The organism is Actinomadura violacea (assembly GCF_017573465.1).
GTDB lineage: Bacteria > Actinomycetota > Actinomycetes > Streptosporangiales > Streptosporangiaceae > Spirillospora > Spirillospora violacea.
Map to the genome: position 1 here is coordinate 1 of NZ_JAGEPF010000049.1, position 57671 is coordinate 57671.

Below are 57671 nucleotides of genomic sequence, written 5' to 3' on the forward strand. Positions count from 1 at the left end.
GGCGTGGTGCGCGGCGGCGGCCTGCGCCGCGCGGTGCGCCGCCCGGCCGCCGCGTCCCCGCCGGCCGGCGACCGTCCGGTGGCGGGCGAACGTCCGGTCGCGGGCGAGCGTCCGGTCGCGGGCGAGCGTCCGGTCGCGGGCGAGCGTCCGGTCGCGGGCGGGCTGCGGGCCGTCCCGTCCGAGCAGCTGAGGACGATGCTGGACGAGGCCGCCCCGCCGCTTCCGCCCGCCCCTCCCCCGGGCCTGCCCGTCCCCGAGCGGCCCGCGCCGCGGCCGGCCGCCCCGGCCAGGCCGACGACGGCGGAGCGGCCGCCGCTGCCGCCGACCCCGGTCGACGGCTCGCCGGCGGCCGACCGGGCGCCCGCGGCGGAGGGGCCCGAGCGGGAGCCGGAGCGGGTCAGCCTGATCCGCAAGCATCCGAAGCGGCGCCCCGGCGGGTCGCAGGTGCTCGGGGTCAACTGCAAGAACGAGCACTTCAACGACCCGCGCGCGCACTACTGCGCGGTCTGCGGCATCTCGATGCTGCAGCTCACGCTGTCGCCGTTCCACGGGCCGCGGCCGCCGCTCGGCGTGCTGCTGCTGGACGACGGGCAGACCGTCCCGCTCGAGGTCGACCACCTCATCGGGCGGCGGCCGGAGCGGGCGCCGGAGGTCGCCGAGGGCCGCGCGCATCCGCTGCGGATGACCGACGCCGAGGAGTCGATCTCCCGCCGGCACGTGCTGGTCCGGCTGGAGGAGTGGCAGGTCAACGTGGTCGACCTCGGCTCGGCCAACGGAACGGCGATCCGCGCGCCCGGCGCCGCGGACTTCGTCCGGCTGCCGCCCGACACCCCGGTCGAGCTGGCGCCCGGCGCGGCCGTCCGCGTCGGACTCACCCGCACCTTCCGTTTCGAGTCCAACCGGAAGGTCTGAAAAAGCGTGACCGGAACCGGACAGGCACCAGCCGGGCGCACGCGGCGTCACAACCACCGTGCCTGACGGCGCTCCCCCCGCGGCCGGCACGCCGGCCGCGCCCCCCTCGAAAGGACACTGATGCGAACACGGCCCATGGGCGGTATCACCTTCGCCCATCCGCCCGCCTTCTGGACCGGGTTCATCGCCTGCGTCGCCGGCGTCGCCCTGCACCTGCCGATGTACGTCGACTCGGCGGACATGCACTACATGATGCGCGGCATGTCGATGGACGCCCCGATGATCACCGGGATGGGGCTCATCGTGGTCGGCCTGGCGCTCACCGCGTACGGGCTCATCCCGCGCGGCCTCGCCGCGTCCCGCCGCGACGGCGAGGTCCGCGTCCGCGCCGCGCACGACGCGCCGTTCCGGCCCGCCCACATCGGGCTGGTCATCGTGATGACGACGGCGGTGACGATCGACGCGATGAAGCCGATCACGCTGTCGTTCGTCGCGCCCGGGATGGGCAAGGAGTACGGGCTGAAGTCGGCGCTGAACCCCGGCGGGCACTGGCCGGTCGCGCTGCTGCCGCTGTTCGGCCTGGCCGGGACGGTCGCCGGGTCGTTCCTGTGGGGCTGGCTCGGCGACCACATCGGGCGGCGCTCGTCGATCCTGCTGGCCGGCGTCATGTTCGTCACCACCGCGGTGTGCGGCGCGATGCCGTCGTTCTCGTGGAACCTCGCGATGTGCCTGCTGATGGGCCTGGCGGCCGGCGGGATGCTGCCGATCACGTTCTCGCTGCTGGCGGAGATGATCCCGGGCCGGCACCGCGGCTGGGTGATGGTGCTGATCGGCGGGAACCTGGCGCTGGCCTACGTCATCACCAGCTCCCTGTCGTCGGCGCTGGTGCCGCACTACTCGTGGCGGATCCTGTGGCTGCTCGGCATGCCGACCGGCGTGCTGCTGATCGCGCTGAACCACTGGATCCCCGAGTCGCCGCGGTTCCTGCTGGCGCACGGCCGCGAGGACGAGGCCCGCGCGATCATGACCCGGTACGGCGCGATCGAGGACGCCGCGCAGACCGAGGAGCGGGCCGGCGCGGCCGCGGAGGCGCCTGCGGAGGAGCGCCGGGAGGCCGCGCAGGGCGCGGGCTTCTCGCCGCTGTTCCGCCCCCCGTTCGCCGGGCTCAGCGTGGCCGTGGTGGTGCTCGGGCTCGGCATCGGGCTGGTCACCTACGGGTTCCAGCTGTGGATCCCGTCGAACCTGCAGAAGCTCGGCCTGGCGCAGAAGACCGCCGACGCGGCGCTGCGCGACTCCTCGCTGCTGGGGCTGCCGCTGGTGTTCATCGCCGCCGCCATGTACGGGCTGTGGAGCGCCAAGAAGACGATCATCGTGCTGACCGCGCTGACGGCGGCGGCGCTGGTGGCGTTCTCCTTTTCCGGCGAGTCCCTCGCCCACAACCGGGCGTGGCTGTACGTGCTGCTGGCCGGCCCGATCGTCGGGACCGCCACGATCGCCGCGGTCCTGGCCGCCTACAGCTCCGAGATCTACCCGACCCGGATCCGCTCGCGCGGCTCCGGCCTGTCGGCGGGCGTCGGCAAGCTCGGCGGGGTGGTCGTGACGATCGTGCTGGTGGTGGGCGCGACGGTGCCGTCCATCAACACGACCGCGCTGCTCGGCGCCGTCCCGCTGCTGCTCGCGGTGCTGGTCGTCGCGGCGTTCGGGGTGGAGACGAGGAAGCGTGCCGCGCGGCCCGCCCCCGCCGCGCAGCCCGCCGACGCCTGACGGCCCGGGCCGCGCTCAGGGCGTCAGGCGGGCGGCGGACTCCAGCAGCAGCGCGTGGACGAACGCCTGCGGGATGTTCCCGCGCAGCTGCCGCTGCCGGACGTCGTACTCCTCGGAGAACAGCCCGCTGGTGGCGCAGCCGGACCGGGTCCGCTCGAACGTCCGCAGCGCCCGGGCCGTCTCGCCCTGGCGGTGCTCGGCGAGGGCGAGGAAGAAGCCGCACAGGCTGAACGAGCCCTCGGCGACCCCGAGCGGCTCGTCGCCGACCCGGTACCGGTACACGAAGCCCTCCTGGACGAGGTCGGAGCGGACGGCCTCCAGGGTGGCGACGGTGCGCGGGTCGCCGGGCGGCAGGGCGCCGCGCAGCGGCGGGATGAGCAGCGCGGCGTCCACGCGGTCGTCGCCGGGCGCCCGCTTCCACCGCCCGCCGGGCGCGAGCGAGGTGCGGGACGTCTCGTCGAGGACGGCGTCGGCGAGGTCGTTCCACGAGGACGCCTCCGCCGGCCCGGCCAGGTAGCGGGCCGCCCGGCGCAGGCCGGCCACGCAGCTGAGCCGCGAGTGGGTCCACAGGTCGTCGTGGGTCTCCCAGATGCCGGCGTCCGGTTCCTTCCAGCGGCGGGCGACGACGCCGGCGGCGACGCGGGCCGCCTCGACCTGGTCGGTGCCCGGCGGCTCCCGCTCGGCCGCCGCCGCGAGCAGCAGCAGCGCCTCGCCGAGCGCGTCCAGCTGGAACTGGGAGCTGGCGCGGTTGCCGGTGACGGCGGTCGCGCCGGGGTAGCCGGGCAGGCCGCTGTCGCGCTGGTCGGGGATGTCGGCGCCGGTGACGGTGTAGGCGGGCTTGAGGCGGTCGCCGTCGGCGAGGACGCGGGCGGTGACGAACTCGGCGGCGGTGCGCAGCAGCCGCGGCGGGCCGCCGTGCACGGCGACGGCGCGCCCGGCGAAGCACTGGTCGCGGATCCAGGCGTACCGGTAGTCGAAGTTGCGGCCCTCGTCGGACCGCTCGGGCAGCGCGGTGGTCGCGGCGGCCACCATCCCGCCGCCGCTGCTGGTGAGCCCGGTGAGCACCGAGTACGCCAGGCGCGCGTCGCGCGGGGCGATGGTGTCCTCGCAGGACGGGACGTCGTCGTGCCAGCAGCGCTCGGTGGCGTCCCACAGCGCGGCGGGGTCAAGGGGCCCCTCGGAGAAGGCCCCTTCGGCGATCTCCAGGACCAGGTCGCGTGACTCGCCCTCGGCGAGGTCGAACGTCAGCGCGAGGGCGGGCCCGCCGTCGGTGTTCTCCCGCACCACCGCCTCGTCGCCGCCGCGCCAGCGGATCCGCGCGGCGCCGCTGCGGGCCGTCCACTCGCCGCCGTGGTGGTGCAGGTCCCGCATCCGCTCGCCGTGCTCGCCTGCCCGCACGTCGAGCACGACGCGGATCCGGGTGCCGCCGCGCACGGCGCGGCAGCGGCGCAGCACGACGACGCGGTCGCGGTCGGCGGGGCGGGCGAGGGCCTCGCGGCATTCGACCATGCCGCCGTCGCCGGTGACCCAGCGGCTGTGCCAGATGAGGCCGCGGTCCTCGTAGTAGCCGCCCCATACCCAGCGCTCGGCGGCGGGCTGGACGACGTAGTCGCCGGGTCCGCCGAGCAGCCCGCCGAACGCGGGCGGGCCGTCCCAGGCGGGGAAGCACATCCAGGCGTACTCGCCCTGCGGTCCGATCAGGACGCCGCGCTCCCCGTCCGCGATCAGCGCGTAGTCGCGCAGCGCCTTCGGCAGCGAGTCCCGTCCGCCCGTGCCCCCCACCGTGCCTCCTTCGCCGTTCCGCCGTTGCGTCGGGGGGGTCAGTACCCGGGAACGGGCCGCCGATCCGGGCTCGTGATCATCGACACGCTCCCGACAAATTTTTTTGTCTTGACAACTCAGACTGTCGGTGGCGATGATGGACGCATGCTGGACGTGACGGTGATCGAGGAGCCCGGGGCGGCGGCCGCGTCGCTGGACCCGATGCGGGCGCGGCTGCTGGCCGAGCTGGCCGAGCCGCTGTCGGCGGCGGCGCTGGCCGCGCGGGTCGGGCTGCCGCGGCAGAAGGTGAACTACCACCTGCGGGCGCTGGAGCGGCACGGGCTGGTGGAGCTGGTCGAGGAGCGCCGCAAGGGCAACATGACCGAGCGGCTGATGCGGGCGACCGCGGCGTCCTACGTGATCTCGCCGCTGGCGCTGCCCGGGCTGCAACCCGACCCCGACCGCCACCGCGACGCGCTGTCGGCGCGCTGGCTGCTGGCGCTCGGCGCGCGGCTGGTCCGCGACGTCGGCGCGCTCATCACCGGCGCGGAGCGGGCGAACAAGCGGCTGGCCACCTACGCGCTGGACGGCGAGGTCCGGTTCGCCTCGGCCGCCGACCGGGCGGCGTTCGTCGAGGAGCTGACGGCGGGGGTCGGCGCGCTGGTGCGCAAGTACCACGACCCGTCGGCGGAGGGCGGCCGCGGGCACCGGGTCGTCGTCGCCCTGCACCCGTCCCTCAAGGCGGAGCCGGCGGCCGAGCACGGCGAAGAGCAGGAAGACCCGCCGGAGGGCCTGCGGGGACGGGACGAGACGGACGCGATCGAGTCCTGAGAACCGCCCGCCCCGCGGCGGGACCACGGACACCGAACAGAACGGAACGCGCGGGCGACGCGCGGAGCGAGGAGCACATCATGGCCAAGGAATTCGAGATCGTCCGCGAGTTCGAGGTGGACGCGACGCCCGAGCAGGTCTGGGACGCGATCACGGTGCACACCGCCGGGTGGCTGTGGCCGACCGAGTACGAGCCGCGCGAGGGCGGCGCCGCCGGGTTCGGCGCGACGCTGACCACGTGGGACCCGCCGCACCGGCTGGTCGCCCGGTCGGAGTCCCCGGACGAGCTGAAGGCGGTCGGGCAGGCGCTCAACCAGCTCGACCACCTGATCGAGCCGCGCGAGGGCGGCCGGTCCTGGGTCCGCTACGTGCACAGCGGGATCTTCGTGGAGAACTGGGACGACCAGTACGACGGCGCGAACAAGCACACCGACTTCTACCTGCACACGCTGCGGCAGTACGTGACGCACTTCGCGGGCCGGGCGGCGGTGCACACCGACGTGCAGGGCCCGGCGGCGTCCACGGCGAAGGACGCGTTCGAGGCGGTCGGCCGCGCCCTCGGGCTGGGCGCGGCCGCGGCGGACGGCGCGGCCGAGGGCGACCGGGTGCGGGTGGACCTGCCGGGCGCCGGCGAGGTGGACGCGGTGGTCGACTTCCGCAACGAGAACTTCCTCGGCCTGCGCACCGGCGACGCGATGTACCGGTTCTTCGGCCGCAACGCGTGGGGCGCGCCGGTCGGGATCGTGCTGCACCGGTTCGCGGGCGACGCGGCCCGCGACGAGGAGGCGGCGCGGAAGGCGTGGCAGGGCTGGCTGGACGGCCTGTACGCCTGATCCGGCCCTGGTCCGGCCCTGATCCGGCCCTGATCCGGCCCTGGTCTGGCACGGAGCGGCGGCGCCCGCGGGGAGGGATTCCCGCGGGCGCCGCCGCTCCGTTCACGGCGAGGGACGACCGGCAGGGCGCTCTTGAACGCGCCACCGGCCGCCGGGTGCCGGGGCGGTGTCAGGCGTCGCGGCGCTTGAGCAGGAACGCGGCGACGCCCATCAGCGCGGCCGTCCAGGCGGCGAACACCCCGTACCCCTGCCAGGGGGTCAGCAGGTCGTCCTTGCCCTGGTGCGACTGGGCGATCAGGTGGCCCGCCTCGGAGGGCAGGTAGGCGTGCACGTGGTCGCCGAGGCTGCCGGGCAGCAGCTGCGCCAGCGGGGCGAGCACCAGCACGAACGCGATCACGCCGGTGATGCCGCCGGCCGGGTGCCGGACGATCGCGCCGATCGCCATCGCGAACAGCCCGAGCATGGCCAGGTAGAGGCCGCCGCCGATGACGGCGCGCAGCACGCCGGGGTCGCCGATCGCCACCGGCGCCTTGGAGTGCAGGATCGCCGCGCCGATGAAGAACGACAGGAACGACACCACGAGGCCGAAGACCAGCACGATCAGCGCGAACACGGCGGACTTGGCCCAGAGCATCGGCAGCCGGCGGGGCACCGCGAGCAGGCTGGCGCGGATCATGCCGGTGGAGTACTCGGAGGCGATCACCAGCACGCCGAGGACGCAGATGGTGAGCTGGCTCAGCGAGAAGCCGCTGCCGAGGATGGTGCCGACCGGGTCGGCGATGATCTGCGCGTGGTCGCCGGCGCTGGACTTGTCCCACTGCCCGACGGTGAGGCCGACGAACAGCGCGGTGAAGCCGAGGTCCAGCACGACCAGCAGGATGAGCGACCAGATCGTGGAGCGCACCGAGCGGATCTTGGTCCATTCGGCGAGCATCAGCCGGCCGAACCCGGGGCGGCCGAACGCGCCGGGGTCGGTCGCGGGCTGCGCGGGGAGCGCGTCGGCGGCGGTCATCGGTTCTCCCCCTGTTCTGCGGACGCGGCGCCTTCCGCGGACGCGGCGTCCGCCTCGGCCGGCGGGGCGGGCGGCGGCACGGCGGCGCCGGGCACGGCGCCCTGCCCGCCGGGCTCCGCGGAGGCCCCGTACTCGACGCTGTCGCGGGTCAGTTCCATGAACGCCGCCTCCAGGGAGCCGCGGCGCGGCGTCAGCTCGTGCAGGACGATGCGCTCGGCGGCGGCGAGTTCCCCGACGCGCGGCGCCTCCATGTGGGTGACGGTGAGGGCGCCGTCGGCGCCCGCGGCGACCTTGGCGCCCTCGGCGGCGAGCACGCCGCCGAGCCGGTCGGCGTCCGGGGTGCGGACGACCACCATCTTCTCGGTGCTGCGCTCGATGAACTCCTCGGTGGAGCAGTCGGCGATGAGCCGGCCGCGGCCGATGACGATGAGGTGGTCGGCGGTGACGGCCATCTCGTTCATCAGGTGGCTGGAGACGAACACGGTGCGGCCCTGCGCGGCCAGCCGCTGCATGAGGGTGCGGATCCAGACGATGCCCTCGGGGTCCAGGCCGTTGACGGGCTCGTCCAGGATCAGCACGGACGGGTCGCCGAGGAGCGCGGCGGCGATGCCGAGCCGCTGCCCCATGCCGAGGGAGAACCCGCCGGCGCGCTTGCGGGCGACCTCGGTGAGGCCGACCAGCTCGGCGACCTCGTCGACGCGGCGCCGCCCGATGCCCTGGGTCTGGGCGAGGCACAGCAGGTGGTTGTAGGCGCTGCGGCCGGTGTGCACGGCGCGGGCCTCCAGCAGCGCGCCGACGACCCGCAGCGGGGCGGGCAGGTCGCGGTAGTGCCGGCCGGCGATGCGCGCGTCGCCGCGGGTGGGCCGGTCCAGGCCGAGCAGCAGCCGCATGGTCGTGGACTTGCCGGCGCCGTTCGGGCCGAGGAATCCCGTCACCCGTCCGGGGACGACGGTGAAGGACAGGTCGTCCACGGCGGTCTTGTCGCCGTAGCGCTTGGTGAGGTGCTCCGCCTCGATCATGCGCGCTTCCCGGGGGTCGGTGTCGGTGATCAGGATCACATTAGCGCGGCGCGCGGTTCGCGTGGATCCTCCCCTGAGCCGAGGCGCCTCCGTCTTTGGTAGGGCATCGGAGGCCCCCGGCGGGCGGTGCGTACGGCGCGGGGAGCAGCCGCGGTCACTCCCCGCGCCGGACGCCTGAGAGGGCCCGATCCGGGGATGATGAGCAAGATCCCCCTGGAGGAGTGTGATGACCGCAGTGTCCGATCCTTCCGTGCCGCCGTCCGGAGCGACCGCCGCACCGGAGCCGGAGCCCGCCCGGCCGCGCCGGCGCTCGCGGCTGCGCCGGTGGGGGCGCCGCCTGCTGATCGCCGTGGTGGTGCTGGTGGCGGCGGTCACGGTGTTCTCCTTCTCCTACAACGCGGCGACGTCCGGCCGCGCGAAGCCCCCCGCCGGCGCGCTGTTCACCGAGGCGGACGGGATCCGGACCCGGTACCGGGAGTGGGGGGCGGGCGGGACGCCGGTGGTGCTGGTGCACGGCGCGTTCGAGTCCGCCGACACCTGGGCGCCGGTCGCGCCGCTGCTGGCCGCCCGGCACCGCGTGTACGCGCTGGACCTGACCGGCTGGGGCTACAGCGAGCGGCGCGGGCCGTTCGACACCGCGCACCAGGCCGCGCAGCTGCTGGGGTTCCTGGACGCGATGGGCCTGGACCGGGCGACGCTGGTCGGGCACTCCAGCGGCGCGGGAGTGATCGCGGCGGCGGCGCTGAAGGCGCCGGCGCGGGCGGCCGGGGTGGTGTTCCTGGACGGCGACGCCCTCGACACCGGCGCCGGGGAGGGCGCCGACAACCTGCGGTTCCTGCTGCGGAACCCGTACCGGACGACGCTGACCCGGCTGGTCGTCCGGTCGGACTGGGCGATCAGGACGATCTACCGCTCGCAGTGCGGGCCGTCCTGCCCCGCGCTGGACGAGGCGGGCGTGCAGCAGTGGCGGCGCCCGTTCCAGATGCCGGGCGCCGAGGACGCGCTGTGGCAGATGCAGGCCGTGGTGGGGCTGCCGGCGGCGCGGGTGGCGGAGCTGGCAGGGGTCCGGGTGCCCAAGGCGGTGGTCTTCGGAGCCGACGACGACGTGTTCTCCCGCAACTCCCCCTATGAGACGGCGCGGCGGATCGGGGCGCCGGCGCCCACGGTCATCCCGGGCGCCCGCCACCTGTCGCTGGTGTCGCATCCCCGGCAGGTCGCGGACGCGATCCTGGCGACGGCACCCTGACCCGAACCCCCGGACGCACGGCGGCGCCCTCCCCGCGGGCGTGCGGGGAGGGCGCCGGAGCCGTCGCGGACGGCCGGGTCAGGCGGCGACGCCGTCGGCGGCGTTGACGTCCTTGTGGAACCGCTTGTGCACGTAGAGGCGCTCGCCGAGCGTGTCGCAGCGCCACCACAGGCCGGACGGCGGGCCGATCCGGGTGTGCCGGGGAAGCTCGCGGAGCACCTCGTTCACCGGGGTCATGCGCAGCCGCCCGGAGCGGCACACCAGGATGCGCCGGTCGGTGACCACGACGACCCGGTAGGCGTTGCTGAACAGGATGATCCAGTACGACAGCAGCGCGAAGTACTGGCTGGTCGTCTGGGCTCCGAAAACGGCCTGGACCTGCTCGTCCGGCTGCAGGACATGGGCCGCGTTGGCACGCATCTTGTCGCGGATGGCCACGGGGCTGGGACCTTTCTCGCGGAGCGCGTGGGCGGCCCGGCGGCCGCCGTCACGGCGCCGCGGCGGCGGTCCCACTGCCCTCGGGGGGTTGGCAGAAGCCTCGATTGTGCCACCAACGCCCTGTTGTGGTGCGTCTTTTCGTGTGTTGCGGTGAAATGTGCCGACGTTTCCGTGGAGGCGGCGCGGCGGGGTCGCGGCGGACCGGCATCCGGGGCCGCGGGCCGCCGCCCTCGCGCGCGGCGCGGGCACTTATTGACGCACTGCCAATAATTGCGGGAGGATGGCCGGCAGGAACAGGCCGCCGACCCTGGGAGGCCCCGTGACCACCCCCCGCGCCTCGTCCGCCCCCCGCGCCTCGTCCGCCCCCGCCCCCGCGGCCGTGCTCGGCCCGGACCTGCTCGCCGAGCGGCTCGCCGACCGGGACGTGCTGCGCACCCTCGCCGCCGAGCCGCTGGTCGGCCTCGGCGCCGGCCGCGCCCTGCTGATGCAGCTGGCGCACCCCGCGGTCGCCCGGGGCGTCGCCGAGCACAGCGACTTCGCCGACCGCCCCCTCGCCCGGCTGTTCGGCACCCTGGACTTCCTGCTCGTCACCACGTTCGGGACGCCGGACCAGGTCGGCCGGATCGCCGCGAAGGTCCGCGGCATCCACGGCGCCGTCCGCGGCGAGGGCTACTCCGGCAACGACCCGGACCTGCAGCTGTGGGTGAACGCCACCCTGATCGACTCGGCCCTGTACATCTACGAGCACGTGATGCGGCCCGGCGACGGCGAGCCGGACCTCGCCGAGGAGTACTACCGGCAGGCCCGGATCGTCGCGGAGGTCCTCGGCTGCCCGCTGGACGCCCAGCCGCCCGACCTGGCGGCGTTCCGCGCCTACATGGACGCGACGCTGGCGTCGCTGGAGGTCACCGACACCGCCCGCGAGGTCGCCGCCGCCGTGCTGTACCCGCGCAAACTGCGCGTCCTCGCGCCCGCGCTCATGGTGTTCCGCCTGGTGACGACCGCGCTGCTGCCCGAGCCGCTGCGCGACCAGTACGGGCTGCCCTGGACGCACAGCCGGCGCCGCGCCGCCGACCTGGTGCTGCGCACCGCCACCGACCTGCACCACCTCACCCCGGCGTTGCTGCGGCGCCCGCCGCGGCCGCTGCTGGTCCGGCTGGCGCGGCACCGCGTCGACCGCACCCTCGCCAGCCGCCGCGACCGCCGCCGCCGCGGCCGTCCCTGACCCCTCCCGGAGACCGCCGATGCTGGGCATCTACGCCGACCTGCCCTGGTCGTACGCGGCGGGCGCGGGCATCGCGCTGGCCGCCGCGCACCAGCTCCGCGGCGCCCGCCGCGCGACCGCGGACCCCTCCGCCGAGCCCTCGGCCAGGCCCGCCGCCGACCCGGTGCCGGGCCGGGCACCGCGCGTCGAGGGCGCCACCGGGGGCCGCCACTTCGCCCTCGCGATGGCCTACAGCGTCCTGGTGTTCGTCCCGACGAGCCTGTTCATCACCGCGACGCACCCGCAGTGGGCGACGCTGCAGCACACCGGCCGCCTCTCCCACGGCGCCCTGACCGCCCTGGCCGCCGGGGAGGTCGCGCTGACCGCCGCCGGGTTCCTGATCACCCGCGGCCTGCTGGTCGCCGGGCGGATCCGGTGGGCGGCCTGCCAGGTGATCCTGGCGAACCTGCTGATGTGCCTGGCCGTCGTGCACGGCCCGGACGGCGACGGCTGGAAACGGTTCCTGTCCACCGACCGCGCCGACTACCGGGCGTTCCCGCCGTTCCTCGACGTCGGCGACCTCGGCGCGATCGCCGGCCACGCCGCCCGCTTCCTCACCTCCGGCCTCGCCGCCGCCCTGTACGTCACCGGCGCCCTCGCGCTCGGCACGCTCGGCCTGATCATGTGCGTGCTGCACCAGTTCGGGCTGACCGACGCCGGCGCCGACGGCCCCGGGCCGCTGCGCGCCGCGCTCGTCGCCGGGTTCGTCGGCGGCGGCGCGGCGATCGTCGCGGTGCTGACCTCGGCGCTGGTCGACGGGCTCGGCTGGGTCGCGCTCGCCGCCGTCGTCCCCGTCCTGTGGGTCGCGATCATCGCGCGCGGCGCGTTCGCCGCCGTCGTCGCCGCCGACCTCGCGCTCCCCGCCGAGCAGGACGCCTGATCAGCCCCCGATCAGGTGGCCTGATCAGCCGACCGAGGTGTAGGCGACGACGCCGCGGCGCATCGCGTCCATCGCCCGCCGCGCCGTCTTGCGCAGGTGCGAGTTCTCCGGCGCCGCGTCGACGACCTGGCCGAGCAGGTCCAGCAGCTGCTTGACCGCGCGGACGAAGTCGCCCGCCGTCAGGTCGCTCTCCAGCAGCACCTCGTCGAGGTCGTCGCCCTTCGCCCACCGGTACGCCGTCCACGCGAACCCCAGGTCGGGCTCGCGCAGGAACGACACCCGGTTGTCGCGCTCGACCGCCTCCAGCTCGCCCCACAGCCGCACCATCGCCGCCAGCGCGTCCTGCGACGGGCCGGTCGGCGTCCGCGGCGGCGTCGCGTCGTCGGGCTGCCGCGACTCGTACACCAGCGCCGACACGCACGCCGCCAGCTCGGCGTAATCCAGCTTCTCCCACAGCCCGGCGCGCAGGCTCTCGGCCGTCAGCAGGTCCAGCTCGTTGTAGATCCGGCCGAGGCGGCGGCCCTCGGCAGTGACGGAGTCGCCCTCGAGGTAGCCGAGCTGCTGCAGGACCGCGCACACCCGGTCGAACGTCCGCGCGATCACCTGCGAGCGGCCCTCCACGCGGCGCCGCAGCTGCTCGGTCTCCCGGTCCAGCCGGTGGTACCGCTCCGCCCAGCGGGCGTGGTCCTCGCGCTTGTCGCAGCCGTGCACCGGATGGGCGCGCAGCTCCGCGCGCAGCCGGCCGATCTCGGCGTCGTCGCCCGCGGCGGAGTCGCCGCGGGTGCGGCGCCGCTCCCGCACGTCGTCGGGCACCTTGTTGCGCAGCGTCGACGCCAGGTCGCGGCGGTCCTGCGGGTTGCGGGGGCTGAACGACTTCGGGATCCGGATCCGGTCGACGGGCTCCACGGCGCGCGGGAAGTCCTGGATCGACAGCCGCTGCACCGACCGGCTCACCGTCAGCACCAGCGGCGCCGGCTCGTCGGAGCGGCGCCCCACGCCCGGGTCGAGGACGACGGCGAGCCCGGACCGCCGCCCCGACGGCACCAGGATCACGTCACCGGGACGCAGGTGCTCCAGCGACTTCGCCGCCTCGGCGCGCCGCGCCGACGACCGCTCCCGCGACAGCTCCGCCTCCCGGTCCGACAGCCGCCGCCGCATCGCCGCGTACTCCATGAAGTCGCCGAGATGGCACTCGGCCGCCTTCGCGTAACCCTCCAGGGCCTCCTCGTTCTTGCGGACCTGCCGCGCCAGCCCCACCACGGCCCGGTCGGCCTGGAACTGCGCGAACGACTCCTCCAGGAGCGTCCGCGCCCGCTCGTTCCCGACGGCGCCGACCAGGTTCACCGCCATGTTGTACGACGGCCGGAAGCTGGAGTTCAGCGGGTAGGTGCGGGTGCTGGCGAGCCCCGCCACCGACGACGGCTCCACGCTCGGGCCCCACACCACGACGGCGTGGCCCTCCACGTCGATGCCGCGGCGCCCCGCCCGGCCCGTCAGCTGCGTGTACTCCCCCGGGGTGAGGTCGACGTGCGCCTCCCCGTTCCACTTGTCCATCTTCTCGATCACGACGGTGCGGGCCGGCATGTTGATGCCGAGCGCGAGCGTCTCCGTCGCGAACACCGCCTTGATCAGCCCGCGGGTGAACAGCTCCTCGACGATCTCCTTGAACGTCGGCAGCATCCCCGCGTGGTGCGCGGCGACGCCGCGCTGCAGCGCCTCCAGGAAGTCGGGGTAGCCGAGGATCCGCAGGTCGTCGGGCGCGATGTCGGCGGTGCGCAGCTCGGCGTGCGCGCGGATCTCCTCGGCCTCCTCCTTGGAGGTCAGCCGGATCCCCGCGTGCAGGCACTGCAGCACCGCCGCGTCGCACCCGGCGCGGCTGAAGATGAACGTGATCGCCGGCAGCAGCCCCGCCCGCTCCAGCCGCTCGATCACGTCGGGGCGGGCCGGGGGCCGGAACCGCTGCGGGCGCGGCGCCCGGCGCCGGCCGGTGCGGCGCCCCTGGTTGACCTTGGCGCGCCGGACCTCCTCCACCGCCATCCGCGTCAGCTGCGGGTTCAGCCGCGCCTGCCGGTCCTTGCCCTTGCCGGTGTCGACGAACAGGTCGTACAGCCGCGTCCCCACCAGCATGTGCTGGAACAGCGGGACGGGCCGGTGCTCGTCCACGATCACGGCGGTGTCGCCGCGGACCTCGTGCAGCCACTCGCCGAACTCCTCGGCGTTGGACACCGTCGCCGACAGCGCCACGATCCGCACCGAGTCCGGAACGTGGATGATCACCTCTTCCCAGACGGCGCCGCGGAACCGGTCGGCGAGGTAGTGCACCTCGTCCATCACCACGAACGCCAGGCCCGCCAGGGTCGGCGACTGCGCGTACAGCATGTTGCGCAGCACCTCGGTGGTCATCACCACGATCGGCGCCTCGCCGTTGACGCTGTTGTCGCCCGTCAGCAGCCCTACCTTCCCGGGGCCGTACCGGCGGACGAGGTCGGCGTACTTCTGGTTCGACAGCGCCTTGATCGGCGTGGTGTAGAAGCACTTGGTGCCGCTGGTGAGCGCCAGGTGGACCGCGAACTCCCCGACGACGGTCTTGCCGGAGCCGGTGGGCGCCGCGACCAGCACGCCGCTGCCGTCCTCCAGCGCCCGGCACGCCTCGATCTGGAAGGCGTCCAGCTCGAAGTCGTACAGGGTGCGGAAGTCCAGCAGGGCCGGGCCGTTCCCTGCGGTGCGCGCGCGGTAGGCCGCGTACCGCCCGGCCGGGCTGTCCGCGGTCTGCGCGGTGTCGGGGGAGGTCATGTCATCGAGCCTACGGTTTCGACCGGCCCGATTCCCAATTCAGGACTCGATTTCCCGCGCGCCCCTGAGAACGTCCCGGGACACGCCCGTGAACGCCGGGCGCGGGAGGTCGGCGCGCCGGGCCGCGGGAGGTCAGCGGGTGCGGCCGCCGCCCTCAAGCTCGGCGTCGATCGTCTCCAGGTCCAGCGGTGACGCCTCGTCGTCGGACAGCTCCGCTTCGGGGTCGGGACGGCGCGCCTTGCGGCGGTCGTGGAAGAACGCCAGCACCTCGGCGATCTCGAACAGCACCACCGTCGGCAGCGCCAGCGCCAGCATCGTGAACGGGTCCTGGCTGGGCGTGGCGACCGCCGCGAACACGAACACCCCGAAGATCAGCAGCCGCCGCGACCTGCGGATCCGCTCGTGGGTGAGGACCCCGGCGAGGTTCAGCATCACCACGAACAGCGGCAGCTCGAACGTCAGACCGAAGATCAGCAGCATCGCCTGGGCGTAGCCCAGGTAGTCCTGGATGCCGACCAGCACCTTGGTGTCGCCCGGCGCGAGCCCGATGAAGATCTTCAGGCCCTTGTCCATCGTCAGGTACGCCAGCGCCGCGCCCGCGCAGAACAGCGGGACCGCCGCGCCCATGAACGTGTACGTCCAGCGGCGCTCCCGCTTGTACAGCCCCGGCGCCACGAACGCCCAGATCTGGTACAGCCAGACCGGCGACGACAGCACCGCGCCGACGATCAGCGCGACCTTCAGGTGCACGAAGAACCCGTCGAAGATCCCGTGCACCACCAGGTCGCACTCGCCGCCCAGGCAGTGCTTCTGCGGGATCCGCGTGTAGGGCTTCTGCAGGAACTTCCAGATCGGGTCGAACAGCAGCCAGGCGACGATCCCGCCCGCGACGAGCCCGAGGATCGCCTTGATCAACCGGTTGCGCAGCTCACGCAGGTGTTCCATGAGCGGCATGCGGCCGTCGGGCACGCTGTTCTGCCTGGGCTTCATGACGGGCTTTCCGGGCTCGGTTCGGCTGGGGGTGTGCGGCCTGGTCGGGCGGGTCAGCCCTGGCGCATCCGGCCCGGGTCCGACACCGGAACGCCCTCGATCGGCTCACCGGAGGCCAGCGCGCCCCGGCTGCGCTGCGAGCCCTCCGCGGCGGCCGCCTCGCGCTCCAGCCGCGCCGCCTCCTCGCGCAGGCGCGCCGCCTTGTCCCGCGCGTCCGGCGCCGCCGCCTCGGGGGCGGCCGGAGCGGCGGCGGGGGCGTCCTCGGAGCCGTCGTCGTGCAGGCCCTTGGTCTCGGCCTTCAGGATCCGCGCCGACTTGCCCAGCGACCGGGCGAGCTGGGGGAGCTTCGCCGATCCGAACAGCAGCAGTACGACCACCAGGATGATCAGAATCTCGGGCGTACCCAGTCCAGCCATGACAATCCTCTTCAGCAGGGGTCCTCAGGACGATCGTACGCCGTCCCCTGGCGCTTGTGGCACTCGAGCGTCCTGAAGTTCGGACAGTTCATCGCGCAACGCCGACTGTTTGGGCGCGAGCCGCCGTCTGGTGCGCTCCAGTTCACGCCCGAACCGCCGCACGCCCAGGTAGACGCGGAACGCGCACCAGGCGAGCACGGCCAGGCCGACGAAGCCCACCGACACCGACACTCCGACCCACGCCACGCCCGCCACGGTAGCCGATCCCCCGGCCCCCCGCCCCATCGGCACCACCCCGACACCGACATCGGACCGGCCACCGGCACGGAGACCGGCACGGGCACCGGCACGGGTTCCGCCGCCGTGCCGGTGCTCACCGCCTGCGGGCGCTCAGCCCATCCCGTACAGCGCCAGCGCGCGGGACGCGTCGCCGCGGACACCGTCCGCCAGCGACTCCGGCGACACCACCCGGCCCTGGTCGCCGAGCCGCAGCGCCAGCCCCCGCACCCACCGCGTGTCGGGCGTGCGCAGCACCACCCGCAGCCGGCCCTCGCCGAGCTCCTCCACGCTCTCGCACGGGTAGTAGTCCGCCACCCACCGGCCGCGCGCCGTCAGCTCCAGCGTCACCGCGACGTCCTGCGGCGACGGCCGGAACAGTCCCGCGTCCACGTCGATCGGCTCGGCCTCCTCCGGCACCTCCGCCGGCACGTCCAGCACCGCCAGGTCGAAGATCCGGTCCAGCTTGAACAGCCGCACCGCCTCCGCCCGCCGGCACCACCCCTCCAGGTAGGTGTTGCCCTCCACCACCAGCAGCCGCATCGGGTCCACGTCCCGCTCGGTGTTCTCGTCCCGCGCCGGCACGTAGTACCGCAGGTGGACGCGGCGGCCCTGCGCGATCGCGTCCCGCAGCGTCCCGAGCCCGGTGCTCGCCGAGTCCGCCGACCCGCCCCGCGCGTCGACCTCCACCGCCACCTTGCTCGACACCGCCGCCGCCGTGCCCGCCGCCGACTCCAGCTTCGCGATCACCCGCGACAGCGCGTCCCGGTCGTGCAGGTCCGGGATGCCCGCCAGCATCCGCAGCGCCACCAGCAGCGCCGACGCCTCGTCCACCTTCAGCCGCAGCGGCCGCGCGATCGACTCCGCCTCCGCCACCGTGATCTCCCCGCCCTCATAGGACAGGTCGATCGGGCAGTACGGGTCCGGCGCCCGCAACTCCACGCACCACAGCAGGTTCAGGTCGTCGATCAGCTGCTTCTCGGTCACCCCGAAAGCCGCCGCCGCCTCGCCCAGCAGCACCGAGTCGCGGTTCACCACGTACGGCACCAGCGCCAGCAGCCGCGCCAGCCGGTCCGTCGACGTCGTCGCCGGCGCCTTGGCCGCCTTCGCCGGCGGCTTCCCCGTCCTCGCGTTCGTCATCGCCCCGCTCACCCCAGCACCGACTTCAGCTGCTGGATGACCGCCTCGCGCAGGTCCGGCGGATCCAGCACCACCACGTCATCGGCGAACCGCGCCAGGTACGGCGCGAACCGCTCCACGTCACGGAACGTCAGGACCGCCTCGTCCCACTCCCCGTCCCCGGCCGGGCGCACGTCCCGCGCCCAGCGCCGCGGCCCCTGCGCCGCGCCGGCCCGCAGCCGCACCGTCGCCGGCCGCGGCTCGGTCACCGGGTCGCCCCAGTCGAACGCGATCTTCCGCACGTCCACCCCGTCCGGGACCGTCACCGACCCGTCCGGGCCGTCCGCCGCGACCTCGCCGACGATGCGGCTCAGCCGGAACACCCGCTCCTCGTCGCGGTCCCGGTCGAACCCCACCACGTACCAGCGGCCCCGCCGCGACACCACGCCCCACGGCTCCAGATGCCGCCGCACCACCGACGTCCGGCCGATCCCCTGGTAGTCGAACGCCACCGGACGGCCGTCGCGGACCGCCTCCCACAGCGCCGGGAACGCCGGATCGCCGGTGTTCACCCGCGGCTCCACGCCCACCGCCGTGGCCACGTCCGTCTCCACCCCCGCCGCACGCAGCTTCAGCAGCGCACCGGAGGCGGCCTCCGCCATGCTCGCGCGCTGCCACACCCGCGCCGCCAGCCCCAGCACCGCCGCCTCGTCCGGCGTCAGATGGATGTCGGGCAGCTCGTAGGCCTGCGGCGGGATCCGGTACCCGATCTCCTCGCCGCCGCCGCCCTGCTGGTCGCTGCCCACCTCCAGCGGCACGCCCAGCTCCCGCAGCTCCTCCTTGTCGCGCTCGAACATCCGCTTGAACGCCTCGTCGGAGTCCGGGTACCCGGGCACCGCCCGCCGGATCTGCTCGGCGGTCAGGTAGCGCCGGGTGGCGAGCAGGCAGACCACCAGATTGAGCAGGCGCTCGGTCTTGCGCCGCGACACTTGGCCACCAACCCCTTCCGCGGAGCCTCGCGCTCCGCCCCTCCGCTCCGCGACCTCCGGCGGCCCCGGCCGGGCCGACGGCCCGATCACGCCCCCGCCCGTCGCCCAGGACGCTACCGTTTCCCGGTGTGATCCGATGGCGCAAAGGCACAGTAGAGGGCATCCGCCGCGAATGGCCGGGGGCGGTCGAACTCGACGTCGTGATCGGGGACGACGGCGCGCACCGCGCACTGGCCTACCCCGACCTGGTCGGACGTCCCGAGCCCGGCGACACCGTCCTGCTCAACACTACGGCCTTGGCGCTGGGTCTCGGCACCGGCGGCTACGCCATGGTCGTCGCGGTCCCCGACCGGCTCCCGCCCGACCCGTCCGGCCCGGGCCACCTCGTCAAGGCCCGCTACACCCCGCTGCAGGCCACCGTCCTCGGCGCCGACGAGCAGGACTCCCCCCACCACGAGGTCCTCCGCGACGCCGACTCCCTCGGCGGCATGCCCGTCGTCGTCGCCGACCTGCACTCCGCCCTCGCGCCGATCCTCGCCGGCCTGCTCGCCGCACGCCCCGGCGCCCGGATCGTCTACCTCATGCCGGACGGCGGCGCGCTGCCGTCCTGGTTCTCCATGTCGATCGCCCGGCTCAAGGACGCCGGCGCCCTCGCCGCCACCGTCACCGCCGGGCAGGCGTTCGGCGGCGACCTGGAGGCCGTCACCGTCCACACCGGCCTCCTCGCCGCCCGGCTGGTCCTCGACGCCGACGCCGTCGTCCTCGCCCAGGGGCCCGGCAACCTCGGCACCGGCACGAAATGGGGCTTCTCCGGCGTCTCGGCGGGCGAGGCCGTCAACGCCGCGTCCGTCCTCGACGGCCGCCCCGTCGCGTCCCTGCGGGTCAGCGAGGGCGACAAGCGCGAACGCCACATCGGCGTCTCCCACCACTGCCTCACCGCCTACGGCCGCGTCGCCCTCGCCCGCGCCGACGTCCCCGTCCCCGAGCTCGGCGGCGGGTTCGGCGCCCGCGTCGCCGCCGAGGCCGCCCCGCTCGGCGACCGGCACACCCTCGTCCCCGTCCCCGTCGACGGCCTCCACGACACGCTCAGGGCCGCCGAGAAGGACTGGGGCGTCCGGCTGTCCACCATGGGCCGCCGCCTCGACGAGGACCTCGCCTACTTCCTCACGGCCGCCGCCGCGGGCCGGCACACCGCCGCCCTGCTCGGCTGACCGCCGCGGGGCCCGCGGCCGCCCGTCACAGCACCGCCGGCTCCGCGCCCGCGGCCCCCTCCTCGTCCACGACCTCGTGCGCTGCGGCCTCGTGCGCCGCGGCCTCCTCGGCCGTGAACGACGACGAGAACGTGAACGCGCGGGGCGACGGCCCCTGCGAACGCAGCAGGTCCAGCCGCTCCAGCGCCTCCTCCACCGTCGGGACGTACCCGGCCGGGATCCACCACAGCACCAGGTGCGCCTCGACGTGCCGCTCGAACCACTCGCGGCGCCGCCGCATCGTCTCCAGGTGCACGGTGCGGTAGACGAAGTCCCACAGCGCCTCCGGCGACTCCCACACCGAGTAGTTGATGATCACGTCGGCGCCGGCCGGCCGCATCCCGGTCGCGTCCGCCTGCCCCTCCTCCACGAGCCGCCACACGAACCCCGGCGCGCCGTCGGCGAGCGCGTTCACCGGGTCCAGGGCCGCCACGAAGTCCGCGGTGCGCGGGTCGTCGAGGGGGTACCGGAGCGTGCCCACGTTGAACTGGGCGAGATGGAAGCCTGCGCGAAGATCCTCGGATGCGGTCATGGCGTCACTCCACCACGCCCCTCGCTTCTATGTCAATCCTCATTGTTTTTAGAAGGTTCGGCCACCACGCAGCACGACCCCGGCCGCGGATCCATCCGCACCCGCACCCCCTCGGACCCCTCCACCAGCCCCTCGAGCAACGCCAGATTCATCCCGCACACCAGCGGGGGGAACCCCTCCGCCACCGCATGGAACGGGCAATTGCGCATCCGCAGAACCTCGCCGCCGCCACCCTGACCAGCCTCGCGGGCCTCGCCGGCGCCGCCCTCGCGGACCGGCTCATAACCACGCTCCTCCAGCACCTTCGCCAACGCATCCAGATCACCGCACGGCGCCCCCGCCGCCAACGCCGCACCCTCACGACGCGCCGCCTCCTGCACCTCCCGATCCAGCCCCGCCCGCTCCGCCACCCCCGCCAGCAGACCCGCCACCGTCCGGTAATCACGCGCCGGCAACGACACCCCGCGCTCCACCCCCGACCGCCGGTACACCTTCGCCGGACGCCCCGCCCCCGGCCCCGACCGCCCCGACAACCGCCGGCTCCCCGCCTCCAGCAGACCCCCGTCCACCAGCTTGTCCAGATGGAACGCCGCCAGCGTCCGCCCCACCCCCACCGCCTCCGCCGCCTCGTTCCGCCCCACCTCGCGGCCCCGGCCCACCACGAACTCGTACAACCGCCGCCGCACCGGATCCTGCAGCAGCGCCACCGCCTCGATGTCCTCCACCCCGCCATTCTAAGAACAGCGCAGATAGAACATAGAAACACCAAGGCCGCCGGGAGGCCCAACACCCCCGGCGGCCCTACGGAACGATCAGTGCGCGCCCAGCAGATCCACCACGAACACCAGCGTGTCCGACCCCCGGATCCCGTACTGCGCCAACCCCTTCGACCCGTAACCCAGCGACGGCGGCACCACCAGCAGCAACCGGCTCCCCACCCGCTGCCCCAGCAACGCCTGATCCCAGCCCTTCATCACCTGGCCCGTCCCCACCACCACACCGAACGGATGCCCCGCCGACCACGACGAATTGAACACCCGCCCATCACGCCAGAAATACCCCGCATACTGCGTCGCCAGCAGCTGCCCCTTCCGCAGCACCGGCCCATCACCCCGCACCAGCGTCCGCACCTGCAACCGCTTCGGCGGCGCCGCCTTCGGCACCGTCACCACCGGCGCCTGCCCCGCCGGCGCATCCGACACCCTCGGCAACGACGGATCGGCCAACGCCGCCTGCTTCACCCCGTGCGGCCCCGACTTCCCCGAATACACACCCAGCACGTCCAGCACGTACACCAGCGTGTCCCCCGACCCCACCTGATGCCGCGCATCACCCGCCGCCCCGAACCCGTCCTTCGGCGGAATCCGCGCCACCACCCGCGACCCCGGCCGCGCCCCCTCCAACGCCTTCACCAGACCCGGCACCAGCTGCCACGTCGAAAAGAACCCCGGCCGCCCCTCCGCATAACTGCTCGCCAGCAGCTTCTTCCCCGACTTGTTCCAGCGGTACCCCACATAGTCCGCCATCACCAGATCACCCTTGCGGGCCGCCGTCCCCTTCCCCTCCTTCAGCGTCTTCACCGCCAGCGACCCCTCAGGACCGCCCTTCGGGAACGACACCTCCGGCAGACGCCCGAACGCGCCCTTCACCGACACCTTCACATCCGGACCACCCGAACACCCTGCCGCCAACGGCACCACAAGAACGGCGACGGCGGGCAAAGCGACGACACGACGGAGAACACGACGGCGCATACGGGTCCTTCGAGGGGTGATGAGCGCTGCTGCGCGCTCACCCTACAACCCAAGTGACCAGCCGGTAGCGCACACCACGCGACACACCCCCACCACACCCGCCCCAGGCGCCGCCGCCCCCGCGACGGCACCCGGACCGGACGTCACATCCCCGCGATCAGCTTGTCCACCCGCTCGTCCACCGACCGGAACGGATCCTTGCACAGCACCGTCCGCTGCGCCTGATCGTTCAACTTCAGATGCACCCAGTCCACCGTGAAATCACGCCGCTTCTCCTGCGCCTTCCGGATGAACTCCCCCCGCAACCGCGCCCGCGTCGTCTGCGGCGGCACCGACTTCGCCTCGAAGATGTCCAGATCCCGCGACACCCGCTCCACCGACCCCCGCTTCTCCAGCAGGTAGTACAACCCCCGATCACGATGCACATCGTGATACGTCAGATCCAGCTGAGCCACCCGCGGCGACGACAACGGCAGATCGTACTTGCGCCGGTACCGCTCGATCAGCTTGTACTTCATCACCCAGTCGATCTCCCGCGACACCAGATCCAGATCGCCCGTCTCCACCGCCCGCAGCGTCCGCTCCCACAGATCCAGCACCCGCTTCGCCGTCGCGTCCCCGCCCCGCGAATCCACGAAGTCCCGCGCCTTCCCGAAGTACTCCTTCTGGATCTCCAGCGAACTCGCCTCGCGCCCGTTCGCCAACCGCACCTTCCGCCGCCCCGTCATGTCATGACTGACCTCCCGGATCGCCCGGATCGGGTTCTCCAGCGTCAGATCACGCATCACCACCCCCGCCTCCACCATCCGCAGCACCAGGTCGGTCGCCCCGACCTTCAGCAGCATCGTCGCCTCGCTCATGTTCGAGTCACCGACGATCACGTGCAGCCGCCGGAACCGCTCCGCGTCCGCATGCGGCTCATCCCGCGTATTGATGATCGGACGCGACCGCGTCGTCGCCGACGACACGCCCTCCCAGATGTGCTCCGCCCGCTGCGACACGCAGTACACCGCACCCCGCGGCGTCTGCAGCACCTTCCCCGCACCACAGATGATCTGCCGCGTCACCAGGTACGGGATCAGCACGTCCGCCAGCCGCCCGAACTCCCCGTGCCGCCCCACCAGATAGTTCTCGTGGCAGCCGTACGAATTCCCCGCCGAATCGGTGTTGTTCTTGAACAGGTAGATGTCGCCGGCGATCCCCTCCTCACGGAGCCGCCGCTCGGCGTCCACCAGCAGACCCTCCAGGATCCGCTCCCCCGCCTTGTCATGCGTCACCAGATCCACGACGCTGTCGCACTCCGGCGTCGCATACTCCGGATGACTCCCCACATCCAGATAGAGCCGCGCACCGTTGCGCAGGAACACGTTGCTGCTCCGGCCCCAGGACACCACCCTGCGGAACAGATAGCGCGCCACCTCGTCCGGTGACAACCGCCGCTGCCCGCGGAAGGTGCAAGTGACGCCGTACTCGTTCTCAAGCCCGAAGATGCGCCTGTCCACACCACGACCCTATGCGGCCCGGCCCCGACTTGGCAGTCTCAAAAGCCCACCGTTTCCCCCACGAAACAAACCCGCCGCGGCCGGACGGCACCACACCACCCGGCCACGACGGGCCAAACTCACCCCGGCGCCACAATCCACCGGCGCCGCCGACAGCCGATCAGTCCTCGCCGTCGCCCAGCACGTCGTCCACATCCTCCACCGACGGACCCGCCGACCCCGCCGACGAACCGCCCGACGAACCGGACGACCCCGCGCCCGAACCACCGTCACCCGCCGCCAGCAACTCCTCGATCCGCCGCGCCGGCAACCGCCGGAACAACCGGTGCTCCCGATTCCGGTCCAGCACCGCGACCTCCAGCGACTTCGCCTCCAGCCGCCGATCCGAATCCTGCGCCTCCAGAGCCCGCACCGCCGTCCGCAGCGCCACCTCCAGCGACGCCCCCTCCTCGTAACCGTCCTTCAGCGCCTGCGCGACCGACTCCGTCTGACCGCCCATCGCCACGTACCCGTGCTCATCCGCCACCGACCCGTCGAACGTCAGCCGGTAGATCTGGTCCGTCTCCGCGTCCTCACCCACCTCCGCGACGACCAACTCCACCTCGTAAGGCTTGTTCGTCTCCGTGAAGATCGTCCCCAGCGACTGCGCGTACACGTTCGCCAGACCCCGCGCCGTCACATCACGACGGTCGTACTGGTACCCGTTGATGTCCGCGTACCGCACCCCGCCCAGCCGCAGGTTCTCGAACTCGTTGTACTTCCCCACCGCCGCGAACGCGATCCGGTCATAGATCTCACTGATCTTGTGCAGCGCCCGCGACGGATTGTCCGCCACGAACAGGATGCCGTCGTCGTACTGCAGCACCACCACACTGCGGCCACGCGCGATCCCCTTGCGCGCATAGTCCGCCTTGTCCTTCATCTGCTGTTCGGGCGACACATAGAACGGCATGGACACCGGTCGGATCCCTTCTATCGCAGCGGGGCGGTCGGACCGCCCGGCGAGTCGTAACGTCCATCCACGACGGCCTGCGCCAACGCGCCCACCTCGTCCTCACCCAGCCGGCGATACCCGTCCGACGTCACCGACGCCACCACCGGGAAGATCCGCCGCGTCAGATCGGGACCGCCCGTCGCCGAATCGTCGTCGGCCGCGTCGTACAGCGCCTGCACGCACGCCAGCGCCGCGTCCTCCGCCGACAGATCCGCCCGGTACAGCTTCTTCAGCGAACCCCGCGCGAACACCGACCCCGAACCGATCGAGTGGAAGTCCCGCTCCTCGTACCGCCCGCCCGCCGGGTCGTAGGAGAAGATCCGCCCCCCGTCCCGCTCCTCGTCATAGCCCGCGAACAGCGGCACCACCGCCAGCCCCTGCATCGCCATCGCCAGGTTCTGCCGCACCATCGTCGCCAGCCGGTTCGCCTTGCCCTCCACCGACAGCGTCCGGCCCTCGCGCTTCTCGTAATGCTCCAGCTCCACCTGGAACAGCCGGACCATCTCGATCCCGATCCCGGCCGTCCCCGCGATCGCGATCGCCGAGAACTCATCCGCCCGGAACACCTTCTCGATGTCCCGCTGCGCGATCACGTTCCCCGCCGTCGCCCGCCGGTCCCCCGCCATCACCACCCCGCCGGGGAAGCTCACCGCGACGATCGTCGTCCCATGCGGGATCTCATCCCCCACCGGCGACACCGGCACCGCGCGCCGGCCCGGCAGCAGCTCCGGCGAGTACACCCCCAGGAACTCCGTGAACGAAGACGTATCCGGGCTCGTGAACAGCCCCGGCAGACGTCCGGTGTGCGAATCGTGGGACGCCACGCGACTCCCTTCCCTCCACCAGGCGCCGGCGGCCCTCGCAACTCCCACCGGCGCAGACGACTACGACCCTACTGTTCAACCCTCACCCGGCGCATGCCGGTGATCCACCACCGCGTCAGCCCACGGCGAACCTTCCCCCGCGAAAGCCCGCCCACCCGTACAGAACGAACACGCGCACGACGGGCCGGCCGTGCGCGCGTGTCGTGCCCCGCCCACGCTCCGGCGACGGTCAGGAGTACACGAACGTGCCGTCCTCGTCCGAGCCGACCCACGTCGGCATGTCGAGCTCCTCGTCGAACGGCAGCGTCTCCTTGCGGTACCGGCCGTCCGCCTCCCAGAACTCCTTCCACCCGCCCTGCGGCACCGTGGTCGGGTCGACGTCCGGAACCGTCAACGACAACCGCGTCCCACCGTCCGCCGTCCCCACCGTCTGCACGAGCCGCCCCTCCACGTAGTCCGCCGCCCGGCGAAGGGTGATCGGGTCGTCGCGAAGCTGCCCCATGCCACTGTTGCAGCCGGTACAGGCCAGGCCGCGTACCGCGCCGGTGGCGTGGTCATGGTCGACGTGCCCCGCCGGTTGGTCGGCGCAGATGGCGCAGAGACCGACCTGCAGCTTCAGGAGCCACTTGGCGTCCTCGTCGTTGATCCCGTACTTCTGCCGCAGGTGGTAGTGCCGCGCCGACTGCAGCCTGTCCCCACGCGTCCGCCAGAACGGATCCCACCGGACGCGGTCCGGCCCTCCGAAGACGGGGGCGCCCACCTCGATGCGCATCCTCCGCGCGTGCGAGCCGCGCAGCTCGAGGTAGTCCGCCGCCAGGCGGAGCACGGCAGGGTCGTCGTGGAACTGGCCGAGCCCGCCGTTGCACTTGAAGCAGAGGATCCGGCGGACCAGGCCGGTGAGATGGCTGTGGTCGACGTGCTTCGCCGGCGCCCGGAGGCAGATGACGCAGACGCCGCCCTGTTCGGCGACCATCCGCTCCACCTCCTGCTCGGTCACCCCGTAGCGCAGCTTGAGCAGGTAATTGCGCTCGCTCCCGTGCTTCTCCCTCTTGTGCTCGGCGATCACCCGGTTGTAGCACGGCTTGCAGTACGTGGCGATTCCGGTTTTCTTCGCTCGGTTACTACCGAACTCGGAAACCGATTTGACCGTTTCACACCGAGGGCAATACTTCATCCCATTCGGCACGATCGAGCGCCGCCGATAGGCGCGGACCTCCTTACCCTGCACAGCCTGCTTTCCCCGATAGGAAGAGGCGTTCCGAAGGCCGAAGCAGGCCTTGCAGTAGAGCGACAGGCCATCCGCTGACGCCTTCCGTTTCCAGAATTCGCCGACCGGCTTGACCTCGCCGCAGTCGCGGCACTTTTTCACGAGCATGGGCGAGACTTTACCAGCCTCGCCCATGCCTTTCGCTAGTTATTGGTGCTCCACCCGGCCGGACATCGTCCATTCTCTGATCGATTCGGACATGTCCGGATTTATCACATTATTGTCCGCCTTTTTGGACGAACCCACGGACGAATTCCTCCGCATTTTCCTCGAGGACTTCGTCAATTTCGTCGAGAATTGAATCGACGTCGTCGGTCAGCTTCTCCTGCCGCTCCTGGACGTCTTCGGTGGTCGTGGCCTCGGTCTCCTCGACCTCTTCCGTGCGCCGGGTGGTCTGCTTCTGACCGCCGGTGTCCTTCGTGGCCATTCCGTACCTCCGCTTCTTGCCGGTACCCCGACCCTATCTCCGATCTTCCTAGACGAGCGGATCTTATGGTCCGTTTCGTCCGGTCGCTCTAGGCGTCGGGGGCCTGATCCGGTTATCGCCCGTCCGCCGACCCATGAAACAGGCAAAGCGGTCACGAAACCGCGACATCACCCGTCGGTGCAGGTCAGCGTGGGATGCCACTCGATAGTGGCACTATCCAACGGGCGCCGTCCAAGATCTGGACGGCGCCCGCGTGTCAGCCCCTGAGGGCCCTGGTTCAGCCCTGGCCGGTCAGCGTGGCCACGAGCTCGGCCGCGGTGCGGCAGCGGTCCAGCAGGGCGCCCACGTGCTGCTTGGTGCCGCGCAGCGGCTCCAGGGTCGGGACGCGCTGGAGCGACTCGCGGCCGGGGACGTCGAAGATGACGGAGTCCCAGGAGGCGGCGGCCACGGAGTCGGCGTACTGGCGCAGGCAGCGACCGCGGAAGTAGGCGCGGGTGTCCTCGGGCGGGTCGTCGATGGCGTGCTCGACCTCGGCCTCGGTGACGAGGTGCTCGACGCGGTCGCGGGACGCCAGCCGGTTGTACAGGCCCTTGTCGGGGCGGATGTCGGCGTACTGCAGGTCGACGAGCTGGAGGCGGGGGTGGGACCAGTCGATGCCGTCGCGGCTGCGGTAGCCCTCCAGGAGGGCGAGCTTGGCGACCCAGTCGAGCTCGCGGGACAGCTGCATGGGGTCGTCGCCGAGGCGGTGCAGGACGGACTCCCAGCGGTCCAGGACGTCCTTGGTCATCTCGTCGACGTCGGCGCCGAAGCGGTCCTCGACGTACTTGCGGGACTGCTCGAGGTACTCCATCTGGAGCTGGACGGCGGTCATCTTGCGGCCGTCGCGCAGGGTGAGCAGGTGCTTGCAGGACGGGTCGTGGGAGACGGCGCGCAGGGCGGCGACGGGCATGTCGACGGACAGGTCGACGGTGAGGAAGCCGTCCTCGATCATGGCGAGGACGAGGGAGGTCGTGCCGAGCTTGAGGTAGGTGGACAGCTCGGCCATGTTGGCGTCGCCGATGATGACGTGCAGGCGGCGGTACTTCTCGGGGTCGGCGTGGGGTTCGTCGCGGGTGTTGATGATGGGGCGCTTGAGGGTGGTCTCGAGGCCGACCTCGACCTCGAAGAAGTCGGCGCGCTGGCTGATCTGGAAGCCGTCGCCGCGTCCGTCGACGCCGATGCCGACGCGGCCGGCGCCGCAGACGACCTGGCGGGAGACGAAGAAGGGGGTGAGGTGGCGGACGATGTCGGCGAAGGGGGTCTCGCGGCGCATGAGGTAGTTCTCATGGCAGCCGTAGGAGGCGCCCTTGTTGTCGGTGTTGTTCTTGTAGAGCTGGATGGGGTGGGTGCCGGGGACCATGGCGGCGCGGGCGGCGGCGTCGGCCATGACGCGTTCGCCGGCCTTGTCCCAGATGACGGCGTCGCGGGGGTTGGTGCATTCGGGGGCGGAGTACTCGGGGTGGGCGTGGTCGACGTAGAGCCGGGCGCCGTTGGTGAGGATGATGTTGGCGAGGCCGAGGTCCTCGTCGGTGAGCTGGGTGGGGTCGGCGACCTCGCGGGCGAGGTCGAAGCCGCGGGCGTCGCGGAGGGGGTTCTCCTCTTCGAAGTCCCAGCGGGCTCTGCGGGCCCGTGCGGCCGATGCCGCGAGGTAGGCGTTGACGACCTGGCTGGAGGTCACCATCGCGTTGGCCCCTGGCTGCCCGGGTACGGAGATGCCGTACTCGGTCTCGATGCCCATCACCCGCCGAACACTCATATCGTCGAGCCTATCGGGGCGGGGAGGGTGGAGCCATGGGGCCGGTCTTTCCCGGGGCGTGTCGGGGTGCCGGGCGGGGTGCGGAACGGCGTGCGGCGGCCGCCCCGTGGTGGGGCGGCCGCCGCGTGGCCGTTCGTGTGGTGCGTCTTACAGGTACTGGCCGGTGTTGGCGACGGTGTCGATGGATCGGCCGGCTTCGGCGCCCTTGGTTCCGGAGACGAGGGTGCGGATGTAGACGATCCGCTCGCCCTTCTTGCCGGAGATGCGGGCCCAGTCGTCGGGGTTGGTGGTGTTGGGCAGGTCCTCGTTCTCGCTGAACTCGTCGACGCAGGCGGCGAGGAGGTGGTTGACGCGCAAGCCCTTCTGGCCGGTGTCGAGGAACTGCTTGATGGCCATCTTCTTGGCGCGGTCGACGATGTTCTGGATCATGGCGCCGGAGTTGAAGTCCTTGAAGAACAGGACTTCCTTGTCGCCGTTGGCGTAGGTGACCTCGAGGAAGCGGTTCTCCTCGCTCTCGGTGTACATCCGCTCGACGGTCCGCTGGATCATCGCCTCGACGGTGGCCTCTTCGGAGCCGCCGTGCTCCTTGAGGTCGTCGGGGTGCAGCGGGAGGCCGCTGAGGATGTACTTGGAGAAGATGTCCTTGGCGGCTTCGGCGTCGGGCCGTTCGATCTTGATCTTGACGTCGAGGCGGCCGGGCCGCAGGATCGCGGGGTCGATCATGTCCTCGCGGTTGGAGGCGCCGATGACGATGACGTTCTCCAGTCCCTCGACGCCGTCGATCTCGCTGAGCAGCTGCGGGACGATGGTGTTCTCGACGTCGGAGGAGACGCCGGATCCGCGGGTGCGGAAGATGGAGTCCATCTCGTCGAAGAAGACGATGACCGGGGTTCCGGCGGAGGCCTTCTCGCGGGCGCGCTGGAAGACCAGGCGGATGTGCCGTTCGGTCTCGCCGACGTACTTGTTGAGGAGTTCGGGGCCCTTGATGTTGAGGAAGAAGCTCTTGCCCTCCTTGCCGGTCTGTTCGGCGACCTTCTTGGCGAGGCTGTTGGCGACGGCCTTGGCGATGAGGGTCTTGCCGCATCCGGGCGGTCCGTAGAGCAGGACGCCCTTGGGGGGCCGGAGCTTGTGCTCGCGGAACAGGTCGGCGTGCAGGTAGGGCAGTTCGACGGCGTCGCGGATCATTTCGATCTGCGAGCCGAGTCCGCCGATCTCCTCGTAGGAGATGTCGGGGACCTCTTCGAGGACGAGTTCTTCGACCTCGGCCTTGTGGATCTTCTCGTAGGCGTAGCCGGAGCGGGGTTCGAGCATCAGGGAGTCGCCGGCGCGCAGCGGGACGCCGCGGAGCGGTTCGGCGAGCTTGATGACGCGTTCCTCGTCGGTGTGCCCGATCACGAGGGCGCGTTCGCCGTCGTCGAAGAGCTCCTTGAGCATGACGACCTCGCCCTGCTCTTCGAACTTGAGGGCTTCGACGACGTTGAGGGCCTCGTTGAGCATGACCTCCTGGCCGCGTTGGAGTTCGTCGACGTCGACGGCGGGGCTGACGTTGACGCGCAGCTTGCGTCCGCCGGTGAAGATGTCGACGGTTCCGTCGTCGCGGGTTTCGAGGAAGACCCCGAAGCCGGAGGGTGGTTGAGCGAGCCTGTCGACCTCCTCCTTGAGCGCCACGATCTGTTCGCGAGCCTCTTTGAGGGTCGCTACGAGTCGCTCGTTCTGGCCTGTCACGGCGGCCAGGTTCGCTTGTGCCTCATGGAGGCGTTCTTCCAGGACACGTACTTGGCGCGGGGATTCCGCGAGCTTGCGGCGCAGCACGGAGATCTCCTCCTCCAGGAAGGAGATCTGCGTTTGGAGGTCCTTGACCTCCTTGTCGTGCTGCGCCCTGCGCGCCCCAGCATCGTCACGAGCGGCCACGCCCCGTCACCTCCTCACGAAGAGAGCCGACGACCTACTGAGACCCTACCTATCTGGAGGGCTTCCGTAACCTGCCCATTCGGTACTCGTGTCGTGCGGGTGTGCTTCGGGTGGTGTCGGGGGGGCGGGCCGGGGGTGGTGTTGGTGGTGGTGTTGTGCTGGGCGGACCTGGGGTTTTGGGTGTCGGGGCGTGTCGGGGTGGAGGGTTTGTCGATTTCGGGGTGTGGGGGGTGGGAGACGGCGTGTCGCGGCGTGGCGGATTGCCGGGTCCTGCCTGGGGTGCGGGGGTGTGTGATCTAGGACTCGGTGGTGCGCCCGGGCGTGGCGTCGGCGGTGGCATCGCCGGAGTCGTCGCCGGCCGTGTCGCCGGGCGTGGTGGTGGCGGGTGCGGGGTGGGCGCCCTTGGCGGGGCGGCGGCGGCGCACGGGCGGGGTGACGCCGTCGGCGAGGCGGCGGGCGGTGACGAGGAAGCCGGTGTGGCCGACCATGCGGTGGTCGGGGCGGACGGCGAGGCCGTCGACGTGCCAGGAGCGCAGGAGGGTCTCGAAGGCGTAGGGCTCGGCGAAGGCGCCGTGGGCGCGCAGGTCCTCGACGACGCGGGACATCTGGGTGGTGGTGGCGATGTAGGCGCAGACCATGCCGCCGGGGATGAGGGCCTTGGCGACGGCGTCGAGGGTCTCCCAGGGGGCGAGCATGTCGAGGACGACGCGGTCGGCCTCGGTCTCGGTGAGGGCGTCCTCGAGGGAGCCGACGGTGAGGCGCCAGGAGGGGTGGGGGCCGCCGAAGAACTTCTCGACGTTGGCGCGGGCGATGTCGGCGAAGTCGGGGCGGCGCTCGTAGGAGGAGACGAGGCCGTGTTCGCCTACGGCGCGCAGGAGGAAGCAGCTGAGGGCGCCGGAGCCGGCGCCGGCCTCGATGACGCGGGCGCCGGGGAAGATGTCGGCCATGGCGACGATCTGGGCGGCGTCCTTGGGGTAGACGACGGCGGCGCCGCGGGGCATGCGGACGGCGAAGTCGGCGAGGAGGGGGCGGAAGGCGAGGTATTCGACGCCGCCGCTGGAGCGGTAGACGGTGCCTTCGGGGCTGCCGATGATGTCGTCGTGGGGGACGGAGCCTTTGTGGGAGTGGTAGAGCTTGCCGGGCTGGAGGGTGATGGTGTTGATGCGGCCTTTGGGGTCGGTGAGCTGAACCTGGTCTCCGGGCCGGAACGGGCCGTGCGGGATGCGGCCGGTGGAGGGGGCGGGCTCGGTGGGCTGGGGTTCGCTCATGGTGGTCAAGGCTAGCGCCGGGGGGCCGCAGCTCAGGCCGTCCGGGCGGGGTGGGGGCGGGGGTCAGACGCCGGCGAAGGCGCGGTCGACGTCGGTGACGGCGAGGACGCCGTAGACGCGGCCGTCGGGTTCGGTGAGGAGGTATTCGGAGGCGGGGTTGCGGCGGAGGGCGTCGATGAGGTCCTCGCCGGTGAGGTCGGCGGGGAGGGTGAGGTCGGGTTCGATGCCGCGGGAGAGTTCGCCGACGGTGATCCAGGGGCGGCGGTGCTCGGGGGTGGCGGTGACGGCCTTCTCGCTGACGAGGCCCTGGGGGGTGCCGTCGTGGTCGGCGACGACGAGGGCGCCGGCGTGGTCGGCGTGGGCGCGGCGGACGGCTTCGGCGAGGGGGGTGTCGGGGGTGACGAGGGTGGCCCGGCGGGCGAGGCGGCGGGCGGACAGCAGGGGGACGCGGTCGCGGAAGCGTTCGGCGCGGATGGCCTGGGTGGCGCCGACCCAGATGAAGGAGGCGACGAGGGCGGACCACAGGAGGGCGAGCCAGCCGATGCCGCCGGTGCCGTCCTCGGTGCGGTAGGTGGCGAGGTAGGCGCCGGCGATGAGGCAGGCGACGGCGACGCCGCGGCCGACCCAGCCGGCGAAGATGGCGCCGCTGCGGCTGTGGCCGGTGGCCTTCCAGACGAGGGCGCGGACGAGGCGTCCGCCGTCGAGGGGCAGGCCGGGCAGCAGGTTGAAGACGCCGACGAGGAGGTTGGCGAAGGTGAGGGCGTCGATGAGCAGGAGGGCGACGTCGGGGAGGGGGAGGACGGCGTGGGCGAGGAGGCCGAGGCCGGCGAGGACGAGGTTGACGAGGGGGCCGGCGAAGGCGATGAGGAATTCGCGGCCGGGGGTGGCGGCCTCGCGTTCGATGGAGGTCTCGCCGCCGAGGATGTGCAGGGTGACGGAGCGGACGGGGAGGCCGAGGACGCGGGCGGTGACGGCGTGGCTGAGTTCGTGGACGAAGACGGAGCCGTAGAGCAGGACGGCGTAGGCGAAGGCGACGATGTAGCTGAGGGGGCGGTCGATGACGCCGTTGACCTGGCCTTCGAACATGACGGTGACGAGGATGGCGACCAGGAACCAGCTGGGCGAGACGTAGACGGGGACGCCGAAGGGGCGGCCCATGTAGAGGCCGGGCCGGGCGTTGGGGCCGCCGTTGCGGGGGCCGGGGTCGCCGGCGGGCGTCTTGCCCTGGGTCGGGGGCGCACTGTTGGTCACATGTCCGATGCTACGGCCCTGTGGGGGCGGGTCGGCGTGCGGTGCGCGGTGTTCTCGGCGGGGTGGGCGGGGGTGCGGGATTTCGTCGGGGGTGTCGCCTACGCTGCTGTGCCATGACGACGACCGAGGCCGGTGGTGGGGTGTCCGTTCCGTCTCCGCGGGGTGGGGGCGGGCCCGTGGTGGAGGGTCCTGTGGTGGAGGGTCCTGTGGTGGTGGGGTCGCTGTCGCCGTCGCGGGCGGGCGATTTCATGACGTGTCCGTTGCTGTACCGGTTCCGGGTGATCGATCGGCTTTCGGAGCGGCCGAGTCCGGCGGCGGCGCGGGGGACGCTGGTGCATGCGGTGCTGGAGCGGCTGTACGACCTGCCGGCGGGCGGACGGACGGTGGGGGCGGCGCTGGAGTTGCTGGGTCCGCAGTGGGAGCGGCTGTTGTCGGCGGAGCCGGAGCTCGCGGGGCTGTTCGGGGAGGACGAGGCCGGGGAGGCGGAGCGGGCGGAGTGGCTTGCGCAGGCGGAGCGGATGGTGGAGCGGTATTTCACGCTGGAGGATCCGCGGCGGCTGGAGCCGGCGGAGCGTGAGCTGTTCGTGGAGACGGTGCTGGATTCGGGGTTGAAGCTGCGGGGGTACATCGACCGGGTGGACGTGGCGCCGTCGGGTGATGTGCGGATCGTGGACTACAAGACGGGGACGGCGCCGCGGGCGGATTTCGAGGCGCGGGCGCTGTTCCAGATGAAGTTCTATGCGCTGGTGCTGTGGCGGTTGCATGGGCGGGTGCCGCGGTTGCTGCAGTTGATGTACCTGGGGAACGGCGAGGTGCTGCGGTACGAGCCGGAGGAGCGGGATCTGCGGGCGACGGAGCGGAAGGTGGAGGCTCTGTGGCAGGCGATCCGGCGGGCGATGGATTCGGGTGAGTGGCGGCCGCGGACGAGCCGGTTGTGCGACTGGTGCGATCACAAGGAGCGGTGCCCGGAGTTCGGGGGCACTCCCCCGCCGTTGCCGGTGGTGCCGGTGCGGCGTCCGTCGCCGGCGGATCTGGAGGGTGCGGCGCAGGGCGGTGCGGCGCGCGAGCGCGATGATCTGTAGCGGTGTCCTCGGCCGTCCGGCGGGGAGGGTGCGGGGGCGCGGCCGCCGCGGGGCGTAGGGGCGGCGTGCGGGGTCATCCTTGGGGAGGATCGCGGATCCGCGTGCAGGAGGGGTTGCGACCTGCTGCGACCTCCTAGGGTGATAGTCGTGTCACCCCGCATCCGTGGTCTTCGTACCTTTCGTGCCTGGCTGCAGGCGCGTCCGCAGGCTGCGGACGCGTTGCTCGCGCTGGGGCTGCTGCTGGTGGGCCTGCCGCAGATGTATCTGCAGGACTTCCCGGAGGACGGCGACTACGGGGCGTTCCGGTCGCCGGACGCGGTGAACGGGCTGATCGTCGTGGTGGTGACGATGGCGCTGGTGTGGCGGCGCCGCAGTCCGCTGCCGGTGCTGCTGGTGATCGTGGCGGGTGAGATGTCGCTGACAGTGTGGGGGTATCCGCCGTCGGTGCCGGACGTGATGGCGTTCCTGATCGCGATCTACAGCCTGGCGGCGCACCGGGGGCTGGCGCAGAGCGCGCTGGGGGGCGTGGCGGGGTTCGTGTCGTTCCTGGTGTCGCTGGTGATGCTGCCGGTGGGGACGTCGCCGGTGGTGCTGGTGAGCGATTGCGCGCTGGTGGCGGGGGTGTGGGTGCTGGGCCGGAACCTGCGGTTGCGGCGGGCGTACTTCGCGGAGCTGGAGGATCGGGCGGCGCGGCTGGAGCGGGCGCGGGGGACGGATGCGCGGGCGGCGCGGATCGAGGAGCGGTCGCGGATCGCGCGGGAGCTGCACGACGTGGTGGCGCACCATGTGAGCGTGATGACGGTGCAGGCGGGGGCGGCGCGGCGGATCATCGACCGGGATCCGGGGAGCGCGCGGGAGGCGATGTCGACGATCGAGGAGGTCGGGCGGACGGCGCTGAGCGAGATGCGGCGGATCGTGGGGGTGCTGCGGACGGAGCGGGACGCCGAGCAGGCGGGGCGGGAGCTGGCGCCGCAGCCGGGTCTGGGGGATCTCGGTGAGCTGCTGGACCATGTGCGGGAGACGGGGTTGTCGGTGCAGTTGTGGATCGAGGGCGAGGCGCGGACGCCGTCGCCGGGGGTGGACGTGGCGGCGTTCCGGTTGATCCAGGAGGCGTTGACGAACACGTTGAAGCATGCGGGGGCGCAGGCGCGGGCGTGGGTGCGGTTGTACTACTCGGATGCGGATCTGACGGTGGAGATCGAGGACGACGGGCGGGGGACGTCGACGATCGTGGCGGACGGGACGGACAATCCGGGGCATGGGCTGGTGGGGATGTACGAGCGGGTGGCGTTGTACGGGGGTGAGCTGCGGATCGGGCCGCGGGTGGGGGGCGGGTTCGGGGTGCGGGCGCGGTTCCCGCTGGAGGCGTGACCGGTGGCCGGGTGCGGGGCGGGATGGGCGGGATCCGGGGCGGGGCGCTGCGGGCGCGGGGAGGGCATAGGGTGACGTTGGCCGGTGCGAGGCGAGGAGCGGGGACGATGGACGTGTGCGGGGTGGCCGGGTGAGCGCGGTGCGGGTGCTGCTCGTCGATGATCAGCCGCTGCTCCGTACGGGGTTCCGGCTGATCCTGGAGGCCGAGGCGGACATCGCGGTGGTCGGCGAGGCCGGGGACGGCGCGGCGGCGGTGGAGATGACGCGGTCGCTGCTGCCGGACGTGGTGCTGATGGACATCCGGATGCCGGGGGTCGACGGGATCGAGGCGACCCGGCGGATCATCCGGGAGGGTGCGGCGTCGCACGATCCGAAGGTGCTGATCCTGACGACGTTCGATCTGGACGAGTACGTGATCGAGGCGGTGCGGGCGGGGGCGAGCGGGTTCCTGCTGAAGGACTCGCCGCCGGAGGACCTGGTGCAGGCGATCCGGATCGTGGCGGAGGGCGACGCGATCGTCGCGCCGAGCGTGACGCGGCGGCTGCTGGACCGGTTCGCGACGCGGCTGCCGGCGGTGCGGGACGCGGCGCCGCCGCCGGGGCTGGACACGCTGACGGCGCGTGAGCGCGAGGTGCTGGCGCATGTGGCGCGGGGGCAGTCGAACGCGGAGATCGCCGCGGAGCTGGTGGTCAGCGAGACGACGGTGAAGACGCACGTGGGGAACGTGCTGGCGAAGCTGGGGTTGCGGGATCGGGTGCAGGCGGTGGTGTACGCCTATGAGACGGGGTTGAGCCGGCCCGGTCAGGGCTGACGCCGCGGGTGGGCGGGCCTCGGCCGGGGGTGGTTTCGGGTCGGGGTCGGGCGGCGCGTCCCTGAGGGTCGTTGTGGTGGTGTTCGTGCAGGTGGGGGCGTGGTTCGCGGGTTCGGGGCCAGGGGTCGCCCCTGACCGTCCCCCACCTTTGCCGGGTGCGGTCTACTCCGGTGGTACGAGCCCGGTGCCGTGTCTCATGCCACGGTTGGAGTGCTAAGTCCATTCCTGGGGTGCATCTGTGGGGGCCGCCGGACTTCTACTGTTCTGTGTGGTGGGCCGCCGGGGGGACGAGAACGCGGTCCGTCGCAGCTCGTTTCCATCACATCCACTCACACAGGGGAGTTCACGTGACGAACACCGCCCCATCGACCGCTGACGCGCACTCCGCGCCGGGGGCGGGCGACTTCGCCGCACGGGCCCACCAGATCGCGAAGGTCTACGGGCGCGGTGACGCCCAGGTGATCGCGCTGGACTCGGTGACCGTGGGGATCCCCCGCGGCCGGTTCACCGCGATCATGGGCCCGTCGGGTTCGGGGAAGTCCACGCTGATGCACTGCATGGCGGGGCTGGACTCGGTGGACTCCGGGCAGGTGTTCATCGGGGACACCGAGCTGACGGGGCTGAAGGACAAGCAGCTGACCCGGCTGCGCCGCGACAAGATCGGGTTCATCTTCCAGGCGTTCAACCTGGTGCCGACGCTGACGGCGCTGGAGAACATCACGCTGCCGATGGACATCGCGGGCCGCAAGGCCGACAACGCGTGGCTGGACACGGTGATCGACACGGTGGGGCTGCGGCCGCGGCTGAAGCACCGTCCGTCGGAGCTGTCGGGCGGCCAGCAGCAGCGCGTCGCGTGCGCGCGGGCGCTGGCGTCCCGCCCGGAGATCATCTTCGCGGACGAGCCGACCGGGAACCTGGACTCGCGGTCCGGCGCGGAGGTGCTGGGGTTCCTGCGCGACTCGGTGCGGCGGATGGGCCAGACGATCGTGATGGTGACGCACGACCCGTCCGCGGCGGCGTACGCCGACCAGGTGCTGTTCCTGTCGGACGGGCAGATCGTCGACACGATGACCTCCCCGACGGCCGAGCGGGTGCTGGAGCGGATGAAGGGCTTCGAGACCGGGGGCCGCCCCGCCGCGCCGGGCGCGCAGGAGCCGGGGGTCGCGGCGCGATGATGGGCAAGGTCACGCTCCGCAACCTGGCGGCGCACAAGATCAGGCTGGTGCTGACGGCCGTCGCGGTGATCCTCGGCGTGGCGTTCGTGGCCGGCACGCTGATCTTCACCGACAGCATGAACAAGCAGTTCGACGACCTGTTCAGCCGGGTCGGCAAGAACATCGCCGTGGACGTGCGGGCCAAGAAGGTCGTCGGCGGCGACGACGGGCAGTCGGCGCAGCCGGTGCCGGCGTCGGTCCTGAAGGCGCTGCGGGGCGTCGACGGGGTGAAGGACCCGCAGGGCAACGTGAACGGGTACGCCGCGGTCGTGGGCCGCGACGGGAAGATCGTCGGCGCGGGCGGGCAGGGCCCGCCGCAGATCGGCTCGAACTGGAACACCGACGGGTCTTTCGACCTGAAGGCGGGCCGCGCGCCGCGCGGCCCCGGCGAGGTGATCATCGACGCGGGGACCGCGAAGAAGGGCCGGTTCTCGGTCGGTGACACGGTCGGGGTCGTGTCGTCGGGGGCGCCGCAGCGGATGCGGATCGTCGGGCTGATCGACACCGGGAACCTGATGGGGGCGAGCGTCACCGCGTTCGACACCCCGACGGCGCAGCGGCTGATGCTGAAGCCCGGCTACTTCAGCGACATCGAGATGGGCTCCACGGGCCCGTCGGAGACGCAGCTGCGCGACCGGGTCGCGAAGGTGCTGCCGAACGGCGTGGAGGCCGTCACCGGCACCAAGATGCGCGACGAGAACAAGAGCGACGTCGCCCAGATCATGGGGTTCTTCCGCACGTTCCTGCTGGTGTTCGCGCTGATCTCGATCTTCGTCGGGGCGTTCATCATCTTCAACACGTTCTCGATGCTGGTGGCGCAGCGGACCCGGGAACTGGCGCTGCTGCGCGCGATCGGCGCGGCGCGCCCGCAGGTGACCCGGGCGGTGATCGGTGAGGCGGTCGCGGTCGGGTTCGTCGGGTCGACGCTGGGCCTGGCGGCCGGCGCGGGCCTGGCGGCGCTGCTGCAGGCGCAGATGGGCGACGCGGGGTCGGGCGGGCTGACGTTCACCGCGACCCCGGTGATCTGGTCGTACGTCGTCGGGATCGTCGTGACGGTGGTGTCGGCGTACTTCCCGGCGCGGCGCGCCGCGAAGGTCCCGCCGGTCGCGGCGATGCGCGACGACGTGGCGCTGCCGCAGCGGACGCTGCGGATCCGGGTGGCGCTCGGTTCGCTGCTGACGCTGGCCGGCGCGGGCCTCATCGCGGCGGGCCTGGCCGGCAACGGCGGGAACCCGGCGGTGCCGGTGGGCGCGGGCGCGTTCGCGGTGTTCATCGGGGTGGCGATGCTCGCGCCGGTGATCAGCGTCCCGGTGGTGAAGGTGCTGGGGTGGCCGTTCGCGCGGCTGATGGGCGCGCCGGGCCGGCTGGCGCGGCAGAACGCGCTGCGCAACCCGCGGCGCACCGCCGCGACGGCCGCCGCGCTGATGATCGGCCTGGCGCTGATCACGACCGTGAACGTGCTGGGCGCGACGATGCGCGCGTCGGTCGACGAGCAGGTGAACTCGCAGTTCGGCGCGGACTACCTGGTGCAGGCCACCGGCGGCGACATCACCGCCGACGCCGCGCAGCGGCTCAAGACGGTGCCGGGGGTGGAGTCGGTGTCGCCGACCTACGAGGGCACCGCGAAGATCGCGGGTCAGCGCGGCACGTACATGTCCGGCGACGTCGCGGTGATCGCCAAGGCGGCGCGGCTGAAGCTGGTGTCGGGCGGCACCTCCATCGGCGCGGACGGGCTGATGGTGAACGAGTCGACCGCCAAGGACAAGGGCTGGCACGTCGGGTCGACGGTGCCGGCGCTGTTCCCGGACGGGCGGACCGAGCAGCTGAGGGTCGCCGGGATCTTCGCCAAGAGCGACCTGATCGGCAGCCGGATCGTCGCGCAGCAGGTGTACCTGCGGCACACGGTGCGCCCGTCGATGGACGCGGTGCTGGTGAACGCGGTGAAGGCGGACGCGCCGACCAGGAAGGCGATCGAGTCGGCGCTGCACGCCTACCCGAACCTGAAGGTGGCGGACCAGTCGTCGCTGAAGAAGGACGCCCGCAAGCAGGTGGACGGGTTCGTGACGTTCCTGTCGATCCTGCTGGCGATGTCGGTGATCATCGCGGCGGTCGGGGTCGTCAACACGCTGGCGCTGTCGGTGATCGAGCGGACCCGGGAGATCGGGCTGCTGCGCGCGATCGGCATCAGCCGGCGGCAGCTGCGCCGGATGATCCGCGTCGAGTCGATCGTCATCGCGGTGTTCGGGGCGGTGCTCGGCATGGGCATCGGCGTGGCGTTCGGCGCGGCGCTGCAGAACGCGCTGAAGAGCCAGGGCCTCAGCGTGCTGGCGGTGCCGTACGGGACGCTGGGGGTGTACCTGGTGGTCGCCGCGGTGATCGGTGTGCTGGCGGCGCTGTGGCCGGCGTGGCGCGCCGGGCGGATGGATGTGCTGAAGGCCATCTCCACGGACTGACCGGCGGCCTCCTCCTCGAAGCCCCGGCCCCCTCGATGGGGGCCGGGGCTTCCTCGTATGCGAAGGCTCCATGCTCTGGGCGGGCCCGGGCCCACGCCGGAGACGGCAGCGGGGACGGCAGCGGGAACGGCAGCGGGAACGGCAGCGGGAACGGCAGCGGGAACGGCAGCGGGAACGGCGAAGCCCCGGTCCCCCTGGAGGGGGCCGGGGCTTCGGCGTGCGAGGCGGGCCCTTGCGGGGCCCGTCCCGTCGCGGCCTACTCGCCGGGCTCGGCGTCGGCCTCGGGGGCCGCGGCGCCGGGCGCCACCGCGGCCTTGGCGACCGCGTCGGTCGCCGACACCGTGGTGTTCTCCGGGAAGTGGCAGGCGGCCTGGTGGCCGTGGCTGAGCTCGATCAGCGGCGGCTCGACCTGCTTGCAGATGTCCTGCGCCTTCCAGCAGCGGGTGTGGAACCGGCATGCGGGCGGCGGGTCCAGCGGGCTCGGCACGTCGCCCTGCAGCCGGATCCGCTCCCGGTTCCCGCGGTCGCTCGGGTCGGGGACCGGCACCGCCGACAGCAGCGCGTTGGTGTAGGGGTGCATCGGCCGCTCGTACAGGTCGTTGCGGTCCGCGATCTCGACGATCTTGCCGAGGTACATGACGGCGACCCGGTCGGAGATGTGCCGGACGACCGACAGGTCGTGCGCGATCACCACGTAGGTGAGGTCGAGCTCGTCCTGCAGGTCCTCCAGCAGGTTGACGACCTGCGCCTGCACCGACACGTCCAGCGCCGACACCGGCTCGTCCGCGACGATCAGCTTCGGCTTGAGCGCCAGCGTGCGGGCGATGCCGATGCGCTGGCGCTGGCCGCCGGAGAACTCGTGCGGGTACCGGTTGTAGTGCTCGGGGTTGAGGCCGACGAGCTCCAGGATCTCCTGGACGGCCTTCTTCACGCCGCTCTCGGTCGCGATGTTCTGCAGCCGGAACGGGGCCCCGACGATCGCGCCGACCGTCTTGCGCGGGTTCAGCGACGAGTACGGGTCCTGGAAGATCATCTGGAGGTCGCGGCGGAGCGGCCGCAGCCGCCCCTGGGACATCTTGGTGATGTCCTGCCCCTCGAAGGTGATCTTGCCGAAGCTGGGGTCCAGCAGCCGCATGATCATCCGGCCGGTGGTGGACTTGCCGCAGCCCGACTCCCCCACCAGGCCGAGGGTCTCGCCCTTGCGGACCGAGAACGACACGCCGTCGACGGCCTTCACCGCCGCGACCTGCCGGCGCAGCACCCCTGCGGTGACGGGGAAGTGCTTGCCGAGGCCGTCCACCTCCAGCAGCATCTCCCCGTCCCGGGCGGGACGGGCCGCTGCCGCGTCGGCGGAGGTCTCCGCGGCGCCGGGGACGGTGGTCCCCGGCGCGGCGGTCTCAGAAGTGCTCACAGTCTTGTTCCCACCCGTGCTCGTCACAGCTTCGGCCGGATCTCGGATTCCCAGATCTCCTGCTTCTTCTCCAGCGGGAGATGGCAGGCCACCTTGTGGCCCGGGACCGCCTCGACCAGGTCGGGCCGCACCGTCGTGGACTTGTCCCCGTTGAGGTCCTTGTAGGCGCACCGCGGGTTGAACGCGCAGCCCTGCGGCACGTTGATCAGGCTCGGCGGGGTGCCCTTGATCGGCATCAGCCGTTCGGTGCGCTCGCGGTCCAGCCGCGGCATCGAGCCGAGCAGCCCCCAGGTGTAGGGGTGCAGCGGCTTGTGGAAGGCGTCCTCCACCGAGGCGTACTCGGCGCACCGGCCCGCGTACATCACCAGGATGTCGTCCGACAGCTCGGCGACCACCCCGAGATCGTGGGTGATCATGATGACGGCGGAGTTGAACTCCTGCTGCAGGTCCCGGATCAGGTCGAGGATCTGCGCCTGGACGGTGACGTCCAGCGCCGTGGTCGGCTCGTCGGCGATCAGCAGCTCGGGGTCGCACGACAGCGCCATCGCGATCATGGCGCGCTGCCGCATGCCGCCGGAGAACTGGTGGGGGTAGTCGTCGACCCGCTTGTCCGGCTTGGGGATGCCGACGCGGCCGAGCATGTCGATGGCGTGCTTGCGCGCCACCTGCTTCGACACGCTGTTGTGCACCCGGTACGCCTCGATGATCTGCGCGCCCACCGTGTAGAAGGGGTGCATCGACGACAGCGGGTCCTGGAAGATCATCGCCATCTTGCGGCCGCGCAGCCGGCGGACCTCGCCGGGCGAGGCGCCGACGAGCTCCTGGCCGTCCAGCCAGATCTCGCCGGACACCCGGGCGTTGCCGCGGTTGTGCAGGCCGAGGATGCCGAGGCTGGTGACGCTCTTGCCGGAGCCGGACTCGCCGACGATGCCGAGCGTGCGGCCCTTCTCCAGCTGGAACGACAGGCCGTCGACGGACTTCACCAGACCGTCGTCGGTCGGGAAGTGGATCTTCAGGTCGCGGACCTCGAGGAACGCCGCGGGAGCCTCCCCGGCGCCCGTGGCGGGCCCGGCGGCCGGCGTGGTGTCGGTCATCAGCCCAGCCTCACTCTCGGGTCGATGATGGCGTACAGGAGGTCGACGATCAGGTTGATCACGACGATGAACGTGGCGGCGAGGGTGGTGACGCCGAGCACCATCGGCAGGTCGCCGGTGCCGATCGAGCTGATCGCCAGCTGGCCGAGGCCGGGGATGCTGAAGGTGTTCTCGGTGAGCACCGCGCCGCCGATCAGCAGCCCGAAGTCGAGGCCGAAGATCGTCAGGATGGGCGTCAGCGAGGCGCGCAGCGCGTGCTTGGTGATGACGGTCTTCTCCGGCAGGCCCTTGGCGCGGGCCGTCCGTATGTAGTCCTCGTTCATCGTTTCCAGCATGCCCGCTCTGGTGAGCCGCGCGTACATCGCGGCGTACAGGAACGCCAGCGTGATCCAGGGCAGCACCAGTGACTCGAACCATGTCAGCGGGTTCTGGCTGAAGCCCACGTAACTGCCGCCGCCGGGGAAGATGCCCAGCTTGTAGGAGAACAGGGCGAGCGAGACCAGACCGGTGAAGTAGATGGGCAGCGACACTCCGCTGAGGGCCACCACCATCGCGGCGCGGTCCCAGATGCTGCCTCTCTTCAGTGCCGAGACGACGCCGGTCGACACGCCGACGATGAGCCAGACGATGGCGGCGCCTATGGCCAGCCCCAGGGTCGCCGGGGCGCGGTCCATCAGCGTCGGGAGCACCGGCTGGCTCGTGCGGAAGGAGTAGCCGAGGCAGGGCGCCGGGCAGTGGTCGGTGACCGGCCCGGCCTTGAAGTCCTCACCGGCCACGATGCCCTTGAGGTAGTGGCCGTACTGCACCACCACCGGCTTGTCCAGGCCGAGCCGTTCCTTGGTGGCCTGGATCGCCTCTGCCGTCGGGGCCTTGCCGACGTAGGACGCCGCGAGCTGGTCGGTGGTCTGCCCCGCCAGCTTCGGAAGCCAGAAGAAGATGCCGAAGGTCACCAGGCTGATGAGCAACAGCATGAGAACGGCGCCGACGAGGCGCCGGATGATGTATGCGAGCACACTGCGCGGCCCCGCCCGCCGACCGGCCGGACCTGTGGGCCCGGTACCGGTCGGCGGGCATCGCCTTCACCTGCCTTCAGATGAACGCATGGACGGAGGGAGAATTACTTCTCCACGCCCATGTTGAGGTAGTCGTACATTCCGCCATAGCCGGCCGTGATGCCGACGTTGGTGACCCGCTTCGGCCGGTAGAGCAGCGCCTTGGCGTAGATCAGCGGGACCTCGACGGCGTCCTGCATGACCATCTGGTCGATGTCGCCGTAGAGCTTGGTCCGCGTCGCCTTGTCGGTGCTGGCGATCGCCTGGTCCAGCGCGGCGTTCACCTTCGGGTTGTCCTCCTCGGCCAGGTTGTTGCCGCCGGAGGGCTTGATGGCCCGGCCGTCGACGATCTGGGAGAGGAAGCCGTAGCCGGTCGGCCAGTCCGCCGCCCACGCCATGAGCATCATGCCGACGCCGTGCTGGTGCACGTAGTTCGGGACGCCGACGTACTTGTTGAAGTAGTCGCCGGCCGGCCACTGCACGATGCTGACGTTGATGCCGACCTTCTTCAGGCTCTGCTGAATGGCCTGCGCCATCGCGACTTCCTTCGGCCGGTCGGACCGGGCCGAGATCTTCGTGCTGAAGCCGGTGGGCTTGCCGCACGCCGCGAGCTCCTGCTTGGCCTTCGCCAGCGTGGCGTCGTCCAGGCCGTTGCCGCCGGCCGCCTGCTTCTGCGGGAACAGGTCGAACTTGCGGTAGCCGTCGACCGTCGGGGGCAGGATCGTGGTCGCGACGTCACCGCCGGCCAGCGGGCCTCCGTAGGCGGTCTGCGCGGCGACCTTGTCGGTCGCGTACTGCACGGCGTTGCGGCAGTGGATGTTGTCCAGCGGCTTGACGTGCTGGTTCAGCGACATGAACCGCAGGTAGCCCTGGATCGGGTTGTCGGTGTAGGGCTTCTGCTGCGGCGTCAGCACCTTCGGCTGCGTGCCGGCCTGCACACCGACGCCCGCGACGTCCATGTCGAGCGAACCGGCCAGCAGGCGGTTGTCGATGTCGTCGGCGTTCTGCTTCAGCTGCAGCTCGATCTTGTCGGGCAGCGCCTTGCGGATCGGGTCGGTGCTCGGGTCCCAGTACGGGTTGCGCGACAGCGTCATCGACTTGCCGCGGGTGTAGTTGTCGACCTTGTACGGGCCGCTGGAGACGATCGACGACTCGTACTTCAGGCCGGTGTCCTTGGCCTTCGGCACCGGGATCGTCTGCGACATCGCCACCAGGTCGTCGAACTCCGAGAACGGCTTCGACAGGTGGAAGACGATCGTGTTGTCGTCCGGCGTCTCGATCGACTTCAGGCCCTCGTCGCTCTTGTCCTTGTAGGGACCCTTGTACGAGGGCTTGTTGTCGACGAGGTAGGTCTTGAAGTACTTCGGACCGAGCTGCATCTCGTCGGTGAAGTTGCTGCGCTCGACGGCGTACTTGACGTCCTTCGAGGTGACGGGCGTGCCGTCGGAGAACTTCACGCCCGTGCGCAGCTTGTAGGTCCAGGTCTTGGCGCCGTCGCTCGACTGGCCGGGGGCCGTCGCCAGGTCCGGGATGATGGTCTTGCTGTCGTCGCCCGCGGCGGGCTTGAAGGTCATCAGGCCGCGGCCGTAGAAGCGCGAGAAGTTCTGGTCCCAGGCGTAGTACTGGTTGCCCGGGTCCGGCGAGTCGAAGTCGTCGGACATGGCGAGGCGGAGGGTGCCGCCCTTCTTGTCCGAAGCGTTGACCACCTTGTTGACCGCGGCGTTGTAGCCGGGCCCGCTCCCCGAGCCGCCCGAGTCGCCGCCGCCGCAGGCGGCGAGGCCCGCCGCGGCGAGCGCGCCGGCCGCGAGGGCCGCGATTGGTCTCATCTTGTTCATGTGCAGGCGCACCCCATTCATTTCGCCGGGTCGGATGAACCCGAGGTCACTTGGCCCGAGGGTCGAGAGCGTCCCGCAGCCCGTCACCGAGCAGGTTGAAGGCGAGGACGGTGATGAAGATCGCCACACCGGGGACGATCATGTACATCGGGTCCGAGGAGTAGATCGGCACCGCGAGGGTCAGCATGCCGCCCCACGACGGGGTCGGCGGGATCACGCCGACGCCGAGGAACGACAGCGCCGCCTCGAACAGGATGTTCGTCGGGATCAGCAGGGTCGAGTAGACCAGGATCGGCGCGACGAGGTTCGGCAGGATCTCCTTGAACAGGATGTAGGAGTTGCGCGCGCCCATGCTGCGGGCCGCGTCGACGAACTCCCGTTCGCGCAGTGAGAGGGTCTGGCCGCGGATGATCCGGCCGATGTAGGGCCAGTTGAAGAACCCGATGACGAAGATCAGCACCCAGATCCGCAGGCCGTTGCCGCTCAGCCCGAACGAGCCGTCGGCGATGACGGCGACCAGCGCGATCGCGAACAGCAGCAGGGGGAACGCCAGGAACGCGTCCATCGCCCGGCTGATGAGCATGTCGACCCAGCCGCCGAAGTAGCCGGCGGTGATGCCGAGGACCGTGCCGATGACCACCGACAGCAGCGTCGCCAGGAACGACACCAGCAGCGAGATCCGGGCGCCGTGCACGATCCGGGCGAGCAGGTCGCGGCCGGTGCCGGGCTCCACCCCGAGGAGGTGGTCGGCGCTGATGCCGGTGTGCCAGATGCCGGTCTTCGGGCGGTTGTACGTCGGGTCGATCAGGTTCTGGTGGTAGGCCAGCGGCGACTGCACCAGCAGCGGCCCGAAGATCGCGAGGAGGATCAGCAGGATCACGATGACGCCGCCGGCGAGCGCGACCTTGTCGCGCTTGAGTCGCATCCAGGCGATCTGTCCCAGGGAGCGTCCCTGGATCGCCTTGCCGTCGACACCGGCGAGGACCGCCTCCGGCTGCGCCTCGGTGTCGGACCCGGTCACCTCAAGGGGTGCGGCCACGCTCTGTACCTCCTACCGTCCGGCCACTGGTTCGGCCTTGCCGCCGCCGGCGCGGTGACCGGCGGTCGCGGAGATCATCCGCTGACCCCGTGCCCGTTACGCCGCGTTTGCTGAAGGGAAAGGTAGCCCCTCGGCCATGAATGTCCATCCGCGAGACGGGCTGCGCCAGTACCCGTATCTGAGTTGTGATCTCGTCGTCATCTCGGGCACACGTGCTCGTCCAACCGGTCGGACAAATCGCCCGAATAGTACGTTCGCCGGTGCCGTGCTCCGCAACACGAACGCGGTCTAGACCGGCAAGCTTTACCGTACTGAGTCCGTTCTGAGATCGATCGTCCGCAGGTCAGCGGCTCCGGACGCAGAAACGGCGGGCCGGGGCGCCCCCATGCTGGGAACGTCCCGGCCCGCCGCCGGTCCCTTCTACGCGCGCTGTCAGGAGATGCCGCGGTCGCGCAGGATCTTCTCGATCTCCGCCAACTCCGGGTCGCCGGACGGCTGCGCGCCGCCCACCTGCCCCTTGGGCCTGGCGCCGCGCCCGGCCGCCTTCGGCTCGCCCGCGCCGCCCGCCGCGGACCTCCCGCCCGCCACGGCCTTCCCGCCGTCGCCGCCCGCGCGGCGGCTCAGCATCGCGCCCGAGGTCAGGTAGAGCAGGACGGCGAGCCCCGCCACCCCGACCCCGGCCCACTTCACCGGGCTGAACGCCAGATCGACGAAGAACTCCGTCACGCCGGTCATCGCCGCGGCCAGCGGCACCAGCGACAGCGCTGCGCCGCGCATCCCCGACGCCGCGCCCCGGCGCCGGTAGACCCCCCAGCTGATGACGAGCCCGACCAGGGTCACCCCGAGGCTGATCAGATCGATCGCCGTATCGCTCATGCCGGCCCCTCACTCCGTACGGTGCTGCTCTGCAGGCGCTGCTCTTTCCATCGTCACACGTCCCGGCCCGGATGCCGCTCCTACCGGCGGACGGTTTGCGGGCATTCCGGCCTCCTCCTCCGGCGTGAGCCGTCCCCTAGGGACCGCCGCCGCCGGCCGGGGTCGTGCCCTGCCCCAATGGGAGTACCTACGGGCCCGTCCGGTTCCCCGGCCGGCGTAGGCGCCCGGCGGGAGATCAACGATGCGCAACGGTTGGACGTCGAACCGGTCGAGCGCGACATCCGCCGGACCTCATCCGACCAGCGACGACAGCCGTTCCAAGGTCACCTCGAGCAGCGATCCGGCCACGGTGCGTCCGGGCGCCGGCGGGATCGGCAGGACGCACGGCACCGCGACCGTGACGCACCCCGCCGCCTCCGCCGCGGCGACCCCGTTCGGGGAGTCCTCCAGCACCACGCAGCGGCCCGGGTCGGCGCCGAGCCGGGCGGTGGCGGTGAGGTAGGGCTCGGGGTCGGGCTTGGTCCGCGCGACCTCGTCGCCGGCGACGCTGAGCGCGAAGAACTCCCGTCCGACGGCGTCCAGCACCGGCTCGATCAGCCGCCGGTGGCTGGAGGACACCAGCGCCGTGGTCATGCCCGCGTCCCTCAGCTCGGCCAGCAGCTCCTTGGCGCCCGGCATCAGCGGCACGCTCTCGCTCAGCCGCTCGTGCATGCCGTCCAGCATCCGCCGCCCGAGCTCCTCGCGGGCGACGTCCGCGCCGGTCAGCTCCAGCATGTAGTCGACGGCGATGCTCAGCGAGCCGCCGACCAGGGCCCGCTGGTGCTCCTCGCTCCACTCCCCGCCGAGCCAGGCGACCACCTGCGTCTCCACCTCGAGCCACACCCGCTCGGAGTCGACGAGCAGCCCGTCCATGTCGAACAGCACGGCCTGAAGGCCTCCGCGCCCGTCCCCCAACTCGTCCTTCCTTCCCTCGTCCCGCCGGCACGCGCGCTCGCGCGCGGTCGTGCGCCGCAGCGCGTCACGCCGGCCCGTCGCCGTTGAGGACGGCCGGGTCGTCGCCCTCCGGCACGGCCGGAAAGGGCCCGTACACGACTCCGGCCTCGATCGGGCCGTCGGTCCGGACACGGTCCAGCCACATCCGCGGCCGCCCCGCCGTCGCCGCCGGCTCCTCACGCGAGGAGCCGTCCCCGCCGCGGGCCGGCCCGAGGCCCCAGACTATCCGCGGCCCGCGGGCGCGTTCCGATCCGTCCACATGGCGGAACACGCGCAAAGGTGCGCATACGGAACCGGACGAGCCGTACAAGAAGACGGTGACGGATGGGTCACCCGACCGATAACGTGCCCCCAGTTACTACCAACGGGTAAGGAACGGCATGAGCGCGTACCGCATGATCCTCGTCGGCACCGACGGCTCGGACTCCTCGTTCGGCGCGGTCGACCGGGCCGCGCAGCTGGCCGCCGCGACCGGCGCCACCCTGCTGCTCGCCTCCGCCTACAGCCCGATGCCCGAGCGCGAGCGCGAGCGCGCCGCCGACCGGCTCGGCGACCTGGCCTACAAGGTGCAGGGCTCCACCCCCGCCGACGACGCGCTGCGCGCCGCGCGCGAGCGGGCCGTCGCCGCGGGCGCCCAGGACATCCGGCAGCAGGCCGTCGAGGGCGACGCCGTCGACGTCATCTCCCAGCTCGCCAAGGAGCACGGAGCCGAGCTGGTGGTGATCGGCAACCGCGGCCTCAACAGCCTCGCCGGCCGCATCCTCGGCTCCGTCCCGGCGAACCTGTCGCACCGGTCCCCCTGCGACGTGCTGATCGTGCACACCACCGACGGCAAGTGACCCGATCGTGACCTCCGTTCCGCCGCGGGCGTACAGCGCGGGGGTCTGGCGGCGGAACGGTGGGGTAGGTCACTGTCAGGACGTAGGCTGACAGCCACCGATCATGAGCGGGGCCCCCGACCCCGGGAATGAGACCCCCGCCGGTGACGCTGTACCCAGGCGTCGGAAGGAGGCAGCGCGTGATCGAGCTGGAGAGCGTGCCGGAGCTCGTCGAACCGGTGCTCGTGGCCGCCTTTGAGGGATGGAACGACGCCGGGGAGGCCGCCAGCGGGGTCATCCAGCACCTGGAGTCCAGCTGGGACGCGGTTCCGGTCGCCGAGCTCGATCCCGACGACTACTACGACTTCCAGGTCACCCGCCCGATCGTGGAGATGGTCGACGGCGAGACCCGCGACATCACCTGGCCCACCACGCGGATCTCCTGGGCGCGGCTTCCCAACGGCAAGGACGTCGTGCTGATCCACGGCATCGAGCCGAACATGCGGTGGCGGTCGTTCTGCCGCGAGCTGGTCGGGCTGATGCTCGAGTTGGACGTGCGCAACGTGGTGCTGCTCGGCGCGCTGCTCGCCGACGCGCCGCACACCCGGCCCGTACCGGTGACCGGCGCCGCGTCCGAGGCCGGGCTGGTCAGCACCCTGCACCTGGAGCCGGCGCGCTACCAGGGCCCCACCGGGATCCTCGGGGTGCTGCAGGACGCCTGCGCCAAGGCCGACCTGGACACCGTGTCGCTGTGGGCCGCGGTCCCGCACTACGTCGCGCAGCCGCCGTCGCCGAAGGCGACGCTGGCACTGCTGCGCCGCGTCGAGGACCTGCTGGACGTCACCGTCCCGCTGGGCGAGCTGCCCGAGGAGGCACGGGCCTGGGAGAACGGCGTCAACGAGCTCGCCGAGGAGGACTCCGAGGTCGCCGAGTACGTGCGCACCCTGGAGGAGCAGAAGGACGCCACCGAGCTGCCCGAGGCGAGCGGCGACGCGATCGCCCGCGAGTTCGAGCGGTACCTGCGGCGCCGCGACCCCGGGTGACCGGCGGCCCGGTCAGTCGCCGGGTTCGTCGGGGCGTTTCACCGACGCGAAGACGATCAGCGCGACGAGGACGCCGGGCAGCATCAGCATGACCAGTTCCATGCGCATGCCGCGGACTCTACCGGGCTACACTCGTGCCGGTAAGAGACCCGCCGGCGATGGCCCGCGCACGCCGACAAGTGCGCCCGCGATGAGCATCAGCGACATGAGGGGCGGCGCCCCCCGGAGGCGGTGACCCGCCCCGCCCGGCCGCAGGCGATCCGCGTGCGGACCCCGCGGGAGCTGCGACGGCAGCGCCGCGGACGGACCCATTCCTGCTGGGACCATCTGATCGCCGCGCCGCTGTGGCCGCTGCACGGCGCGAACCTCGGCACCCTGCTGCGGACCTGCGACGCCGTCGGCGCCTGCCTGGCCGTACCGCGGTTCCCGTGGGTGCCCGATGCGCTGGAGCGCGGCAACACGCTGCGCCGCCGGGCGTGCGTGCACTGGGTGAACGACCCGCTCGGCTGGCTGCAGCGCGCCCGCGACGACCCCGGCACCCGCGTGGTCGGGGTGGAGCTGGCCGACGAGGCGGTGCGGCTCGCCGACCTGCCCGCGGCGCGGACCCGGACAGTGGCCGTCCTCGGCCACGAGCAGCACGGCATCCCCGCCGAGGCGCTCGACCTGCTCGACGAGGCCGTCGAGATCCCGATGGTCGGCGACGGCAGCAGCCTCAACGTCGCCGTCGCCGGGTCCCTCGTGCTGTACAAGCTGGCCGGGCTGCTGTGACCCGCCGGGCGAGCCCGGGGGCCGGGTGCCCGGGGGCCGGGTGCCCGGGGGCCGGGTGCCCGGGGGCCGGGCCGGTCAGAGCGCGACGCCGAGGAGGGCGTCGGCGAGCGCGCGCACCTGCGCGGGCGAGGACGCGTCGGCGCCGTCGGCGGCCGCCCACGCGTCGATCGCGGCGATCGCGGCGGGGGCGTCCAGGTCGTCGGCGAGGCGCTCGCGGACCGTGCCGGCGACCGGCCCCGCGGGCGGCCCGGACGGGCGCGCGACGGCGGCGCGCCAGCGCTCCAGGCGGGCGGCCGCGTCGCGCAGCTGCCCGTCCGTCCACTCCCAGTCGGAGCGGTAGTGGTGGGCGAGCAGCGCCAGCCGGATCGCCATCGGGTCGACGCCGTCGGCGCGCAGCCGCGACACGAACACCAGGTTCCCGCGCGACTTGGACATCTTCTCGCCGTCCAGGCCGACCATGCCGGCGTGCACGTAGGCGCGGGCGTGCGGGCGCTCCCCCGTCGCGACCTGCGCGTGCGAGGCGCCCATCTCGTGGTGCGGGAACGCCAGGTCCGAGCCGCCGCCCTCGACGTCGAAGCCCATGCCGAGGTGCTCGATGGAGATCGCCGAGCACTCCACGTGCCAGCCGGGGCGGCCCTCCCCGAACGGGGAGTCCCAGCCGGGCTCGCCGGGCCGCCGCGCCATCCACACCAGCGCGTCCAGCGGGTCGCGCTTGCCGGGCCGGTCCGGGTCGCCGCCGCGCTCGGCGAACAGCGGCGCCATCTGCTCCCGCGTCAGCCGGCTGACCTGCCCGAACGCGGGGTCGGCGGCGATCGGGAAGTAGACGTCGCCGTCGACCTCGTAGGTGGCGTCGCGGCCGCGCAGCTTCTCGATCATCTCGACGATCAGCGGGATCGACTCGACCGCGCCGATGTAGCGGTCCGGCGGCAGCACCCGCAGCGCCGTCATGTCGTCGCGGAACAGCTGGATCTCCCGGTCCGCGAGCTCCCGCCAGTCCTCCCCGGTCTGCTGGGCACGTTCCAGAAGCGGGTCGTCGACGTCGGTGGCGTTCTGGATGTAGTGGACGGTGTGGCCGAGGTCACGCCACACCCGGTTCACCAGGTCGAACGCCAGGTAGGTGTTGGCGTGCCCGAGGTGGGTCGCGTCGTAGGGCGTGATCCCGCAGACGTACATCCGGGCCGTCTCGCCGGGTTCGGTGGGCCGCACCGCGCCCGTCCCGGTGTCGTACAGGCTGAGCCGCCGCGCCGCGGCGGGCAGTCCCGCGTCGTTGAGGCTGGGGACGTCGGAAGCGGGCCACGATCGCATACGGAAAGCTTATCCATGCCCCCCTCGCGGTATTACTCCGAGATCGCGTTGACCGTCCCGAGTGCCCGCATTGTGATCCGGCGTGGACGGCCCCGCAGGACCCGCGGGAGCGCCGTCAGGACAGCCGCACCCGCGGGTCCAGGAACGAGTAGCCGATATCCACCAGCAGGTTCGCCATGATGACGAAGAACGTCACCATCAGCGTCACCCCGATGATCACCGGGGTGTCGCCCAGCGCGATCGACTGGTACACCAGCTGCCCCACCCCCTGAAGCCCGAACACCTTCTCGGTGACGATCGTGGACCCGATCAGCGCGCCGAGGTCGATGCCGAACTGGGTGACGACCGGGGTCAGCGCCGCCCGCAGGCCGTGCTTGTAGACGACGCGGCGCCGCGACAGCCCCTTCGCCCGCGCCGTCCGGACGTAGTCCTCCCCCAGCACGTCCAGCATCGCGCCGCGCGTCAGCCGCGTGTACGCCGCGACCATCAGGAACGCCAGCGCGATCCACGGCAGGATCATCCGGCGCCAGAAGTGCATCTGCAGCGGCGGGCCCGCCTCGAAGAAGTAGACGCCCGCCTCGCTGAGCTTCGTCGCGAACAGGTACAGCAGCACCAGCGCCATCACGAACGGCGGCGTCGACAGCCCGACCAGCACGAACACCGTCACGACCCGGTCCCACAGGCTGCGCGCCCGGGTCGCCGACAGCACCCCGGTGACCACGCCGCCGACGAACCACAGGATGCCGGCGCCGAACACCAGCCACAGCGTCGTCGGCAGCCGGTCCCCGATCAGCGTCGTCACCGGCTCCCCGTTGATGTAGGACTCGCCGAGGTTGGCGTGCAGCAACCGGCCGAGGAACTGGCCGTACTGCACGATGACCGGCTGGTCCAGCCCCAGGTTGCGGCGGATCTGGTTGAGGGTGTCGGTGGTGGCGCGCGGCCCGCCGATGACCCGCTCCACCGGGACGGGCGAGACGTGCAGGAACACGAACACCAGCGTGGACACCAGCCACAGCACGATCACCGCGTACAGCAGGCGGCGGATGACGAAGCGGATCACAGGCGCTCACTTCCCCCCGGTGGCCCGGTCGCCGCGCGGGTCCAGGGCGTCCCGGATCCCGTCGCCGAGCAGATTGAACGACAGCGTGGTCAGCAGCAGCAGGACGCCCGGCACCGCGAGCAGCCACCACGCGGTCTGGAACACGTCGCTGCCCTCGCCGAGCATCGACCCCCACGACGGCATCGGCAGCCGCACCCCGACGCCGAGGAACGACAGCGTCGCCTCGAACACGATCGACGTCGGGATCAGCAGCGAAGTCAGCACGGTGACCTGCGCGACCAGGTTCGGCAGCACGTCCACGAACATGATCCGCGCGTTCGAGGACCCGAGCGAGCGGGCCGCCTCCACGAACTCCTTCTGCTTCAGCGACAGCACCTGCCCGCGGATGATCCGGCCGAACGCCGCGAACGAGAAGAACGCGATCACCAGGATCGTCAGCGTCAGGCTGGCACCGACCGAGGAGATCTGGAACGTCGTCGCCAGCATGATCGCCACCAGCAGGTAGGGCAGCGCGAGCGTCATGTCCATCAGCCGCGCCAGCAGCGTGTCCGCCACCCCGCCGACGAACCCCGCGAGCACCCCGACCAGCGTCCCGACGATCGAGGCGAGCACCGCCGACAGGATCCCCACCACCAGCGAGATCCGCGCCCCGTAGGCGGCGCGGACCAGCACGTCGCGGCCGAGCTGGTCGGCGCCGAGCAGGAACGTGCCCGACGGGCCGCGCGGCTGCCCGTTCACGTCCAGCCCCGTCTTCGGGAACGTCTGGTCGTAGGGGTGGCCGGTCAGGTGCGCCCACAGCGGCGCGAGGATCGCGTAGACCGCGATCAGCACCAGCACGACGATGGACAGGACCGCGAGCCTGTCGCGCCGGAACCTCGCCCACGCCAGCTGGAACGGGGTGCGGCCCTGCACCCGGGCGGGCGCGGTGCCCGCCGTCGGGTCGACCTCCTGCGCCTCGAGATCGGTGTAGCTGCTCATTCCTCGGCCTCCGGCAGTTCCGGCTGGGTGGAGACCTGCGCGATCGCCGCGTGCTTGTGCGCGAGGCGCTCGCCCGGCTCCACCGGGAAGTGGCAGGCGGTCACGTGGTCGGGCGGATCTCCCTCGCGGGGGACGAGCGGCGGGTCCTCCCGGATGCAGCGGTCCGCGGCCTTCGGGCAGCGCGGATGGAACCGGCAGCCCGACGGCGGGTCGATCGGCGACGGGACGTCGCCGGTCAGCACGATCCGCTCGGCGCGCTCCGCCTCGTCGGGGTCGGCGATCGACGCCGCCGACAGCAGCGCCGCCGTGTAGGGGTGCCGCGGCCGCCCGTACAGGACCTCCGCCTCGGCGGCCTCGCCGACCTTGCCGAGGTACATCACCGCGACCCGGTCGCTGACGTACCGGACGACCGACAGGTCGTGCGCGATGAACACATACGTCAGGCCGAGCTCGTCCTGCAGGTCCTTCAGCAGGTTGATGACCTGCGCCTGGATCGACACGTCCAGCGCCGACACCGGCTCGTCGCACACGATCAGCTTCGGCTTGAGCGCCAGCGCCCGCGCGACCCCGATCCGCTGCCGCTGCCCGCCGGAGAACTCGGCGGGGAACCGGTTGTAGTGCTCGGGGTTCAGCCCGACCAGCTCCATCAGCTCCTGCACGCGGCGCTTGCGCTCGGCGCCCCCGGCGATCGAGTGCACCGCGAACGGGTCGCCGATGATGGAGCCGACGCGGCGGCGCGGGTTCAGCGACCCGTACGGATCCTGGAAGATCATCTGGACGTCGCGGCGGAACGCCTTCAGCCCGGCCTTGCCGAGCCGGGTGATGTCGTCGCCCTCGAACAGGATCCGGCCCGCCGTCACCTGGTGCAGCCCGGTGATGCAGCGCGCCAGCGTCGACTTCCCGCAGCCGGACTCCCCGACGATCCCGAGGGTCTCGCCGCGCCGGACCTCCAGGGCGACGCCGTCGACCGCGTGGACGCGGCCGATCTCCTTCTTGAACACGATCCCCTGCTTGATGGGGAAGTGCTTGTAGACGTCGTCGACCGAGACCAGCACCTCGCCGTGGCCGGCTCCCTGCCCGGAACCGCCGTTCCCGGGGCCGGTCCCGTCGCGCCGCCCGCTCGCCTCCGGGTTCATGCGGTGCCTCCGTCCCCGCGCGTCCCGCCGCCGTCCTCGCCCGGCGGGCCGTCCCGTCCGGCCGTATCCGCGTCCGTGCCCGCGTCCGCGTCCGGGCCGGGCGGCTCGGCGATGGCGTCGACCGCGCCGGACGACTCCGGCGCCCCGCCGTTCGCCGCCGCCGCGGGCCGCGCCCGCACGCGGCCCTCCTCGACCGCCCGCTGCCGCAGCCGCTCGGCGTCCTCGCCGAGCCCCAGCGCCTCGAGCGGCAGCCAGCACGCCGACACGTGCGTCGGGTCGTCGTCGCCGGTCACCGGGTCCAGGACCGGCTCGTCGGTGACGCACCGGTCCATCACGTACTCGCAGCGCGGATGGAACACGCACCCCGTCGGGATGTTGATCAGGCTCGGCGGCTGCCCGGGGATCGGCCGCAGCCGGTCCGCGCCGGCCGCAGCCGACGGCGTCGACTGCAGCAGCCCCTTGGTGTACGGGTGGTGCGGCCGGTAGTACAGGGGCCGCCGCCGCGCCTTCTCCGCGGCCTTCCCGCCGTACATGACCAGCACGTCGTCGGCCATGTCGGCGATCACCCCGAGATCGTGGGTGATCATGATCAGGGCGGTGTCGAACTCGCGCTGCAGCCGCCGCATCAGGTCCAGGATCTGCGCCTGGACGGTCGCGTCCAGCGCGGTCGTCGGCTCGTCCGCGATGATCAGCTTCGGGTTCAGCGCGAGCGCCATCGCGATCATGGCGCGCTGGCGCATCCCGCCGGAGAACTGGTGCGGGTACTCCTCGGCGCGCTGCGCCGGCTGCGGGATGCCGACCGTGCCGAGCATCTCCACCGCGCGCTTGCGGACCGCGTCCCGGCCGGTGTCCGGCTCGTGCGCGCGGATCATCTCCTCGATCTGCCGGCCCACCTTGTACAGCGGGTGCAGGCTCGACAGCGGGTCCTGGAAGATCATCGCGATCTCGGCGCCGCGGATCTGGCGCATCCGCCGCTCCCCCGCGGTGAGCAGGTCGGCGCCCTCGAACAGGGCCTGCCCGCTCACCTTCGCGCCCGGGGTGAGGCCCATCAGCGTCTGGGTGCTGACGCTCTTGCCCGAGCCCGACTCCCCGACGATGCCGAGCGTGCGGCCCCGGTCCACCGCGAACGAGACGCCCCGCACGGCGCGCACCACCCCGTCCGGCGTGCTGAAGGAGACCCGCAGGTCGGTCACCTCGAGAAGACTCATCGACGCCCCTTCGCGTCCTGCATCCGTCCGGCGGACGGCCCGGGCCCGCGCGGGCGGGGACGGGCCGGGCCCGGGCGCGGCGCCGCCGGCGGGCGCCCGGGCGCCGCCGGCTACGAGAGCTTGACCTGGTTGAGGTCGTACGCCTGGTACTGCGGCAGGTACTGCGCGTTCTTCACCCGCGACGAGTGGAAGATCGGGTACTTCTGGTTCATCAGCGGGACGACCGCGGCGTCCTGCATGATCTGCTTGTCGGCCTGCGCCCAGAACCCGGCGGCGGTGTTGACGTCCTTGGCCTTCAGCGCCTGGTCGATGAGCGCGTTGACCTTCGGGTTGTCGTAGTCGCCGTAGTTGGTGGAGTTCGGGCCATACTGGCGGCCGTCGAACAGCGGCACGATGTTGGTGCGGCCGTTGTTGCCGTACCAGTCCGGCACCCAGCCGGGGCCGGCGATGTCCCACTTGCCGGCCTTGGCGTCGGCGGGCGTCACCAGGGTGGTGTTGTAGAAGGTGCCGTTGGTGTCGGGCGTCAGGTTCGCGGTGATGCCGCACGCCTTCAGGTTCGCCTGCACCGACTGCGCGACCTTCGGATGGTTGCTGGAGACCCGGTAGGGGAACTTGAGCGTGAGGCCGTTGGGGTACCCGGCCTGCGCGAGCAGCTGCTTGCACTTGTTCGGGTCGCCGGCGTTGCCGGGCGTCGGGTACAGGTTGAACGGCTGGTAGCCGACGCTGCGCGGCGGGATGACCTGGTTCAGCACCTCGCTGACGTCGGGGCCGCCGTAGATCTGGATCAGCGCGGTCTTGTCGATCGC

The 57671-nt window shown here is 72.1% G+C and carries 51 protein-coding genes (1 of these 51 running past the window's edge); 16 read left to right on the plus strand and 35 right to left on the minus strand.

The window, feature by feature from the left end; all coding sequences use genetic code 11:
• Together J4709_RS49380 and J4709_RS49385 are read left to right on the plus strand one after the other, a co-directional pair.
• Positions 1 to 912 (plus strand): FHA domain-containing protein (locus J4709_RS49380; RefSeq protein ID WP_208252452.1); only part of this gene is annotated, 912 nt, incomplete at its 5' end.
• A gap of 120 nt (positions 913 to 1032) precedes the next feature.
• Entirely contained in the window at positions 1033 to 2676 is a 1644-nt protein-coding gene (locus tag J4709_RS49385) for an MFS transporter (protein WP_208252453.1), read from the plus strand.
• Positions 2677 to 2691: 15 nt separating this feature from the next.
• Here J4709_RS49385 and J4709_RS49390 read toward each other — a convergent pair whose 3' ends face one another.
• A complete protein-coding gene (locus J4709_RS49390; protein ID WP_307802143.1) occupies positions 2692 to 4458 on the minus strand; it encodes a glycoside hydrolase family 15 protein in 1767 nt (588 codons plus the stop codon).
• A 144-nt stretch (positions 4459 to 4602) separates the two neighbouring features.
• Here J4709_RS49390 and J4709_RS49395 point away from each other — a divergent pair, with 144 nt between their 5' ends.
• Both J4709_RS49395 and J4709_RS49400 read left to right on the plus strand, forming a co-directional pair.
• Positions 4603 to 5268 carry an ArsR/SmtB family transcription factor gene (locus J4709_RS49395; protein ID WP_208252454.1) on the plus strand — a complete coding sequence of 222 codons (666 nt, stop codon included), beginning with the start codon at positions 4603 to 4605 and terminating at the stop codon, positions 5266 to 5268.
• 80 nt (positions 5269 to 5348) lie between these two features.
• The gene (locus J4709_RS49400) at positions 5349 to 6101 is read left to right on the plus strand and encodes an SRPBCC family protein (protein ID WP_208252455.1); all 753 of its coding nucleotides are present in this window, start codon (positions 5349 to 5351) and stop codon (positions 6099 to 6101) included.
• Positions 6102 to 6270: 169 nt separating this feature from the next.
• On the opposite strand, the gene J4709_RS49405 is transcribed toward J4709_RS49400, so the two are convergent.
• Together J4709_RS49405 and J4709_RS49410 are read right to left on the minus strand one after the other, a co-directional pair.
• Positions 6271 to 7113 carry an ABC transporter permease family protein gene (locus tag J4709_RS49405; RefSeq protein ID WP_208252456.1) on the minus strand — a complete coding sequence of 281 codons (843 nt, stop codon included), beginning with the start codon at positions 7111 to 7113 and terminating at the stop codon, positions 6271 to 6273.
• Entirely contained in the window at positions 7110 to 8132 is a 1023-nt protein-coding gene (locus J4709_RS49410) for an ABC transporter ATP-binding protein (protein WP_208252457.1), read from the minus strand. Before J4709_RS49410 ends, J4709_RS49405 begins: the two co-directional genes overlap by 4 nt.
• A gap of 226 nt (positions 8133 to 8358) precedes the next feature.
• Here J4709_RS49410 and J4709_RS49415 point away from each other — a divergent pair, with 226 nt between their 5' ends.
• Positions 8359 to 9378 carry an alpha/beta fold hydrolase gene (locus J4709_RS49415; RefSeq protein ID WP_208252458.1) on the plus strand — a complete coding sequence of 340 codons (1020 nt, stop codon included), beginning with the start codon at positions 8359 to 8361 and terminating at the stop codon, positions 9376 to 9378.
• 78 nt (positions 9379 to 9456) lie between these two features.
• Here the strand turns inward: J4709_RS49415 and J4709_RS49420 are convergent, their stop codons facing one another.
• Positions 9457 to 9816: a PH domain-containing protein gene (locus J4709_RS49420; RefSeq protein ID WP_208252459.1), complete on the minus strand. Its 360-nt coding sequence runs from the start codon at positions 9814 to 9816 to the stop codon at positions 9457 to 9459.
• A gap of 319 nt (positions 9817 to 10135) precedes the next feature.
• Between J4709_RS49420 and J4709_RS49425 the strand changes: the two genes are divergently transcribed.
• Both J4709_RS49425 and J4709_RS49430 read left to right on the plus strand, forming a co-directional pair.
• Positions 10136 to 11041 (plus strand): oxygenase MpaB family protein, encoded by a 906-nt coding sequence (locus tag J4709_RS49425; protein ID WP_307802144.1) that lies wholly within the window; start codon positions 10136 to 10138, stop codon positions 11039 to 11041.
• A gap of 19 nt (positions 11042 to 11060) precedes the next feature.
• The gene (locus tag J4709_RS49430) at positions 11061 to 11960 is read left to right on the plus strand and encodes a hypothetical protein (RefSeq protein WP_208252461.1); all 900 of its coding nucleotides are present in this window, start codon (positions 11061 to 11063) and stop codon (positions 11958 to 11960) included.
• A gap of 24 nt (positions 11961 to 11984) precedes the next feature.
• Here the strand turns inward: J4709_RS49430 and J4709_RS49435 are convergent, their stop codons facing one another.
• The 6 genes from J4709_RS49435 to J4709_RS55290 all read right to left on the minus strand — a co-directional run bounded on the left by J4709_RS49435 (position 11985) and on the right by J4709_RS55290 (position 18543).
• A complete protein-coding gene (locus tag J4709_RS49435; RefSeq protein WP_208252462.1) occupies positions 11985 to 14753 on the minus strand; it encodes a DEAD/DEAH box helicase in 2769 nt (922 codons plus the stop codon).
• Between the two features lie 132 nt (positions 14754 to 14885).
• Positions 14886 to 15743 (minus strand): twin-arginine translocase subunit TatC, encoded by an 858-nt coding sequence (gene tatC, locus J4709_RS49440; RefSeq protein ID WP_232385256.1) that lies wholly within the window; start codon positions 15741 to 15743, stop codon positions 14886 to 14888.
• 53 nt (positions 15744 to 15796) lie between these two features.
• Positions 15797 to 16159 carry a Sec-independent protein translocase subunit TatA gene (tatA, locus tag J4709_RS49445; RefSeq protein WP_173093365.1) on the minus strand — a complete coding sequence of 121 codons (363 nt, stop codon included), beginning with the start codon at positions 16157 to 16159 and terminating at the stop codon, positions 15797 to 15799.
• A 24-nt stretch (positions 16160 to 16183) separates the two neighbouring features.
• Positions 16184 to 16405 carry a hypothetical protein gene (locus tag J4709_RS49450; RefSeq protein WP_246342679.1) on the minus strand — a complete coding sequence of 74 codons (222 nt, stop codon included), beginning with the start codon at positions 16403 to 16405 and terminating at the stop codon, positions 16184 to 16186.
• 144 nt (positions 16406 to 16549) lie between these two features.
• A complete protein-coding gene (locus J4709_RS49455; RefSeq protein ID WP_208252463.1) occupies positions 16550 to 17575 on the minus strand; it encodes a helix-turn-helix transcriptional regulator in 1026 nt (341 codons plus the stop codon).
• Positions 17576 to 17583: 8 nt separating this feature from the next.
• A complete protein-coding gene (locus J4709_RS55290) occupies positions 17584 to 18543 on the minus strand; it encodes a helix-turn-helix transcriptional regulator (protein ID WP_173093371.1) in 960 nt (319 codons plus the stop codon).
• A gap of 128 nt (positions 18544 to 18671) precedes the next feature.
• Between J4709_RS55290 and J4709_RS49465 the strand changes: the two genes are divergently transcribed.
• A complete protein-coding gene (locus J4709_RS49465; protein WP_208252464.1) occupies positions 18672 to 19754 on the plus strand; it encodes a DUF3866 family protein in 1083 nt (360 codons plus the stop codon).
• A gap of 25 nt (positions 19755 to 19779) precedes the next feature.
• Here J4709_RS49465 and J4709_RS49470 read toward each other — a convergent pair whose 3' ends face one another.
• The 12 genes from J4709_RS49470 to J4709_RS49525 form a co-directional block, all read right to left on the minus strand.
• Entirely contained in the window at positions 19780 to 20325 is a 546-nt protein-coding gene (locus J4709_RS49470) for a DUF3291 domain-containing protein (RefSeq protein WP_208252465.1), read from the minus strand.
• A 32-nt stretch (positions 20326 to 20357) separates the two neighbouring features.
• On the minus strand, positions 20358 to 21050 hold the full coding sequence (locus J4709_RS49475) for a helix-turn-helix transcriptional regulator (RefSeq protein ID WP_208252466.1): 693 nt from the start codon (positions 21048 to 21050) through the stop codon (positions 20358 to 20360).
• Between the two features lie 87 nt (positions 21051 to 21137).
• Positions 21138 to 21986 (minus strand): FKBP-type peptidyl-prolyl cis-trans isomerase, encoded by an 849-nt coding sequence (locus tag J4709_RS49480; protein ID WP_307802145.1) that lies wholly within the window; start codon positions 21984 to 21986, stop codon positions 21138 to 21140.
• A 236-nt stretch (positions 21987 to 22222) separates the two neighbouring features.
• On the minus strand, positions 22223 to 23581 hold the full coding sequence (gene pafA / locus J4709_RS49485; protein ID WP_151592999.1) for a Pup--protein ligase: 1359 nt from the start codon (positions 23579 to 23581) through the stop codon (positions 22223 to 22225).
• Positions 23582 to 23741: 160 nt separating this feature from the next.
• Complete coding sequence (gene prcA, locus J4709_RS49490; protein ID WP_208252499.1) at positions 23742 to 24533, minus strand: proteasome subunit alpha; 792 nt, start codon at positions 24531 to 24533, stop codon at positions 23742 to 23744.
• 20 nt (positions 24534 to 24553) lie between these two features.
• Entirely contained in the window at positions 24554 to 25399 is an 846-nt protein-coding gene (gene prcB, locus J4709_RS49495) for a proteasome subunit beta (RefSeq protein ID WP_208252468.1), read from the minus strand.
• A gap of 229 nt (positions 25400 to 25628) precedes the next feature.
• Complete coding sequence (locus tag J4709_RS49500) at positions 25629 to 26465, minus strand: endonuclease VII domain-containing protein (protein WP_208252469.1); 837 nt, start codon at positions 26463 to 26465, stop codon at positions 25629 to 25631.
• 418 nt (positions 26466 to 26883) lie between these two features.
• The gene (locus J4709_RS49505) at positions 26884 to 27093 is read right to left on the minus strand and encodes a ubiquitin-like protein Pup (protein ID WP_067638008.1); all 210 of its coding nucleotides are present in this window, start codon (positions 27091 to 27093) and stop codon (positions 26884 to 26886) included.
• A 277-nt stretch (positions 27094 to 27370) separates the two neighbouring features.
• Positions 27371 to 28888 (minus strand): depupylase/deamidase Dop, encoded by a 1518-nt coding sequence (dop, locus tag J4709_RS49510; RefSeq protein ID WP_208252470.1) that lies wholly within the window; start codon positions 28886 to 28888, stop codon positions 27371 to 27373.
• Positions 28889 to 29035: 147 nt separating this feature from the next.
• Positions 29036 to 30799 carry a proteasome ATPase gene (arc, locus tag J4709_RS49515; RefSeq protein ID WP_208252471.1) on the minus strand — a complete coding sequence of 588 codons (1764 nt, stop codon included), beginning with the start codon at positions 30797 to 30799 and terminating at the stop codon, positions 29036 to 29038.
• Between the two features lie 296 nt (positions 30800 to 31095).
• Positions 31096 to 32067 carry a tRNA (adenine-N1)-methyltransferase gene (locus tag J4709_RS49520; protein WP_232385257.1) on the minus strand — a complete coding sequence of 324 codons (972 nt, stop codon included), beginning with the start codon at positions 32065 to 32067 and terminating at the stop codon, positions 31096 to 31098.
• Positions 32068 to 32130: 63 nt separating this feature from the next.
• Positions 32131 to 33318, minus strand: coding sequence for a site-2 protease family protein (locus J4709_RS49525; protein WP_208252472.1), 1188 nt, complete (start codon positions 33316 to 33318; stop codon positions 32131 to 32133).
• A 113-nt stretch (positions 33319 to 33431) separates the two neighbouring features.
• Between J4709_RS49525 and J4709_RS49530 the strand changes: the two genes are divergently transcribed.
• The 5 genes from J4709_RS49530 to J4709_RS49550 all read left to right on the plus strand — a co-directional run bounded on the left by J4709_RS49530 (position 33432) and on the right by J4709_RS49550 (position 40249).
• Positions 33432 to 34400, plus strand: a complete 969-nt coding sequence (locus J4709_RS49530) for a RecB family exonuclease (protein WP_208252473.1) — start codon at positions 33432 to 33434, stop codon at positions 34398 to 34400.
• Positions 34401 to 34547: 147 nt separating this feature from the next.
• The gene (locus J4709_RS49535) at positions 34548 to 35771 is read left to right on the plus strand and encodes a sensor histidine kinase (RefSeq protein ID WP_208252474.1); all 1224 of its coding nucleotides are present in this window, start codon (positions 34548 to 34550) and stop codon (positions 35769 to 35771) included.
• Between the two features lie 130 nt (positions 35772 to 35901).
• A complete protein-coding gene (locus J4709_RS49540) occupies positions 35902 to 36582 on the plus strand; it encodes a response regulator (RefSeq protein ID WP_307802146.1) in 681 nt (226 codons plus the stop codon).
• A gap of 347 nt (positions 36583 to 36929) precedes the next feature.
• Positions 36930 to 37757: an ABC transporter ATP-binding protein gene (locus tag J4709_RS49545; RefSeq protein ID WP_208252475.1), complete on the plus strand. Its 828-nt coding sequence runs from the start codon at positions 36930 to 36932 to the stop codon at positions 37755 to 37757.
• Complete coding sequence (locus tag J4709_RS49550) at positions 37754 to 40249, plus strand: ABC transporter permease (protein ID WP_232385258.1); 2496 nt, start codon at positions 37754 to 37756, stop codon at positions 40247 to 40249. Before J4709_RS49545 ends, J4709_RS49550 begins: the two co-directional genes overlap by 4 nt.
• Positions 40250 to 40505: 256 nt before the next feature.
• Here the strand turns inward: J4709_RS49550 and J4709_RS49555 are convergent, their stop codons facing one another.
• From J4709_RS49555 to J4709_RS49585, 7 genes are all read right to left on the minus strand, one after another.
• A complete protein-coding gene (locus tag J4709_RS49555; protein WP_208252502.1) occupies positions 40506 to 41561 on the minus strand; it encodes an ABC transporter ATP-binding protein in 1056 nt (351 codons plus the stop codon).
• A 122-nt stretch (positions 41562 to 41683) separates the two neighbouring features.
• Positions 41684 to 42754, minus strand: a complete 1071-nt coding sequence (locus tag J4709_RS49560; protein ID WP_208252476.1) for an ABC transporter ATP-binding protein — start codon at positions 42752 to 42754, stop codon at positions 41684 to 41686.
• Entirely contained in the window at positions 42754 to 43767 is a 1014-nt protein-coding gene (locus tag J4709_RS49565) for an ABC transporter permease (protein WP_208252477.1), read from the minus strand. The genes J4709_RS49560 and J4709_RS49565 overlap by 1 nt, the downstream gene beginning before the upstream one ends.
• 104 nt (positions 43768 to 43871) lie before the next feature.
• Entirely contained in the window at positions 43872 to 45632 is a 1761-nt protein-coding gene (locus tag J4709_RS49570; RefSeq protein ID WP_208252478.1) for an ABC transporter substrate-binding protein, read from the minus strand.
• 55 nt (positions 45633 to 45687) lie between these two features.
• The gene (locus J4709_RS49575; protein ID WP_173093407.1) at positions 45688 to 46680 is read right to left on the minus strand and encodes an ABC transporter permease; all 993 of its coding nucleotides are present in this window, start codon (positions 46678 to 46680) and stop codon (positions 45688 to 45690) included.
• A gap of 432 nt (positions 46681 to 47112) precedes the next feature.
• Entirely contained in the window at positions 47113 to 47556 is a 444-nt protein-coding gene (locus J4709_RS49580; protein ID WP_208252479.1) for a hypothetical protein, read from the minus strand.
• Positions 47557 to 47847: 291 nt separating this feature from the next.
• Complete coding sequence (locus tag J4709_RS49585; protein WP_269757680.1) at positions 47848 to 48510, minus strand: HAD family hydrolase; 663 nt, start codon at positions 48508 to 48510, stop codon at positions 47848 to 47850.
• A 419-nt stretch (positions 48511 to 48929) separates the two neighbouring features.
• On the opposite strand from J4709_RS49585, the gene J4709_RS49590 reads away from it, so the two are divergent.
• From J4709_RS49590 to J4709_RS49600, 3 genes are all read left to right on the plus strand, one after another.
• Positions 48930 to 49388 carry a universal stress protein gene (locus J4709_RS49590; RefSeq protein ID WP_208252480.1) on the plus strand — a complete coding sequence of 153 codons (459 nt, stop codon included), beginning with the start codon at positions 48930 to 48932 and terminating at the stop codon, positions 49386 to 49388.
• Between the two features lie 179 nt (positions 49389 to 49567).
• The gene (locus J4709_RS49595) at positions 49568 to 50410 is read left to right on the plus strand and encodes a PAC2 family protein (protein WP_173093413.1); all 843 of its coding nucleotides are present in this window, start codon (positions 49568 to 49570) and stop codon (positions 50408 to 50410) included.
• Between the two features lie 264 nt (positions 50411 to 50674).
• Positions 50675 to 51178, plus strand: coding sequence for a TrmH family RNA methyltransferase (locus tag J4709_RS49600; RefSeq protein WP_307802147.1), 504 nt, complete (start codon positions 50675 to 50677; stop codon positions 51176 to 51178).
• 75 nt (positions 51179 to 51253) lie between these two features.
• Here the strand turns inward: J4709_RS49600 and mshC are convergent, their stop codons facing one another.
• The 6 genes from mshC to J4709_RS49630 form a co-directional block, all read right to left on the minus strand.
• Complete coding sequence (gene mshC, locus J4709_RS49605) at positions 51254 to 52483, minus strand: cysteine--1-D-myo-inosityl 2-amino-2-deoxy-alpha-D-glucopyranoside ligase (protein ID WP_208252482.1); 1230 nt, start codon at positions 52481 to 52483, stop codon at positions 51254 to 51256.
• Between the two features lie 115 nt (positions 52484 to 52598).
• Positions 52599 to 53543, minus strand: a complete 945-nt coding sequence (locus J4709_RS49610; RefSeq protein WP_208252483.1) for an ABC transporter permease — start codon at positions 53541 to 53543, stop codon at positions 52599 to 52601.
• 6 nt (positions 53544 to 53549) lie between these two features.
• Positions 53550 to 54521 (minus strand): ABC transporter permease, encoded by a 972-nt coding sequence (locus J4709_RS49615; protein ID WP_208252484.1) that lies wholly within the window; start codon positions 54519 to 54521, stop codon positions 53550 to 53552.
• Positions 54518 to 55657 carry an ABC transporter ATP-binding protein gene (locus tag J4709_RS49620; protein WP_208252485.1) on the minus strand — a complete coding sequence of 380 codons (1140 nt, stop codon included), beginning with the start codon at positions 55655 to 55657 and terminating at the stop codon, positions 54518 to 54520. Before J4709_RS49620 ends, J4709_RS49615 begins: the two co-directional genes overlap by 4 nt.
• Complete coding sequence (locus J4709_RS49625; RefSeq protein ID WP_208252486.1) at positions 55654 to 56865, minus strand: ABC transporter ATP-binding protein; 1212 nt, start codon at positions 56863 to 56865, stop codon at positions 55654 to 55656. Before J4709_RS49625 ends, J4709_RS49620 begins: the two co-directional genes overlap by 4 nt.
• A 110-nt stretch (positions 56866 to 56975) precedes the next feature.
• Positions 56976 to 57671 carry the final stretch of an ABC transporter substrate-binding protein gene (locus J4709_RS49630; protein WP_208252487.1) on the minus strand. It continues 1071 nt past the right edge of the window, so the window shows 696 of its 1767 coding nt (coding positions 1072-1767); its start codon lies off the right edge, out of view; the stop codon is at positions 56976 to 56978.

Excerpts from the sequence above, each read along its gene's own strand:
- J4709_RS49570 (WP_208252478.1), bottom strand. The coding sequence starts at position 45,632 with ATGAGACCAATCGCGGCCCTCGCGGCCGGCGCGCTCGCCGCGGCGGGC.
- tatA (WP_173093365.1), bottom strand. The coding sequence starts at position 16,159 with ATGGCTGGACTGGGTACGCCCGAGATTCTGATCATCCTGGTGGTCGTA.
- J4709_RS49405 (WP_208252456.1), bottom strand. The coding sequence starts at position 7,113 with ATGACCGCCGCCGACGCGCTCCCCGCGCAGCCCGCGACCGACCCCGGC.
- J4709_RS49415 (WP_208252458.1), top strand. The coding sequence starts at position 8,359 with ATGACCGCAGTGTCCGATCCTTCCGTGCCGCCGTCCGGAGCGACCGCC.
- J4709_RS49410 (WP_208252457.1), bottom strand. The coding sequence starts at position 8,132 with ATGATCGAGGCGGAGCACCTCACCAAGCGCTACGGCGACAAGACCGCC.
- mshC (WP_208252482.1), bottom strand. The coding sequence starts at position 52,483 with ATGCGATCGTGGCCCGCTTCCGACGTCCCCAGCCTCAACGACGCGGGA.
- J4709_RS49530 (WP_208252473.1), top strand. The coding sequence starts at position 33,432 with ATGACGACGACCGAGGCCGGTGGTGGGGTGTCCGTTCCGTCTCCGCGG.
- J4709_RS49385 (WP_208252453.1), top strand. The coding sequence starts at position 1,033 with ATGCGAACACGGCCCATGGGCGGTATCACCTTCGCCCATCCGCCCGCC.
- J4709_RS49470 (WP_208252465.1), bottom strand. The coding sequence starts at position 20,325 with ATGACCGCATCCGAGGATCTTCGCGCAGGCTTCCATCTCGCCCAGTTC.
- J4709_RS49430 (WP_208252461.1), top strand. The coding sequence starts at position 11,061 with ATGCTGGGCATCTACGCCGACCTGCCCTGGTCGTACGCGGCGGGCGCG.
- dop (WP_208252470.1), bottom strand. The coding sequence starts at position 28,888 with ATGAGTGTTCGGCGGGTGATGGGCATCGAGACCGAGTACGGCATCTCC.
- J4709_RS49620 (WP_208252485.1), bottom strand. The coding sequence starts at position 55,657 with ATGAACCCGGAGGCGAGCGGGCGGCGCGACGGGACCGGCCCCGGGAAC.
- J4709_RS49455 (WP_208252463.1), bottom strand. The coding sequence starts at position 17,575 with ATGACGAACGCGAGGACGGGGAAGCCGCCGGCGAAGGCGGCCAAGGCG.
- J4709_RS49550 (WP_232385258.1), top strand. The coding sequence starts at position 37,754 with ATGATGGGCAAGGTCACGCTCCGCAACCTGGCGGCGCACAAGATCAGG.
- J4709_RS49560 (WP_208252476.1), bottom strand. The coding sequence starts at position 42,754 with ATGACCGACACCACGCCGGCCGCCGGGCCCGCCACGGGCGCCGGGGAG.
- J4709_RS49615 (WP_208252484.1), bottom strand. The coding sequence starts at position 54,521 with ATGAGCAGCTACACCGATCTCGAGGCGCAGGAGGTCGACCCGACGGCG.
- tatC (WP_232385256.1), bottom strand. The coding sequence starts at position 15,743 with ATGAAGCCCAGGCAGAACAGCGTGCCCGACGGCCGCATGCCGCTCATG.
- J4709_RS49395 (WP_208252454.1), top strand. The coding sequence starts at position 4,603 with ATGCTGGACGTGACGGTGATCGAGGAGCCCGGGGCGGCGGCCGCGTCG.
- prcA (WP_208252499.1), bottom strand. The coding sequence starts at position 24,533 with ATGCCGTTCTATGTGTCGCCCGAACAGCAGATGAAGGACAAGGCGGAC.
- J4709_RS49590 (WP_208252480.1), top strand. The coding sequence starts at position 48,930 with ATGAGCGCGTACCGCATGATCCTCGTCGGCACCGACGGCTCGGACTCC.
- J4709_RS49580 (WP_208252479.1), bottom strand. The coding sequence starts at position 47,556 with ATGAGCGATACGGCGATCGATCTGATCAGCCTCGGGGTGACCCTGGTC.
- J4709_RS49520 (WP_232385257.1), bottom strand. The coding sequence starts at position 32,067 with ATGAGCGAACCCCAGCCCACCGAGCCCGCCCCCTCCACCGGCCGCATC.
- J4709_RS49625 (WP_208252486.1), bottom strand. The coding sequence starts at position 56,865 with ATGAGTCTTCTCGAGGTGACCGACCTGCGGGTCTCCTTCAGCACGCCG.
- J4709_RS49505 (WP_067638008.1), bottom strand. The coding sequence starts at position 27,093 with ATGGCCACGAAGGACACCGGCGGTCAGAAGCAGACCACCCGGCGCACG.
- J4709_RS49400 (WP_208252455.1), top strand. The coding sequence starts at position 5,349 with ATGGCCAAGGAATTCGAGATCGTCCGCGAGTTCGAGGTGGACGCGACG.
- J4709_RS49435 (WP_208252462.1), bottom strand. The coding sequence starts at position 14,753 with ATGACCTCCCCCGACACCGCGCAGACCGCGGACAGCCCGGCCGGGCGG.
- J4709_RS49555 (WP_208252502.1), bottom strand. The coding sequence starts at position 41,561 with ATGCTGCTGGAGGTGGACGGCCTCGGCAAGCACTTCCCCGTCACCGCA.